This is a genomic window from Mesorhizobium norvegicum (genome assembly GCF_004919685.1).
Taxonomy (GTDB): domain Bacteria; phylum Pseudomonadota; class Alphaproteobacteria; order Rhizobiales; family Rhizobiaceae; genus Mesorhizobium; species Mesorhizobium norvegicum.
On record NZ_SMYZ01000057.1, the window covers coordinates 1 to 48,298 of the forward strand.

Annotated in this window: 54 protein-coding genes; 25 read left to right on the forward strand and 29 right to left on the reverse strand. The window is 61.6% G+C overall.

From position 1 onward, the window contains the following. Positions 1-36: 36 nt before the first annotated feature. The 5 genes from FCU66_RS23600 to FCU66_RS23620 all read right to left on the reverse strand — a co-directional run bounded on the left by FCU66_RS23600 (position 37) and on the right by FCU66_RS23620 (position 6,144). Positions 37-663 (reverse strand): glutathione S-transferase family protein, encoded by a 627-nt coding sequence (locus FCU66_RS23600; RefSeq protein ID WP_136618771.1) that lies wholly within the window; start codon positions 661-663, stop codon positions 37-39. A gap of 24 nt (positions 664-687) precedes the next feature. After that, positions 688-1,899 carry an NADP-dependent isocitrate dehydrogenase gene (locus tag FCU66_RS23605; RefSeq protein WP_136618772.1) on the reverse strand — a complete coding sequence of 404 codons (1,212 nt, stop codon included), beginning with the start codon at positions 1,897-1,899 and terminating at the stop codon, positions 688-690. An 825-nt stretch (positions 1,900-2,724) separates the two neighbouring features. Beyond that, positions 2,725-3,732 (reverse strand): hypothetical protein, encoded by a 1,008-nt coding sequence (locus FCU66_RS23610; RefSeq protein WP_136618773.1) that lies wholly within the window; start codon positions 3,730-3,732, stop codon positions 2,725-2,727. Beyond that, positions 3,716-4,834, reverse strand: a complete 1,119-nt coding sequence (locus FCU66_RS23615) for a DegT/DnrJ/EryC1/StrS family aminotransferase (protein ID WP_136618774.1) — start codon at positions 4,832-4,834, stop codon at positions 3,716-3,718. The genes FCU66_RS23610 and FCU66_RS23615 overlap by 17 nt, the downstream gene beginning before the upstream one ends. A gap of 542 nt (positions 4,835-5,376) precedes the next feature. Then, positions 5,377-6,144, reverse strand: coding sequence for a hypothetical protein (locus FCU66_RS23620; RefSeq protein WP_136618775.1), 768 nt, complete (start codon positions 6,142-6,144; stop codon positions 5,377-5,379). Positions 6,145-6,712: 568 nt separating this feature from the next. Here FCU66_RS23620 and FCU66_RS23625 point away from each other — a divergent pair. Both FCU66_RS23625 and murI read left to right on the forward strand, forming a co-directional pair. Further along, positions 6,713-7,630: an RNA methyltransferase gene (locus tag FCU66_RS23625; RefSeq protein ID WP_136618776.1), complete on the forward strand. Its 918-nt coding sequence runs from the start codon at positions 6,713-6,715 to the stop codon at positions 7,628-7,630. Next, positions 7,623-8,411, forward strand: coding sequence for a glutamate racemase (murI, locus tag FCU66_RS23630; RefSeq protein ID WP_136618777.1), 789 nt, complete (start codon positions 7,623-7,625; stop codon positions 8,409-8,411). The genes FCU66_RS23625 and murI overlap by 8 nt, the downstream gene beginning before the upstream one ends. Before the next feature lie 82 nt (positions 8,412-8,493). On the opposite strand, the gene FCU66_RS23635 is transcribed toward murI, so the two are convergent. Continuing rightward, complete coding sequence (locus FCU66_RS23635; RefSeq protein WP_136618778.1) at positions 8,494-9,876, reverse strand: RNB domain-containing ribonuclease; 1,383 nt, start codon at positions 9,874-9,876, stop codon at positions 8,494-8,496. Between the two features lie 163 nt (positions 9,877-10,039). Between FCU66_RS23635 and FCU66_RS23640 the strand changes: the two genes are divergently transcribed. Beyond that, a complete protein-coding gene (locus FCU66_RS23640) occupies positions 10,040-10,228 on the forward strand; it encodes a DUF3008 family protein (RefSeq protein WP_136618779.1) in 189 nt (62 codons plus the stop codon). A gap of 98 nt (positions 10,229-10,326) precedes the next feature. On the opposite strand, the gene FCU66_RS23645 is transcribed toward FCU66_RS23640, so the two are convergent. Next, positions 10,327-10,524 (reverse strand): hypothetical protein, encoded by a 198-nt coding sequence (locus FCU66_RS23645; RefSeq protein ID WP_136618780.1) that lies wholly within the window; start codon positions 10,522-10,524, stop codon positions 10,327-10,329. Positions 10,525-10,897: 373 nt separating this feature from the next. Between FCU66_RS23645 and rpsD the strand changes: the two genes are divergently transcribed. From rpsD to FCU66_RS42660, 4 genes are all read left to right on the forward strand, one after another. Then, positions 10,898-11,515 (forward strand): 30S ribosomal protein S4, encoded by a 618-nt coding sequence (gene rpsD / locus FCU66_RS23650; RefSeq protein ID WP_023759539.1) that lies wholly within the window; start codon positions 10,898-10,900, stop codon positions 11,513-11,515. A 146-nt stretch (positions 11,516-11,661) separates the two neighbouring features. Further along, a complete protein-coding gene (gene ttcA / locus FCU66_RS23655; RefSeq protein WP_136618781.1) occupies positions 11,662-12,555 on the forward strand; it encodes a tRNA 2-thiocytidine(32) synthetase TtcA in 894 nt (297 codons plus the stop codon). Continuing rightward, positions 12,545-13,372, forward strand: coding sequence for an inositol monophosphatase family protein (locus FCU66_RS23660; protein WP_136618782.1), 828 nt, complete (start codon positions 12,545-12,547; stop codon positions 13,370-13,372). Before ttcA ends, FCU66_RS23660 begins: the two co-directional genes overlap by 11 nt. A gap of 62 nt (positions 13,373-13,434) precedes the next feature. After that, complete coding sequence (locus FCU66_RS42660; protein ID WP_136618783.1) at positions 13,435-13,842, forward strand: TonB C-terminal domain-containing protein; 408 nt, start codon at positions 13,435-13,437, stop codon at positions 13,840-13,842. A 45-nt stretch (positions 13,843-13,887) separates the two neighbouring features. Here FCU66_RS42660 and FCU66_RS23670 read toward each other — a convergent pair whose 3' ends face one another. The 5 genes from FCU66_RS23670 to purL all read right to left on the reverse strand — a co-directional run bounded on the left by FCU66_RS23670 (position 13,888) and on the right by purL (position 18,952). Next, positions 13,888-15,156 carry a multidrug effflux MFS transporter gene (locus FCU66_RS23670; protein ID WP_136618784.1) on the reverse strand — a complete coding sequence of 423 codons (1,269 nt, stop codon included), beginning with the start codon at positions 15,154-15,156 and terminating at the stop codon, positions 13,888-13,890. A gap of 169 nt (positions 15,157-15,325) precedes the next feature. Next, positions 15,326-15,661 carry a Grx4 family monothiol glutaredoxin gene (gene grxD, locus FCU66_RS23675; RefSeq protein WP_006332883.1) on the reverse strand — a complete coding sequence of 112 codons (336 nt, stop codon included), beginning with the start codon at positions 15,659-15,661 and terminating at the stop codon, positions 15,326-15,328. A 183-nt stretch (positions 15,662-15,844) separates the two neighbouring features. Continuing rightward, positions 15,845-16,078 carry a BolA/IbaG family iron-sulfur metabolism protein gene (locus tag FCU66_RS23680; protein ID WP_010909092.1) on the reverse strand — a complete coding sequence of 78 codons (234 nt, stop codon included), beginning with the start codon at positions 16,076-16,078 and terminating at the stop codon, positions 15,845-15,847. Positions 16,079-16,211: 133 nt separating this feature from the next. Continuing rightward, a complete protein-coding gene (locus FCU66_RS23685; protein ID WP_136618785.1) occupies positions 16,212-16,724 on the reverse strand; it encodes a hypothetical protein in 513 nt (170 codons plus the stop codon). Beyond that, complete coding sequence (gene purL / locus FCU66_RS23690; RefSeq protein ID WP_136618786.1) at positions 16,721-18,952, reverse strand: phosphoribosylformylglycinamidine synthase subunit PurL; 2,232 nt, start codon at positions 18,950-18,952, stop codon at positions 16,721-16,723. Before purL ends, FCU66_RS23685 begins: the two co-directional genes overlap by 4 nt. Positions 18,953-19,193: 241 nt before the next feature. Here purL and FCU66_RS41245 point away from each other — a divergent pair, with 241 nt between their 5' ends. Next, positions 19,194-19,358, forward strand: a complete 165-nt coding sequence (locus FCU66_RS41245) for a hypothetical protein (protein ID WP_168991916.1) — start codon at positions 19,194-19,196, stop codon at positions 19,356-19,358. A 56-nt stretch (positions 19,359-19,414) separates the two neighbouring features. On the opposite strand, the gene FCU66_RS23695 is transcribed toward FCU66_RS41245, so the two are convergent. Further along, the gene (locus FCU66_RS23695) at positions 19,415-20,833 is read right to left on the reverse strand and encodes an aminotransferase-like domain-containing protein (RefSeq protein WP_136618787.1); all 1,419 of its coding nucleotides are present in this window, start codon (positions 20,831-20,833) and stop codon (positions 19,415-19,417) included. A gap of 93 nt (positions 20,834-20,926) precedes the next feature. Between FCU66_RS23695 and FCU66_RS23700 the strand changes: the two genes are divergently transcribed. After that, positions 20,927-21,178 carry a DUF1127 domain-containing protein gene (locus FCU66_RS23700; protein WP_136618788.1) on the forward strand — a complete coding sequence of 84 codons (252 nt, stop codon included), beginning with the start codon at positions 20,927-20,929 and terminating at the stop codon, positions 21,176-21,178. A gap of 3 nt (positions 21,179-21,181) precedes the next feature. Here FCU66_RS23700 and FCU66_RS23705 read toward each other — a convergent pair whose 3' ends face one another. The 4 genes from FCU66_RS23705 to purQ all read right to left on the reverse strand — a co-directional run bounded on the left by FCU66_RS23705 (position 21,182) and on the right by purQ (position 23,651). Continuing rightward, the gene (locus FCU66_RS23705; protein WP_136618815.1) at positions 21,182-21,823 is read right to left on the reverse strand and encodes a Pr6Pr family membrane protein; all 642 of its coding nucleotides are present in this window, start codon (positions 21,821-21,823) and stop codon (positions 21,182-21,184) included. Positions 21,824-21,825: 2 nt separating this feature from the next. After that, a complete protein-coding gene (locus FCU66_RS23710; protein WP_136618789.1) occupies positions 21,826-22,233 on the reverse strand; it encodes a hypothetical protein in 408 nt (135 codons plus the stop codon). Next, entirely contained in the window at positions 22,230-22,895 is a 666-nt protein-coding gene (locus FCU66_RS23715; protein ID WP_136618790.1) for a glutathione S-transferase family protein, read from the reverse strand. The genes FCU66_RS23710 and FCU66_RS23715 overlap by 4 nt, the downstream gene beginning before the upstream one ends. Positions 22,896-22,982: 87 nt before the next feature. Beyond that, entirely contained in the window at positions 22,983-23,651 is a 669-nt protein-coding gene (gene purQ, locus FCU66_RS23720; protein WP_136618791.1) for a phosphoribosylformylglycinamidine synthase subunit PurQ, read from the reverse strand. Between the two features lie 386 nt (positions 23,652-24,037). Between purQ and FCU66_RS23725 the strand changes: the two genes are divergently transcribed. Then, positions 24,038-25,210 (forward strand): hypothetical protein, encoded by a 1,173-nt coding sequence (locus FCU66_RS23725; protein ID WP_136618792.1) that lies wholly within the window; start codon positions 24,038-24,040, stop codon positions 25,208-25,210. An 80-nt stretch (positions 25,211-25,290) separates the two neighbouring features. Here FCU66_RS23725 and purS read toward each other — a convergent pair whose 3' ends face one another. Beyond that, positions 25,291-25,533: a phosphoribosylformylglycinamidine synthase subunit PurS gene (gene purS, locus FCU66_RS23730; RefSeq protein ID WP_136618816.1), complete on the reverse strand. Its 243-nt coding sequence runs from the start codon at positions 25,531-25,533 to the stop codon at positions 25,291-25,293. A 43-nt stretch (positions 25,534-25,576) separates the two neighbouring features. Beyond that, entirely contained in the window at positions 25,577-26,371 is a 795-nt protein-coding gene (gene purC / locus FCU66_RS23735; protein WP_013532127.1) for a phosphoribosylaminoimidazolesuccinocarboxamide synthase, read from the reverse strand. Positions 26,372-26,645: 274 nt separating this feature from the next. Here purC and FCU66_RS23740 point away from each other — a divergent pair, with 274 nt between their 5' ends. Both FCU66_RS23740 and FCU66_RS23745 read left to right on the forward strand, forming a co-directional pair. Beyond that, complete coding sequence (locus FCU66_RS23740; protein ID WP_023669091.1) at positions 26,646-26,966, forward strand: DUF1476 domain-containing protein; 321 nt, start codon at positions 26,646-26,648, stop codon at positions 26,964-26,966. Positions 26,967-27,135: 169 nt separating this feature from the next. Beyond that, entirely contained in the window at positions 27,136-27,909 is a 774-nt protein-coding gene (locus tag FCU66_RS23745; protein WP_136618793.1) for an HpcH/HpaI aldolase family protein, read from the forward strand. Between the two features lie 6 nt (positions 27,910-27,915). Here the strand turns inward: FCU66_RS23745 and FCU66_RS23750 are convergent, their stop codons facing one another. Beyond that, complete coding sequence (locus tag FCU66_RS23750) at positions 27,916-28,470, reverse strand: RBBP9/YdeN family alpha/beta hydrolase (RefSeq protein WP_136618817.1); 555 nt, start codon at positions 28,468-28,470, stop codon at positions 27,916-27,918. Positions 28,471-28,716: 246 nt separating this feature from the next. Here FCU66_RS23750 and FCU66_RS23755 point away from each other — a divergent pair, with 246 nt between their 5' ends. After that, positions 28,717-29,529: a VOC family protein gene (locus tag FCU66_RS23755; protein ID WP_136618794.1), complete on the forward strand. Its 813-nt coding sequence runs from the start codon at positions 28,717-28,719 to the stop codon at positions 29,527-29,529. A 195-nt stretch (positions 29,530-29,724) separates the two neighbouring features. Here FCU66_RS23755 and purB read toward each other — a convergent pair whose 3' ends face one another. The 3 genes from purB to FCU66_RS23770 all read right to left on the reverse strand — a co-directional run bounded on the left by purB (position 29,725) and on the right by FCU66_RS23770 (position 32,338). Beyond that, positions 29,725-31,032 carry an adenylosuccinate lyase gene (purB, locus tag FCU66_RS23760; RefSeq protein WP_136618795.1) on the reverse strand — a complete coding sequence of 436 codons (1,308 nt, stop codon included), beginning with the start codon at positions 31,030-31,032 and terminating at the stop codon, positions 29,725-29,727. A 59-nt stretch (positions 31,033-31,091) separates the two neighbouring features. Next, positions 31,092-31,505 (reverse strand): hypothetical protein, encoded by a 414-nt coding sequence (locus FCU66_RS23765; protein WP_136618796.1) that lies wholly within the window; start codon positions 31,503-31,505, stop codon positions 31,092-31,094. A 107-nt stretch (positions 31,506-31,612) separates the two neighbouring features. Then, on the reverse strand, positions 31,613-32,338 hold the full coding sequence (locus FCU66_RS23770; RefSeq protein WP_136618797.1) for a DUF2259 domain-containing protein: 726 nt from the start codon (positions 32,336-32,338) through the stop codon (positions 31,613-31,615). Positions 32,339-32,466: 128 nt separating this feature from the next. Here FCU66_RS23770 and FCU66_RS23775 point away from each other — a divergent pair, with 128 nt between their 5' ends. After that, the gene (locus FCU66_RS23775; protein ID WP_136618798.1) at positions 32,467-32,721 is read left to right on the forward strand and encodes a DUF2171 domain-containing protein; all 255 of its coding nucleotides are present in this window, start codon (positions 32,467-32,469) and stop codon (positions 32,719-32,721) included. Between the two features lie 15 nt (positions 32,722-32,736). On the opposite strand, the gene FCU66_RS23780 is transcribed toward FCU66_RS23775, so the two are convergent. Then, the gene (locus FCU66_RS23780) at positions 32,737-33,762 is read right to left on the reverse strand and encodes a P1 family peptidase (protein WP_136618799.1); all 1,026 of its coding nucleotides are present in this window, start codon (positions 33,760-33,762) and stop codon (positions 32,737-32,739) included. Then, complete coding sequence (locus FCU66_RS23785) at positions 33,762-34,835, reverse strand: branched-chain amino acid ABC transporter substrate-binding protein (protein WP_136618800.1); 1,074 nt, start codon at positions 34,833-34,835, stop codon at positions 33,762-33,764. The genes FCU66_RS23780 and FCU66_RS23785 overlap by 1 nt, the downstream gene beginning before the upstream one ends. 180 nt (positions 34,836-35,015) lie before the next feature. Between FCU66_RS23785 and FCU66_RS23790 the strand changes: the two genes are divergently transcribed. From FCU66_RS23790 to FCU66_RS23820, 7 genes are read left to right on the forward strand one after another with little or no spacing between them, the layout of a single operon-like run. Then, positions 35,016-35,543, forward strand: a complete 528-nt coding sequence (locus FCU66_RS23790) for a flavin reductase (protein ID WP_136618801.1) — start codon at positions 35,016-35,018, stop codon at positions 35,541-35,543. Continuing rightward, positions 35,540-36,469, forward strand: coding sequence for an AAA family ATPase (locus tag FCU66_RS23795; RefSeq protein WP_023810354.1), 930 nt, complete (start codon positions 35,540-35,542; stop codon positions 36,467-36,469). The genes FCU66_RS23790 and FCU66_RS23795 overlap by 4 nt, the downstream gene beginning before the upstream one ends. A gap of 3 nt (positions 36,470-36,472) precedes the next feature. Next, on the forward strand, positions 36,473-37,717 hold the full coding sequence (locus tag FCU66_RS23800) for a vWA domain-containing protein (protein ID WP_136618802.1): 1,245 nt from the start codon (positions 36,473-36,475) through the stop codon (positions 37,715-37,717). 60 nt (positions 37,718-37,777) lie between these two features. Beyond that, positions 37,778-38,116, forward strand: a complete 339-nt coding sequence (locus FCU66_RS23805; RefSeq protein ID WP_056594403.1) for an XdhC family protein — start codon at positions 37,778-37,780, stop codon at positions 38,114-38,116. Positions 38,117-38,122: 6 nt separating this feature from the next. Continuing rightward, the gene (locus FCU66_RS23810) at positions 38,123-38,827 is read left to right on the forward strand and encodes an XdhC family protein (protein ID WP_136618803.1); all 705 of its coding nucleotides are present in this window, start codon (positions 38,123-38,125) and stop codon (positions 38,825-38,827) included. Then, complete coding sequence (locus FCU66_RS23815) at positions 38,824-40,434, forward strand: NTP transferase domain-containing protein (protein ID WP_136618804.1); 1,611 nt, start codon at positions 38,824-38,826, stop codon at positions 40,432-40,434. Before FCU66_RS23810 ends, FCU66_RS23815 begins: the two co-directional genes overlap by 4 nt. Before the next feature lie 32 nt (positions 40,435-40,466). Continuing rightward, positions 40,467-41,372 (forward strand): alpha/beta hydrolase family protein, encoded by a 906-nt coding sequence (locus FCU66_RS23820; protein WP_136618805.1) that lies wholly within the window; start codon positions 40,467-40,469, stop codon positions 41,370-41,372. A gap of 27 nt (positions 41,373-41,399) precedes the next feature. On the opposite strand, the gene FCU66_RS23825 is transcribed toward FCU66_RS23820, so the two are convergent. Then, positions 41,400-42,452 (reverse strand): DUF1176 domain-containing protein, encoded by a 1,053-nt coding sequence (locus FCU66_RS23825; protein ID WP_136618806.1) that lies wholly within the window; start codon positions 42,450-42,452, stop codon positions 41,400-41,402. Positions 42,453-42,590: 138 nt separating this feature from the next. Here FCU66_RS23825 and FCU66_RS23830 point away from each other — a divergent pair, with 138 nt between their 5' ends. Continuing rightward, entirely contained in the window at positions 42,591-43,097 is a 507-nt protein-coding gene (locus FCU66_RS23830) for a DUF1993 domain-containing protein (RefSeq protein ID WP_136618807.1), read from the forward strand. A 59-nt stretch (positions 43,098-43,156) separates the two neighbouring features. Here the strand turns inward: FCU66_RS23830 and FCU66_RS23835 are convergent, their stop codons facing one another. Next, positions 43,157-43,321: a hypothetical protein gene (locus tag FCU66_RS23835; protein WP_023706483.1), complete on the reverse strand. Its 165-nt coding sequence runs from the start codon at positions 43,319-43,321 to the stop codon at positions 43,157-43,159. Positions 43,322-43,719: 398 nt separating this feature from the next. On the opposite strand from FCU66_RS23835, the gene FCU66_RS23840 reads away from it, so the two are divergent. The 3 genes from FCU66_RS23840 to FCU66_RS23850 all read left to right on the forward strand — a co-directional run bounded on the left by FCU66_RS23840 (position 43,720) and on the right by FCU66_RS23850 (position 46,712). Further along, positions 43,720-44,208: a hypothetical protein gene (locus FCU66_RS23840; RefSeq protein ID WP_136618808.1), complete on the forward strand. Its 489-nt coding sequence runs from the start codon at positions 43,720-43,722 to the stop codon at positions 44,206-44,208. A 118-nt stretch (positions 44,209-44,326) separates the two neighbouring features. Next, positions 44,327-45,394 (forward strand): aldo/keto reductase, encoded by a 1,068-nt coding sequence (locus tag FCU66_RS23845; RefSeq protein WP_136618809.1) that lies wholly within the window; start codon positions 44,327-44,329, stop codon positions 45,392-45,394. A gap of 52 nt (positions 45,395-45,446) precedes the next feature. Beyond that, positions 45,447-46,712 carry a cysteine desulfurase-like protein gene (locus FCU66_RS23850; protein WP_136618810.1) on the forward strand — a complete coding sequence of 422 codons (1,266 nt, stop codon included), beginning with the start codon at positions 45,447-45,449 and terminating at the stop codon, positions 46,710-46,712. 15 nt (positions 46,713-46,727) lie between these two features. Here FCU66_RS23850 and FCU66_RS23855 read toward each other — a convergent pair whose 3' ends face one another. Beyond that, positions 46,728-47,756, reverse strand: coding sequence for a histone deacetylase family protein (locus tag FCU66_RS23855; protein ID WP_136618811.1), 1,029 nt, complete (start codon positions 47,754-47,756; stop codon positions 46,728-46,730). After that, on the reverse strand, positions 47,753-48,268 hold the full coding sequence (locus FCU66_RS23860) for a GNAT family N-acetyltransferase (RefSeq protein WP_168991917.1): 516 nt from the start codon (positions 48,266-48,268) through the stop codon (positions 47,753-47,755). The genes FCU66_RS23855 and FCU66_RS23860 overlap by 4 nt, the downstream gene beginning before the upstream one ends. Between the last annotated feature and the right edge of the window lie 30 nt (positions 48,269-48,298).

A 48,298-nucleotide genomic window follows, 5' to 3' on the forward strand; every position in this document is an offset into this window, starting at 1 on the left:
GAGGGGGGCGCTGTCCCGCGGACGGCTCAATACTTATCAGCCGACTTTTTCAGTCCGCACGAAGCTCGGCCGAGCCGCGATGCGCGCATACCAGTCCTGGATATCTGCGAACCGCGCCAACAGGCCTTGCCCCTCTGCGACCTTGACGAAATAACCGATGATCGGAGCGGCATGCAGATCGGCCAGTGTCAGCCGATCGCCCAACAACCACGGCCCCGGCGCTTTCCGCGAGGAGAGTGTCTGAAGCGCTTTGCTCGCCTGTGAGAGCCCGCTGGCGATCAACGTCTCGTCGGGTGGCTCCTTCTCCAGCCGCTCAACGGCGACATCCCAGACCATCGAACGATAGGCGTAGGCGTCGAGAACGCCGATGATCTGGTTCATCCGCGCACGGCCGCGCGGGTCCTTCGGCTGCAACGCCGGCCCGTCAAAAGCTTCGTCGACATAGCGCGCAATCGCGCTCGTCTCGAACAGGCGAAACCCGTCATGCTCGAAGGCCGGGATGCGGCCGAACGGGTGATGTTCGAAATACCAGGCGGGAATGCCCTCGGCGGCAAAGACATCGACCGGCACAAGCTCGTAGTCGATGCCCTTTTCCGCAAGCACGAGGCGGACGATGCGCACATAGACGCTGTAGTCCGCCCCATAGACGATGGGCTTGCCCATGATAGCCTTCCCAGGCTCGGCTGGTTACGCCATCGCCTTCTGCAGGTTCTCGTCGATCTTGTCAAGGAAGCCGGTGGTCGACAGCCAAGGCTGGTCGGGGCCGATCAGCAGCGACAGGTCCTTGGTCATGAAGCCGGACTCGACCGTCTGGATGCAGACCTTTTCCAGCGTCTCGGCAAAGCGCTTCAGTTCGGCATTGTCGTCGAGCTTGGCACGGTGGGCCAGCCCCCGCGTCCAGGCGAAGATCGAGGCGATCGAATTGGTCGAGGTTTCCTCGCCCTTCTGGTGCTGGCGATAGTGGCGGGTGACGGTGCCGTGCGCGGCTTCCGCTTCCACCGTCTTGCCGTCCGGCGTCATCAGCACCGAGGTCATCAGGCCGAGCGACCCAAAACCCTGCGCCACCGTGTCGGACTGGACGTCGCCATCATAGTTCTTGCAGGCCCAGACATAGCCGCCCGACCATTTCAGGCTGGAGGCCACCATGTCGTCGATCAGGCGGTGTTCGTACCACAGCTTCTTCGACTTGAATTCGGCTTCGAACTCGGCCTCGTAGACCTCCTGGAAGATGTCCTTGAAGCGGCCGTCATAGGCCTTGAGGATGGTGTTCTTGGTCGACAGATAGACCGGATAATTGCGTAGCAGTCCGTAATTCAGCGAGGCCCGCGCAAATTCGCGGATCGAGTCGTCGAGATTGTACATCGCCATGGCGACGCCGGCGCCCGGTGCGTCGTAGACATCATGCTCGATCACCTTGCCGTCCTCGCCGACGAACTTGATCGTCAGCTTGCCCTTGCCGGGGAAGCGGAAATCGGTGGCGCGGTACTGGTCGCCGAAAGCGTGACGGCCGACGATGATCGGCTTGGTCCAGCCGGGCACCAGGCGCGGCACGTTCTTCATGATGATCGGCTCGCGGAAGATCGTGCCGCCGAGGATGTTGCGGATGGTGCCGTTCGGCGACTTCCACATCTTCTTCAGCTTGAATTCCTCGACGCGCTGCTCGTCGGGGGTGATCGTCGCGCATTTCACGCCGACGCCGTATTTTTTGATGGCATTGGCCGAATCGATGGTCACCTGGTCGTTGGTGGCGTCACGATGCTCGATGCCGAGATCGTAATATTCGAGCTTGAGGTCGAGATAAGGGTGGATCAGCTTGTCCTTGATGAACTGCCAGATGATGCGGGTCATCTCGTCGCCGTCGAGTTCGACGACAGGATTTTCGACTTTGATTTTTGGCATTGGGGAAGCCTTTCGCTACTACGGGACGCAGGTGAGATATCGGCCTATAGCAAAGGCAATGGCCGGACGCCAAGGGCTCACCGAAGGCTCGTTCTCACCTGTCCTCGACTACAGTTACGTGACGCTTGTCTTGCTGTTCGTGAGCGGGCGCTCTTCGAATACCGTGAACCAGCGTCAGCGCATTTACGACCTTTGGAAACAGGGCCGACATACTTGCACAGCGGCCGATAATCACGGTGTTTGTAGCGAAGTTAAATATTCTTCTTCAAAAGCCAGCGTATCCCGTCGACGCTCTGTCATCCGCCGAGCAGGGACACCGGCATAGTTCGTCCAAGCTTTCATCGGCCTGCTGATTCGCGACATGGCTCCCAGTATCGACCCTTCATCGAATCGAGCTCCGGGGAGGACCATGCTCCCATGGCCAACGGCTGAATGACGGCCAAAGATGATCGACGCCGAACGGGCGCCTCCACCTGGAACGGTAGGATGGCTCAATGTCCTCCCGCTAGTGTCCTCGTTTGATGTGTATATGCCCACGTAGTGAGATATGTTGACGAAATCTCCCAGTCGTATCTCACCTGCGCCTGCCAACACCGAGTGGCTGCCTATGTGGACGTTGTTCCCGAACTCCACCCCGCCCCGATTAGAAATAACGACGAATGGATCGACCCTTATCCGTGAGCCAATAGATATTCGAGAGCAATCAACAATAACAGCCGTCCTGTGGATCAGAACGTCATCGCCAATTTTCGAAAATCCTAAATTTTCTAATTGTTCTCGTGTGAGAAAATCGCTGTTCAGTCCAAAAGCCATCTCAAGCTCGATTTAGGTGTTTCTGTCCAAATTCCGGTATTCGCGAACCAGGTCTTGCCAGGCAAGATTCGCAGGATTAGTCAAATTGCGCGCAAGCATATCGTCAATGAGAGCAGGCTGCAGTTCGCGGCGGTCGATTTCGTCGTTCCGGAGGAAATGTAGAACACGAATTTTGTCCGCCGTTAGTTTGTTCGCGTTGAGATGCGCGAGGTCGTTGGCTGCGTTGTACTCCGCAGGCAGAACGTCAATGATACATCCTGTTTGATATGCAGCGAGTGTAAGCGCAATCTGACATTTAAAGTAACTATCGCCGGTGGCGTCTGCCACACTACGCATCGTCGCCCATATCTCGGTTGCCAAGAAATCCAAAGCTTTCGGATTCATCGCCACGAACCCCAGATTGAAATAGGCCGGCGAGATCGGAAAGCGGTGATTGGGATCGATCGAATAAGGATAAGTTTTGGCCGGCCATGGCAAATTGAAAATTCGGAACAGGGCTGGCCAAAAATCAGCACTATTCGGTTGAGGGACACTAGGGTTAGCGCCAAGAGCTGGCGGGAAATGCGCCATATGTCCTTTTATTGTAGGCGCGTACGAAGTAAATTCGTCCACGAGTGGGTCGATATCACAAAGTAACACGGTGTCAGCATCGCAATGTACGACAACATCCGCAGTGGCTGGCGTACAAAAACGCCAGATAGCTGTTCCGGCCCAATGGAAATCTGCAAAAACATCATCGGGTGTTCGTTCCCAATTGATGTTGAAATTCTCGCTCCATCGGTTTTCGCGCCGCACCGCATCGAGATCGCATCGGTCGCCCACCGTAATCGACAGGCGGGCATCGCGATACCTCCGATCGGAAAAGCGCCGGAGTGCGAAATTGAAGAACCGCACTTGAGAGAAGAAAATCTGTGTCGGCGAGATCGGTATTCTGAACTCAACAGTTTTTGCGGCCTTTGGCGTGTCGACATGCAAGTTGCCGACATGGCTGCCGGCTGAGGGATCAATCAAGTGCGACATCGAGTGCCTCAAATACGATTTTCATGACCAGGTCTGCATCCGGTTCAGCGGAACGAACTGGAAGCGCGCACATCCTTTCGGCGAGATCTTCGGCAACTCTGCATGGGCTGAAGATCCGCGTTGAAGGCCACTCGGAAAGACTGGGGCGATAGTAGCGGCGTATCTCGAGACCCTCGTTTGCCGCTGTCGCGACAAAGCGCTCCGCGATCTGCGGGGTTGGCATTAGGATGGGAAAGAGCTGCCAGGACGCCGCCTCCGAATCCAAAGGATAGCGAAGGTTGGAATAGGTTGCGAGTCGAGCCAGGTAGCGACGAACATAGGCTTGGCGTTGGCGAACAATTCTATCGAAACGCGCGAGTTGGGCGAGGCCGACAGCGGCATGTAACTCGGACATCTTTCCATTAAAGCCCCAGAAGGGACCGTGCGCGTTTTGGTAAGATGCAAGGCCAAAATTAAGTGCGGCCCGCAGCGGCATATCTGATTTTAGACTCGCAAAGATCGCGCCACCTTCCCCAATCGCGAAGGGTTTGGTCGCATGCATCGAGAAAACTTCGAAAATGTTCTCACCATTCCCATGAAGCGCGCGGGGGCCGCCAAGCCCTGATGCGTTGTCGATGATGACTGCGGCCCCGTGCTCTCTGCACACAGCTATTTCCTTTGTCCAATCGTATGCAATTCCGAACGGAGCCACCAACATGACGGCGCGAGCGCCTGTCTCGGTCAGCGCCTGACAGAGGAGATCGCCGTCTATCACCCAACTTTCAGGATCGACGTCGACGACGACGGGCGTCATCCCCGCTGCTCGTATTGCTCCCAACGATGCAGCAAACGTAAACGCCGGGACCAGAACTTCACCGGTTACATCAGCTGCCAACAACGCCGCCGACAAGCCGGTCGTTGCGCTTGAGCACGACACACAGCACTCGGTTGGTCTGCCGAAGGCATCCAACAAGCGGAGTTCCAATCGACGTACAAGTGGGCCGAAATTGGAGTACCAGCCGTTCGCCGTGATCTCATCGAGCAACGCCGAATACTCAGACGGAGCCGGTAAATCTGGAACAACGGAGCGATGCCGGTAGGGCGACTTGAATTTCATCGTCATGTGGCGCGCAGGCTTCCGGCACCTTCAGTCTGCTGATCCAAAGCAGTTCCATCTGTAGGCCGGCAATTGATCCATGAGCCGCGCGCCAAGGTCACTGGTTCACCCTTGGCCAGCGGTCCCATTCCAACGTTCGCATCCCCTCATACCGGCCATCGAAGCGAAATTTGGAATCGTGAGGACCACTCGCAACTTTATGATTTTTCCAGAGCGCGTCGCGCTGAAACAGATTCAGGCGACGCGCTCTAGGCTATTGCTTGATGCATGTCGTTGTCGCAAAACCGAGGTCACTTTTACGCGACATGCATTTGTGGAACCTTGAGTTTAACATTTGCGCTGCGATTATGTCGGCTGAGATGCAAATGTCAAACTCGTTTCACAGGTCACAAGATTGCGGTCTCCCTATTCGATAGGCAGTCCCTATCCATCGCATCACCATGTCGCCACCGATCTATCTCAATAGCGGCGTCCCCACATTTTCCCGCCGGACAACGCTTGGCGCGTCAAGCTAAAAAAGGCCGGTGGAGCAGGCCGCCTCGAATCGTCTACTTAAATGGGGTCGTCGTTGTGAACGCGCCCGCTCCCGAAACAACATTGCTTGGGCCGAACGAAGTTGCAGTTGCGCCGCCGGTTAGAGTTATTGCGCTAGGGCTTCCATTGAGCACGCTATTTGCTACCGCCAGAACATTGCCGGCGTTGGTGGCCTGAATTGCAAAAGTCGTGTTGCCGTCGACAAGAACTCTGTTTAGAGCTGCAATGTTCCCGACGCCATTGCCCTGCACATTCACACCTCCGCCATTCTGGTTGATGGTCGAGTCTTGGATAAAGACCCTCGCTCCTGCTGTGCTGCTGATGGAATTGACACCATTTTGCGTGAAGTGTCGGATATCGCATCGAATGATGTAGACGACCTGCCCGCTGAGGATGTTCACGCCATTAAGACCTGTCGCGAGGCCTTCAATGTCGAGCCCCTCTAACACCACTTTGCCGGTGGCTCCAGCATTGACAATAATCGCGTTGGTCCCTGAGACGAGTACGCCTGCCTCGACATGATCGGATCGAATCGTGATGGACTTTGTAATCGTCACGCCGCCAAAACCGCCTGGATCGAGTACGTTGATCTCTCCGCCTACCGCCGTCTTGGAAATCGCGCCGGCAAACGTCTTGCAAGGCGCCGTGCGGCTGCAGGGATTGGCGTCGTCGCCAACACCGGAAACCCATGTCCTGGTCGCTTGCGCGGAAGCTGGCGCAATCAGGAAGCCCGACGCCAGAATCAATATCGCGAGTGAAAGGAAAAACCGTGCCACTTTCATTTGCCCCTCCTAAGATTATGGCCAACGCCTGTGTCGGCCGTTGAAACCCGTGTCGAAATACTTGGGGCGCAGATAAATGACGGGAGCATGCAAGACGCAATCCGCCTTCCAACTACCATTCGTCGATGCACATTGAACCCCAAGCGGGTTGGATATTACCTCGTTCTAATTTGATTTTCCAGTGACGCGATGCGCTGTCGTAAATAAATATGCATTTGGATCGTAGATGATTTGTACGACAGGAAAACATCGTCAATGCGGACAGCGAGCATGGGACGGTACATTTGCCGGCGGTGCGGGATGCAAGGTGGCGCGATGAGGCAGTAAACAAGATTGGATGTCTTCCGTTCCCGGCACCGAGGGGCGCGCTCATTATTTTTTGCATGCGCCACGCGACAATTGGTTTGCCTAGACACGTACGGTCATTTTCGCCGGCCCGTCCTTCATGCAAACGAGGCAAGCGGGTATGCGCTAAGGCTATTTGTCAGTCGGGCAGCCGACCGCTCTTCAAAAAGCCGTATCGATATGGCAGGACGCTGCGACTTCGTAGTGCAACCATCTGGGACACATGGCAGGAACGGACTTTCAGCGCGGCCTCATGACCGCCGGCCCGGCGATCATTCTCGTCGAGCCGCAGCTTGGCGAGAACATCGGCATGGTCGCTCGCGCCATGGCCAATTTCGGTCTGTCGGAGCTGCGTCTCGTCAACCCGCGTGACGGTTGGCCGAGCGAGAAGGCACGCGCGGCGGCCAGCCGCGCCGATCATGTCATCGACGCCGTCACCGTCTTCGACGATCTGGCCTCGGCGCTCGCCGACCTGAACTTTGTTTTCGCCACCACGGCCAGGCAGCGCGATGGCTTCAAATCCGTGCGCGGGCCGGTGGAGGCGGGCAGGGTGCTGCGGGCCCGTCACGCAATGGGCCAGCGCACCGGCATCCTGTTCGGGCGCGAACGCTTCGGCCTCTACAATGACGAGGTCGGCCTTGCCGACGAGATCGTCACCTTCCCGGTCGATCCTGATTTCTCCTCGCTCAACATCGCCCAGGCCGCGCTGCTGATGTCCTACGAGTGGATGAAGTCCGGCCTGGAAGACGAGACGAAGACCAATTTTTCGGGTCCGGACATGAAGCCGGCAAGCAAGGAAGAGCTGCACGGTCTGTTCGCCTATCTCGAAGGCGCCCTGGAAGCGCGCGGCTATTTCCGGCCGGCACCAAAGAAGCCGAAAATGGTCGACAATCTGCGTGCGGTGCTGACGCGCGCTGGCTTTGCCGAACCGGAGCTCAAGGTGCTGCGCGGCATCATCTCGTCGCTCGACAGGTTTTCGCCGGCGATGCCGCGCGGCGACGGCTCGCCGGGAGACGACCCAAGGCGGCTTCCGGCCGCCGCCCGAGCCGGCAAGGCAGAGGCAGAACGCCAGGCGCACAAGCCCGCCGGAGACGATGAGGACGCGCCGCCACTTGGCGGCAAGGGAACCGACAATGACTGACCAGCCGATCCTGATGTTCGATTCCGGCGTCGGCGGGCTGACCGTGCTGCGCGAGGCGCGCGTGCTGATGCCGGACCGGCGCTTCATCTATGTCGCGGACGACGCGGCCTTTCCTTTCGGCGCCTGGGAAGAACCGGCGCTGCGCACCCATATACTCGATCTCTTCGCCAAATTGCTGGACCGGTTTGCGCCGGCGATTTCCGTCATCGCCTGCAACACCGCCTCGACGCTGGTGATCGATGCGCTGCGCGAGAGATTTCCGGGCCATCCCTTTGTCGGCACAGTGCCGGCGGTCAAGCCGGCGGCGGAGCGTACCCGCTCCGGCCTGGTCTCCGTGCTTGCGACGCCAGGCACGGTGAAGCGGCAATACACGCGCGACCTGATCAGCAAATGGGCGCAGAAATGCCATGTCCGCCTGGTTGGCAGCGACAGGCTTGCCGGCCTTGCCGAAGTCTATATGCGCGAGGGCTTTGTCGACGAGGAAGCCGTGCGCGCCGAGATCGCGCCCTGTTTCATGGAGCATGAGGGGCTCAGGACCGACATCGTCGTGCTGGCCTGCACCCACTACCCGTTTCTGGTCAACCGCATGCGCAAGACCGCGCCCTGGCCGGTTGACTGGATCGATCCGGCCGAAGCGATCGCCCGGCGTGCCCTTTCGCTGCTGCCGCCCGTCAATGGGCTGGTGCCGCAAAGCGAGCCCGATATCGCCGTCTTCACGTCAGGCAAGGCGGATTTCGCCGTTGGCCGGCTGATGCAGGGCTTTGGACTGTCCATGCGCTAATGCATGTCGCCCAAAAGTGATCTCGGTTTTGGGAGAACGACATGCATAAAACAGGGACCTAAAGCGGCGGAACGCCAGCTGCTCAAACAGGTTCGAAGACGATGCTGCGTTGATCCGGATCGGCAGAGGCCAGCTTTAGCGTCACACCGTCGCCCTGCCTGAGACCGGAGGCCTTTACGGTGGCAACGACAGGCATGTCGGCAAGCTGAACGCGCACGCCATGATCGACGAAGTCGGTGACGACGGCCTTGAACGTTTCCCCTTCGCGTCCCCTGAGCATCACCGCCTCGGCAAGATCGATGGCCGCATGGTTGATCTGCGAAGCGCGGGCATCCGCACGTCCCATCACCTTCGGCAGTCCAGCGAACGCATCGGTGACGGCCTGCGGCACGGGCTGGCCGTTGGCGATCGCCAGCGCGCAGCGCACGACATAGCGATCGGCCAATCGCCTGAGTGGCGCGGTTGCATGGGCATAGGTCGCAGCCATCGCCTCATGCCAGGGAACGACACCTTCCTGGTAAGGCTGGTAGGACGCGCCATTGCCTGCGCGGCGGATTTCCAGCATCAACGCCGCCTGTTTCGGATCAGCCGGATCGAGCGAGCGCTGGTAGTCGCTCAGGCTGGTTGAGGCCGGCCAGGACAGACCGAGCGCCTGTGCCGCGTTGCGCAGTCTCTGCACCTTGGAAGCATCCGGCCCAGACATCACGCGGAACAGGCCGGTCTTGTGCGCGAACATGGCGTCGGCGATCGCCATGTTGGCGGCCAGTGAAAGCGCTGCGTTGTCCTGCTCGGATTGCAGAAGCGGTCTGAACGAAAGCTGGAAGCTGCCATCGGCAAGCCTTTCCACCTCCTGCTCGGGCGGGTCGACGCGTGAAGCGCCGCGACGCTCTTCGTTTGCCGCCATGCGCCGCGCCATTTCGGCGAAGTCGGCCGGAACGTCGGAGGCCTTTACGCTGTCATAGGCGAGCTTCGCGCGGCTTTGGATGATTGCCCGCTCCGCGCCGTCCAACTTTGCCGCACCATCCTCAGCGACCCGAACGGTGAAGACAACAGCTGGACGCGGTCCGTCCGGCAACAGGCTCGCCGCACCCTCGGCAATTGCCGGCGGATAGAGCCCGGCCTTGCCGTCCGGCAGGTACAGCGTCTCGCCCCGCGTCCAGGCTTCGCGATCCAGTGCGTCGCCGTCCTCGACGAACCATGCCACGTCGGCAATAGCATAATGCAAGAGAAGATCGCCGCCGCTTGCCTCGATCGAGAACGCCTGGTCAAGATCGGTGGAGGCCGCCGGATCGAGCGTGACGAAGGGCATATCAGTTCGATCGGCATGCTGGTTCGGCTGACGTCTGGCCGCCGCCTCCGCCGCGGCCACTACGTCAGCCGGAAATCCATCTGGCACGTGGAATTCGGTGCGGATTTTCGCCAGGCCGGTGGAGAGAGCTTGTGAGGGGTCTGTCAGAGACTTCATTCAGCCGTCCTACACCAGGGCTCCGGAGACGGGAAGGCTGCCAACGAAATCGCCAAAGCCGGCCGCCTGATGGGCTGGCACAGCCGGCTGAGGGACTGGACCGCCGGCGCTGGAACCACCGCCGAAGCCTGGCGTTTCTCCTGACAGCAAAGGAGAAACCGCCATGCCAGCCACCTCGAAGGCTCAGCAGAAAGCCGCCGGCGCCGCACTCTCCGCTAGGCGCGGCGAGACGAAAAAGAGCGAGCTCAAAGGCGCCTCCAGAGGAATGTACGAATCCATGAGTGAAAAGCAGCTCGAGGAATTCGCCGAGACCAAGCGCAAAGGGCTGCCGGAAAAGAAATCGAAAGACTGAGCGTGTCATTCGCGAAACGCCGGCCCAAGGAAACAAGGCCCGCAGCGGAACTGCGGGCCTTGTTTCCTTAAGCAAAATCTCCGGGCAAATGTTTTGCCTTACCAGCGATGGCAGCGCCGTATCCGCTCGACGATCACCCTGCGATGACCGTGCCGCCACACCACTCTCTTCTTGACGATGACGCGGCAGACTTGTTTGTGGCCATGCCAATGGCGCGCCATCGCCGGTTCGGGCGCCACCGCCATCGAACCTGCAAGCACCGCGGCACCTGCCAAGGTAAGGAAGAACTTCTTCATGCTAATTGGACTCCTCAAGCTCCAGATCCCTTCCTGGTGCCGTTGGCGCAAACCTCCCGCCACATCCGGCATCGCATCAACGTCGTGCACGCTATAGGCTTGCATTGCGCCGCGCCACTCACAAGCTTGACACCGGTTAAATCTCGGTTTAACCAGCCGCCAACGCCGGGCAGCGATGTCCGGTGTTTGTTTTGTATGCGCAAGACCGGTTGCCTTGGTTTCTGGTTTTGTTTGAACTGACGTGTCCCGTGGGTTTTCCGCCGCGTTGCGTGGGAAAACCCTGTCAGGTCTCGAAAACGGAGGCCAGAGGAGGGCGCGTTTCCTTCACCCGGACCATGAGGTTCCGGGTGTGTTGTTTTGAAAAGGGAATGCGATGAGCAAGCGCGAATCCGCGAAGTACAAGATCGACCGCCGTCTTGGCGAAAACATCTGGGGCCGCCCGAAGTCCCCAGTCAACAAGCGTGAATACGGCCCCGGCCAGCATGGCCAGCGCCGCAAGGGCAAGCTTTCCGATTTCGGCCTGCAGCTGCGCGCCAAGCAGAAGCTGAAGGGTCACTATGGCGACGTTTCGGAAAAGCAGTTCCGCAAGGTCTATGAAGAGGCGGACCGCCGCAAGGGTGACACCTCGGAGAACCTGATCGGCCTGCTCGAGTCGCGTCTCGACGCGGTCGTCTACCGCGCCAAGTTCGTGCCGACCATTTTCGCCGCCCGTCAGTTCGTCAACCACGGCCACGTCAACGTCAACGGCAAGCGCGTCAACATCGGCTCGTATCGCTGCAAGCCGGGCGACGTCGTCGAAGTGCGCGAAAAGTCGAAGCAGCTGGTCATCGTTCTCGAAGCGGTCGGTCTGGCCGAACGCGACGTGCCGGATTACATCGAAGCCGATCACAACAAGATGGTCGCGACCTTCTCGCGCATCCCCGGCCTGGCGGACGTTCCGTTCGCCGTGCAGATGGAACCGAACCTGGTCGTCGAATTCTATTCGCGCTAAGCGAACGCGTTTTGCGATACCAAGCAAAGGCCGCCCGTCGAGGCGGCCTTTTCTTTGTCTGCCTTTTCTTTGTCGGCCATCTCCGCTAATTCCGGGCGCAACGAAGCGCCGGACAGTCGTTGCTCCCGGATTTTGGAACTGACGCCATGAACATGCTGCCAGACGCCGAATCGCTTGAACCAGCCAGCGACATCGAGGGCGGCTTCCATCCGCTGTTTGCCGATGTGCCGTCCTCGGTCGAGTTCAACAAATTGCGCAAGCGGCTGCTGCGGCTGACCCGACAGGCGATCGAGGATTTCTCGATGGTGAAGCCCGGCCAGCGCTGGCTCGTAGCCCTCTCGGGCGGCAAGGATTCCTACGGTTTGCTCGCCGTGCTGCTTGACCTCAAATGGCGCGGGCTGCTGCCGGTCGATCTGCTGGCCTGCAATCTCGATCAGGGCCAGCCGAATTTCCCCAAACACATCCTGCCGGACTATCTCGACAGATACGCCATCCCGCATCGCATCGAGTATCAGGACACCTATTCCGTCGTCACCGACAAGCTGCCTGCGGGCAGCACCTATTGCTCGCTCTGTTCGCGCCTCAGGCGCGGCCATCTCTACCGCATTGCGCGCGAGGAGGGGTGCTCGGCGCTGGTGCTCGGCCATCATCGCGAGGACATTCTCGAGACCTTCTTCATGAACCTCTTCCATGGCGGCCGTCTCGCAGCGATGCCGCCAAAGCTGCTCAATGACGAGGGCGACGTCATGGTGCTGCGGCCGCTGAGCTACTGCGCCGAGGTCGACCTCGAAAGATTCGCTGCCGCCATGCAGTTCCCGATCATTCCCTGCGATCTCTGCGGCAGCCAGGAAGGTCTCCAGCGCAACGCCATGAAGGCGATGCTCGAGGGCCTGGAAAAGCGCATGCCTGGCCGCAAGGATACGATGCTGCGCGCACTGTCCAACAGCAGGCCATCGCATCTGCTCGACAGAAAACTGTTCGATTTCGCGGCGCTCAACGAGACCCTCAGCACAAGGCAAGACATTTCCGATGACATTTGACGATACTGCGATCGACTGGCTCGCTGGTCTTCTGTCTGAGGCGGCACTGGCCGAGATCATGCCGCGCTTTCGCCGGTTGGGCGACGGCGACATCCGCCAGAAGACCTCGGCCGCCGACCTGGTGACGGAAGCCGACGTCAATGCCGAGCGGCTGATCACCGCCAGGCTGCGCGAGCGCTACCCCTCGGCAATGGTCGTCGGCGAGGAGGCCTATTCCGACAATCCAGCGCTGTTAAATGGGTTGGGCGATGCCGATCTGGCGTTCGTCATCGACCCGGTGGACGGCACTTTCAACTTCGCCTCAGGTGTGCCGCTGTTCGGCGTCATGCTGGCGGTCGTGGTCAAGGGCGAGACCGTTGCCGGCATCATCCACGATCCGGTCGGCAAGGACTGGCTGATCGGCGCCAGGGGCGCCGGCAGCCATATCCGGCATGCGCATGGCAGCATCGAGAAGGTTCATGTCGCCGCACCCGCGCCGATCTCGGAAATGACCGGCTCGGTCTCCTGGCAATATATGCCCGAACCCGAGCGGTCCCGGCTGGCGCGCAACCAGACCAAGATCCTGTCGCAATTCGCCTATCGCTGCGCGGCGCACGAATACCGCCTGTTGGCGAGCGGCCATGCCCACTTCGTCGTCTACAACAAGCTGATGCCGTGGGACCATCTGGCCGGCGTGCTGATCCATGCCGAGGCCGGCGGCCATGCCGCGCGCTTCGACGGCAGCGCCTATCTGCCCTCGCATCTCGGCGGCGGCCTGCTTGTCGCGCCCGATCGGGAAAGCTGGCATGAGTTGCGCCGCGAGCTCTGGGCGCAATAGGATCAATTCCTGCGGCCAGCTGAAAGAGCGATGCAATCTCACGCAAATCCGGAGGCTCTCGAATGAAACCTCGGTTCGCAATTGTCGCAGCGGCTCTTGCCGCCGCCCTGTTTGCCAGCTCCCACGAAGCAAGATCGCAAGAGCGCACCTGTCGCAGTCCCGATCCCGTCGACACGATAAAGGAGATGTCGGAGGCAATCTACGCTTGTTGGAAGCCGCCACCCGGAACCGCGGGCATGTCCCTGACGCTGCGGTTCTCGCTTCGCCGCAACGGCACACTGATTGGCAAGCCTCGCGCCACATATTCCGATCTGGGGACCGATGCCCAGCTCAGCCGGGCGTTCGTAGCTTCAATCCTCAGGGCACTCGATGACGCTCTGCCATTGCCCTTTTCGGACAGCATGGGTGGAGCAATCGCGGGGCGTATGCTTGCCCCTCGCTTCACGGCGGCCCTTGAAGGTGCGTCCTAGAAGCGGTCCCGGTTTTGGGAGAACGACACGCGCAAAAACGACAATTCAGTGCAAGTCGGTGATGTGCCCTGAAACGGGCGGGTTGTGCGGCTGGAACATCTTGCCGCGCTCGGCGATGAAGATCATCAGCAGCGCTGCGACCGAGACGCTGCAGAAGCCGGCCGCCAGCGGCGTCACCGTGCCGTTGAAAGCCTGACCGATCAGCGTGCCGAGAATGCCGCCGAGAAACGTCTGCATGAAACCCAGGATGGATGACGCCGTGCCGGCCAGTTGGCCGAGCGGCTCCATGGCCAACGCGTTGAAATTCGCGCCGAGCGCACCGAACGGAAGCATGGCGCTGGCAAAGAAGGTGATGAACAGCCACAGCGGCATCTTCATTTCCAGCGAAACGACCAGCCAGGCGAGGCTGATGACCAAGAACAGCAGCAGCGCGCTCTGCGACAGGCGGCGCATGCCGATACGGCCGACAAGGCGCGAGTTCAGAAAGTTGGAGAAAGCAAGCACGCCCGCAACCCCGGCGAAGATGACCGGGAACATCTCGCCGACGTTGAATATGTCGACGTAGATCTGCTGCGCCGAAGCGATGAAGCCGAACATGGCGCCGAAAACGAAGGTGCTGGCGAAGGCATAGCAGATCGCAATGCGGTTGGTGAGCACGATGCGAAACCCGCCGATAATGGAGTTCACGGTCAGCGGCCGGCGATGTTCGGGATGCAATGTTTCAGGCAGGCGCAGCAGCGACCAGGCCGAGACAATGAGCGCACCGACAGCCATGGTGACGAAGATCCAATGCCAGGTCGCAAACAGCATGATGAACTGGCCGATGCCGGGAGCAATGACCGGTATCGCCATGAACACCATGAAGATCAGCGACATCACCTCGGCCATGCGCCGGCCGTCGAATGTGTCGCGCACGATCGAGACGGCGATGACGCGGGTGGCGGCCGCACCGATGCCTTGCACGGCGCGGCACAGCAGAAGTGTCTCAAAGCTTGGTGCAACAGCGGCCGCCGCAGCCGCGGCGACATAGATCGCCAGCCCGGCGACCAGCGGTGCGCGACGGCCGAAGCGATCCGAGATCGGCCCGAAGAACAGCTGGCCGCCGCCGAAGCCCAGAATGTAGGCGGTGATCACATATTGCCGGTGGTTTTCATTTTCGACGCCAAGCGAGGCGCCGATCTGCTGCAGAGCCGGCAGCATGATGTCGATGGCCAGCGAGTTCAGCGCCATCAGCGCGGCGCACAAGGCGATGAATTCCCAGCGTGGAATAGGGAGTTTGCTTGCCGATTGCGGCGCTGATTTTGGCTGGTCCACGGCAAGTCCGATCTTTCAAACGAAAATGCGCCGGCGGGCCGGCGCATTGGCTCGTCTTGGTCCTGGGGCAGGACATAAAATTGCCGAGGTGGGGCTGCCCTGGCGTTTGGTGCACGTCACCCGAAACTGTACGGCGGTTTCAGGCGGACGACGTGCACGAAAACAGAAATCAGGCGGCGCCTTTGACGCTGACGCCCTTTTCGACAAGGAATGTCTGGAGTTCGCCCGCCTGGAACATCTCGCGGATGATATCGCAGCCGCCGACGAATTCGCCCTTGACGTAAAGCTGCGGGATCGTTGGCCAGTTGGAATATTCCTTGATGCCCTGGCGCAGTTCGGCGGAGTCCAGAACGTTCACGCCTTTATAGTCGGCGCCGATATAGTCGAGGATCTGGACGACCTGACCGGAAAATCCGCATTGCGGGAAACCGGGCGTGCCCTTCATGAAAAGGACGACGTCGTTGCCCTTCACTTCGTTGTCGATGTAGTCGTTGATGCCGCTCATGGAATATCCTTTCCCGCCTGTGGGAGTCAGGCTCGAAACATATCCCTTCAAATAAACCCAACGATTGCCCGAAACAAGACGTTAGCCGTGCCGCGGCTGAAATGGCGCAAAGGATGGGCCGTGTTGGGCCAAGCGGCTGTCGCGACACTGATTCGTGTGGTTGCGGTCTACGTCCGTTGCGGGTCAGTCAGGAACGCTGGTCTGCAAGGCGAGTGCGTGCAACACGCCGCCCATATTCCCCTTCAACGCGTCATAGACCATCTGGTGCTGCTGCACGCGGCTTTTTCCCCGAAAGCTTTCGGCTACGACTTCGGCAGCATAATGGTCGCCGTCACCGGCGAGATCGCGAATCGTCACCTTGGCGTCCGGAATGCCGTCCTTGATCAGTTTTTCGATGTCGTGGGCATCCATTGCCATGGCAAGATCCTGTTTCGAGCGGCCGGTAGCCGGCCATAAGATGAGAGTCGGGAGAGCCTAAAGCCTTTCCGGTCCGGATTGAAGCCGTTCTGTCCCGCCAAGGGCAAGACGGTTCCGGGAACCTCGGGAAGACCTAGGCCGGTGGGCTTGCTTCATCCTCGGCAACGTCCTCGCGTGTCGAGAAAGCGCGGCCAAGGCTGAAGGCCAGCACATAGAGCGGAACGTTGAGCACAAGGCTGACAATGGGGAGATAGCTCGTCATTTGCCAGAGCGGCGAGAAGAACGGTTGGCCGTAACCGTCGCAGACAAGCGACGAGCCGTACTCCCACAACGCCCCTACGACCACCGCGCTGGCAAAAAGCTTGATGCAGGTGACGATATGCCTTGCCCGTGCCGGATCCGGCGCAAGGCGGCCCCACAGCACCAGGCAGACGATCGGGACCGCGTAGAGGAGGTTTTGCGCGAGGAGCATTGGGACGGCGCCGTTGGCCGCTGCAAGAAACTGCGCGCGCGTTTCCAGCTGGGCGCAAACCTCGCTCGAGGTCGTCGACAGCAGGAAAAAGACGAACGGGCCGAGGAACCAGAAGAAGAACAGCGACGGCCAGAAGACAACTGCAAGCAGCGCCCGGGCAGCCAGTGTGGTCAACTGGCCTGATCCATGAAGCGGGGGAACCAGCTTTCGTGCGCCCCGGTCAATTCGCTGACCGGGATTGCCCGCGCTTCGCCAAGCTTGAGCGCGCTGCCGCCGGTCGAGCCGATCCACGGCGCGAAGATGCCGAGTTCGCTCTGTTGCTTGCGAATGGCGTCCCATTCGTCGCCGTGCGGGTCGATCGACAGCGTCAGCAGATAGCGGCCCTGATCCTCACCGAACCAGACCGGGATCGGGTCGGTACCGACAAGCCCGGGAACTGTCGCACCGATGCCTGACGCCATCGCCATTTCGGCCAGAGCCACCGCGATGCCACCATCGGAAACGTCATGCGCCGCCGTGACGATGCCGGATGCGATGAGCGCGCGCACATGGTCGCCGACGCGCTTTTCATGATTGAGGTCGACCGGCGGCGGCGGGCCATCCGTGCGGCCGTGGATGTCCCTGAAATAGACCGACTGGCCAAGATGCGTTCCCCAGGAGGCGGGCGCGCCGACCAGCAGGATCATCTGGCCCTCGCCAGCGAAGCCGGTCCGCACCATTTTCGACCAGTCGGCGATCAGTCCGACGCCGCCGATGGTCGGGGTCGGCAGAATGCCCTGGCCATTGGTTTCGTTGTAGAGCGAAACATTGCCGGAGACGATCGGGAAGCCAAGCGCGCGGCAGGCATCGCCGATGCCTTTCACCGCGCCGACCAGCTGCCCCATGATCTCGGGCCGTTCCGGATTGCCGAAATTGAGGTTGTCGGTGGCTGCCAGCGGCAGAGCGCCGGTGGCGGTCAAATTGCGCCAGCATTCGGCCACCGCCTGCTTGCCGCCCTCATAGGGGTCAGCCTCGCAATAGCGCGGCGTCACGTCGGAAGAGAAGGCGAGCGCCTTGGTCGCATGACCATCGACCCGGACCACACCGGCATCGCCGCCGGGAAGCTGCAGCGAATTGCCCTGGATCAGCGTGTCGTACTGTTCCCACACCCAACGGCGCGAGGAGAGGTCGGGGCCGCCGAGCAGCTTCAGGAGCGCATCGGCAACATCGGCCTGTGGTACGTCATTGGCGGCCAGCGGCGCCGGCTTCTTCGGCTCGACCCACGGCCGGTCATATTCCGGTGCCTTGTCGCCGAGATCCTTGATCGGCAAATTGGCGACCTCGTCGCCCTGGTGTAGCACGCGGAAGCGCAGATCGTCGGTGGTCTTGCCGACGATGGCGAAGTCGAGCCCCCATTTGTGGAAGATCGCCTCGGCTTCCTTTTCCTTTTCCGGGCGCAGCACCATCAGCATGCGCTCCTGGCTTTCCGAAAGCATCATTTCGTAGGCGCTCATGCGCTCTTCGCGCACCGGCACCTTGTCGAGATCAAGCTCGATGCCGAGGTCGCCCTTGGCGCCCATTTCGACCGCCGAGCAGGTGAGGCCGGCCGCACCCATGTCCTGGATGGCGATGACGGCGCCCGAGGCCATCAGTTCGAGGCAGGCTTCCAGCAGGCATTTTTCGGTGAAGGGGTCGCCGACCTGCACGGTTGGGCGCTTTTCGTCGATCTTGTCGTCGAATTCAGCAGAGGCCATGGTGGCGCCGCCGACGCCGTCGCGTCCGGTCTTGGCGCCGAGATAGACGACCGGCAGGCCGACACCCTTGGCTTCCGACAGGAAGATCGCATCGGTCTTGGCAAGGCCCGCTGCAAAAGCGTTGACCAGGATGTTGCCATTGTAGCGGGCGTCGAAATTGACCTCGCCGCCGACCGTCGGCACGCCGAAGGCGTTGCCATAGCCGCCGACGCCGGAGACCACGCCGGAGACGAGATGCCTGGTCTTGGGATGGTCGGGCGCGCCAAAGCGCAGCGCATTCATTGCCGCGATCGGCCGCGCGCCCATGGTGAAGACGTCGCGCAATATGCCGCCGACGCCGGTCGCTGCACCTTGGTAGGGCTCGATGTAGGACGGGTGGTTGTGGCTCTCCATCTTGAAGACGACGCAGTCGCCATCGCCGATATCGACCACGCCTGCATTCTCGCCCGGTCCCTGGATGACCCGTGGGCCGGTGGTTGGCAGCGTGCGCAGCCACTTCTTCGAGGATTTGTAGGAGCAGTGCTCATTCCACATCGCCGAGAAGATGCCGAGTTCGGTGAAGCTCGGCTCGCGCCCGACAAGGTCGAGGATGCGCTGATACTCGTCGGGCTTCAGCCCGTGTGAGGCAATGAGCTCGGGGGTGATCGGCACGGAATTGGAAATGGTCATGGGCGGCGATTTGTATCCGGGGCGTTGGGATTTGAGTCCCGTCTTATCGCAAGCTTGGGAGCCAATACACCCCATCGGATGCTGAAAAACAGCGGAAAGCCACAAGGTGACGGTGGGTGCGACGAGATCGCGGCTCATGAGGGAACGTTGTTGTCTGTTCGTGAACGGCTTCCGCACCACCATTGGGGAACAGGATGACATCCCGGCCGTTAGGTCTCCAACCAATCAGGAGATTTGGACCATGGCCACCAAGCAGGGCAAGAAAGACAATCGCCTCTCGGACAAGGAGGCTATGCATATCGCGGAGACCACCGACGTTTCGCCTGGGCAGGCCAAGGAGCTGGCTGAGAAGCACGGGAAAGACAAGGCCGAGAAGGAAGCCAAGAACTTCAAGGCAGAGGGCTGATTCTCTGCGCCAAACCGACGCTTAAGAAACGATGGGCCTGTCGGTCACGAGTTGGCTCAGGAGAAGCTGTCGTAGCCGGCGCGGCCTTCATCGAGAAGTCGCCGGATCACCGCAACGCCTTCGGCGATGTCCTTGCGTTGTCTTGGCTGCGAAACGCCGAAGCGGACGCCATGGAAAACCTGCTCGGAACGGCCGGCCTTGAACTCGTCCTCATCGTCGATCAGCACGCCATGCTCGAGGCAGGCGTTCTTGAAGGTGCCGGAAAGCCAGGGGTCGGGCAGGGTCAGCCAGACAAAGGGCACCCTGTCATGTGACTTGAACGCGAAGCCGGCCAAAGTCTCGCGCACGATGGCGATGCGGGCGTTGATTTCGGCGATGCTGCGTTTGCGTATCTCATCGGCCTGACCCGACAGAACCAGCCTTGTATTCACCTCCGCCAGCAGGAAGGGCATGCCGCCGGTCATCATCTTATGGGCAACGCGGATCCGGTGGCGGTAGGCGGGCGGGCAGGAAAGCCAGCCACCGCGCACACCGGCTGCGACCGACTTCGACAGGCCGCCGGCGATAATGGTGCGTTCAGGGGCATATTCGGCCAGCAACGGCGTCGGATCATCGGTCAAATTGCCATAGAGATCGTCCTCGATGAGGACGACATTGTATTCGCGTGCGACACGCGCGATTGCTTCGCGGCGCGCCGCCGACAAGGTCACCAGTGTGGGATTCTGCGCCGTCGGCATCAGGAAGATCATCTTCGGATGCTTTTGCGCGCAGACGCGCTCGAAATCCTGGGGATCGATGCCTTCGTCGTCCGACGCCACCAGCGCGGTGCGCCGGCCGATCAGGCCGGCGCTGCGGGAAATCTGCGAATAGGTGAGGTGCTCGAAGGCAACATAGTCGCCAGGGGTGGTGAGCGCCGCGATGGCCGCCATCACCGCGGCATGGGTTCCGAGCGTGGGGACAATGGTACCGGCATTCGGGCGAAACGAATTGCGCGACAGCCAGCGGGCGCCGGCTTCGTACCAGCGGTCAGGAAAATCCCGCGTGTAGCTTGAAATCTCATGCGGATGGTCTTGCGCCGTGCGCGACAGCACATCGGCGACGATGGCCCCTTGGCCAATATCGGGAGCAGCCGTGCTGTCGAAACGCAGCTTGCCATGCGGCGCATCGATGTAGCGAGTGCCTTCCGCGCTGACGTCCGGAGCCAGCAAGTCCGGCTTCGCGCCATCGGCGCGCTGGCCGAGCACATAGGTTCCACGGCCGACTTCGCCGCTCACCAGCCCGCGCTCGCGCAGCAATTGATAGGCCCGGCCGACCGTGCCGACAGTGGTGCCGATGTCATAGGCGAGGTCGCGTTGCGGCGGCAGCTTTGCGCCGGCATCGATCACACCCCGGTCGATGTCCGTTTCGATGGAATCCGCAAGCCGCTGATACAGCGGGCCGGAGCCGGCGGTGAGATCGGGGAGCCAATTTGTCATGGTGACAATTTTCTATATTGCACCCGTACATGAGTCAATACATATCGACTGCGTGCCAAAAAGGGTACAATTTGGAATTCCGGTAGAAAGAAAATGAATACAATCGCGACAATCCGTCATTCGAGAGCCGAGTTAACAGGCCAATCGACACGTCCATCGGACCGGAGCGGCTTTGTCAGCCGTCTGGTGCGCCTGGTCAGATCGTTGGCGAGATGGATCGACAGCCTGCTGGAGCGCCGCCGCAGCCGGCTGGCGCTGCTGGAAATGACCGACGACCAGCTCAAGGATATCGGCATTTCGCGCTGCGATGCCCACCGCGAGGGCATCAGGCCGTTCTGGGACTGAAAGCTAACGGAGTTTTGGAGCCCTCGTGCGTGCAACGCCATGGTCCGCAAGGACGGCGACCATGCACAGCACGAGAAAAAGTCCGGTGATGGCCAGCGCCGAGATGGCGACGCTGGTTGCGCCGTTCTTGGCGACGTCAAGGAAGGGGTAGGGCACCTCGCCGGCAAGCGGCGCCCGTACCAGCGCATAGAGCAGATAGGCGACGGGATAGAGCATCCACCAGGAAATGTCGCTCCAGCGCGTCCGGCCGTCAGCGCCTGATATCAGCCACCACAGCAGGAACAGCACCGGCGTCACATAATGCAGCAGGACGTCGCAGAGCAGGAACAGTCCCTGCGGCTGCCAGAGTTGTGCCAGAACCGTGGCATAGATGATGAAGACCAGCGCGATCGAAACGGCAACGCCTGCCCGCATCCGTGTCCCTGCGAAGGCCGGCAGCCACGCATAGCCGGAGGTCGACAGCAGCGACGTGTACACCAGCACCGCGCCGATGTTGGTCAGGATGGTGAAGAAGCTGAGCAGGAAGACGATGGAGCCAAGCAGGCTGCGGCCGGCTTCCATCGACGCCGGAATGCTGATGCAGAACTGCAGGACGAGTCCGGCCAGACCGATGGCCAGACCCGCGATCTGCAGGAACCGGCCCATGGCTAGGCCGTCGCGGCGCAGGCCGGATTGCCGGCTTGCCAACGAGCGATGTCCGAGCCGATGCGGGCGCCGAGCGGATCGTTCATCAGCGGTCCGAACGCGTCGACGCGGCTTGAATTGCCTTGCGCCTGCACGACCAGCAGCGGTTTGCCGCCATAGTGCTTGGCCGGCACCAGCAGGAAACGCGGCGTGCCGCTGAACGAATTCAGTTCGTTGGCCATCTGATACTGTTTGAAGGCCGGGTCCTTGCTGGCGATCCAGCATTTGTGGGCCGCTATCGCCACTTGTTCCATGGCCAGAAGCGCTGCACTTTTGCCTGAGGGGACCGGCGTGCTCTTCGGGGTCGATTGGCAGGACGCCAAGGCGAAACCCGCCGCGGCAACCAGCGCGACCGTCTTGCTCCTGATCAAGCGGCACCCATCTCAAGTTCGGACAGAAAGATCTTCAAACCGTCGGTCATCTCGCCCCACACCCGCGACAATGCCGGGTGCTGCGAGGCGATCTGCTCATAGGCATCGAATTTGGGATAGGCGTCGAGCAGGTCGTGGCGTCCGGTCATGGCGCGGAAATTGTTGAAGATGAACCGTGTCGGCGTCAGCCAGGCATCGGCGAAACTGATGTCGTCACCGAGCGCGAAAGGCCCTTGCGCCATACGCGCCTCGATTGCCGCCAGTCCGTGATGCAGGCGGGCGAACTGGGCGTCGATCTCGGCAGTGTTTCGCTTCGGCACGAAATGAAGCTCGAAAAGCTTCATCGTCGGGGTCAGCACATCGAGATCGGTGATGCGGGCGAACATGCGCACCAGCGCGCGGTCCTTGGAATCGGGCGGCAGCAGCGCCGGTTCAGGGAACCGTTCCTCGAGATATTCCGCGATCACCACCGATTCGACGATCGTCTCGCCCGAACCGGTGATCAGCACCGGAATCCGGTTCATCGGTGAGATGGCGCGAAACGCTTCCGGGATCGGAAAACCGGGCGGCGGCGCGATGATCTTGAGCGGCACGTCCTTGATATAGGCCAGCGCTCGCACGATCGATGAGTAGGGCGACAACGGCCGCGAATAGAGTTTCATGACCGTCTCTCTCCCCAATGAATCGGACTTGCCCTGATAAAGAGACAGGAATGTCCGGCTGTTTTCAAGCTGTTCGCTTCGATGACGTCAGGCAGCGATGCCGAGGGCACTTTCGAACAGTCCACGGCCGTCGGTGCCGCCATGGGCTGCTTCGATCAGGTTTTCCGGATGCGGCATCAGGCCGAGCACATTGCCTTGGCTGTTGACGATGCCGGCGATGTCGTTGATCGACCCGTTGGGGTTGGTGCCGTCCGCATAGCGGAACACCACCTGGCCTTCGCCTTCGAGGCGGGCAAGTGTGTCGGCGTCGGCGAAGTAGTTGCCGTCATGATGCGCAACCGGCGAGCGGATGACCTGACCCGGCTGATAGCGGCGGGTGAACATGGTGTTGGCGTTGGTGATCTGTAGTTTCACCTGCCGGCAGACGAATTTCAGCGAGGTGTTGCGCATCAAGGCGCCCGGCAGCAGGCCGGCCTCGACCAGGATCTGAAAACCGTTGCAGACACCGATGACCATGACGCCCTTGGCCGCCTTTTCGGCCACCGCCCGCATGACCGGCATGCGCGCCGCGATCGCGCCGCAACGCAGATAGTCGCCGAAGGAAAAACCGCCCGGAATGGCGATCAGGTCGACATCCGGGATTTCGGTGTCGGTCTGCCAGACGGTGACCGGCGGTTTTCCCGAAATCTTGGTCAGCGCCGCGATCATGTCGCGGTCGCGGTTGAGGCCAGGCAGAAGGACGACGGCGGATTTCATGGCAGTTCCCGTTCGAGCATCTGAGTGAGATACCGGGGTGAAACGTGGTTGGTCAACCAGACATCGTTGTCGGAGAGAAAGAATGACGCCCCATTCCTCGTCATGGTTGCCGAGTCGACCTGCAGGATAACACCTTTCCGGATTCCCGTCCGTCCATCTGAGATCGCTTGCCGGTCTAACGAGCGCGAGCCTGTCGGTCAAACCGCTCGCACCAGGATTTCTTGCCAAGGAGCGGCCAGGAAGGTTTCAGGCGATTACTGTTGATTAAGTCTAAGCCCATCTCTGCCGTCTCCGAGAGACTATATCGACGATTTTATACAATACGAATCCCAAAGTTAACATCTCTGCCTCGTAAGATGAAGTTGTATAAATGGGTTGAGGTTTGAGTGGACAGCACCAAGATCAAAGAGCGTGAAAGCGTTCGACGCAGCATGTGGGTCTCGGCAACCATCATAGCATCGCTTTGCGCGTTTACGTTCATGTTCGTGAGGGACGTTAGCCCCTCTACCGGAACGCTGTTTTCAACCTGGCTTTCTCTCGATACGGACCTGGGAGCATGCGCTGTCTCGTTCACGCGCCTACTGCTGGCAACCACGATCATATCGGTCGGCCTAGGTGTCATTTCCGCGGGGCTGGTCGTCTCCGATCTGATTGACGTCTTCAGCTACAAGAGAAGCTTTCGCGTTTACCGCACGCTTTTCCTGGCTGGGGCAGGCCTTACGGCATTGTTACTGCTGCCGCTTCTTTCGAAAGACGGTGGTTGGTACGCGGGGGGACGTCACGGTATGTCGCGGATCGACCTCGCGAATGCCTGTATCGCCAGCCACTACACCACTTTCTATAGACTATACTGGCACCTTCTCGTCGTCGTGATCCTGGGTTGGGCCAGCATGATAGTGTTGACGAGCCTGCGGCGCGCAATCATTGACGGGCGCGATCCGAGCCAGCTTTCCGACGATCCGCGAGTCAGGGAAATCCAGCTGCGAACCTTGAAATGGTCTCAGCGCCGCATGGCAGTTGGACGAATCATGTTCAAGCTCGCGGCGACTGTTCTGGCCGCGGCACTGTTTTATGGCGGCGCTTCGTCGATGAATCCCGCCGTCGTCCGATTCATTCACACATTCACCTGGGAGCGGCAAAAGGCGAATGTGGTTGAGACCGGCCTGCAATGTGTGCTGGAGGTCAAAGTCAGGCGCGAATGGGTGGAGCAGTCTCGTGCCGACTGCGCTCCCGACGCCGAGATGATCCCTTCAACGCCGACGCCGGGCGCCGGTGTCTGGCGCATCACGAAAATCCCGACCGCAAAGCTTGCCTATCGTGCTCCGAACGGTGGCCAATACTCGTTCGACGTGGCCGGAGATTTTTATGTGAATTTCCCGACGTCAGTTGGCACCGAGATCGAGGTGCTGCGCAATCCAGCCAGGCCGGAGGGGATCGACAAGGTGTTCGACAACGGCGACATCAGGCGAATGGCCTACAAGTTGCTCATGATCGTCATTGGTGCCGTTGCGATCTACTTTTTGTGGGTTCGCAGACAACAGAACCCGCGCACGGTCTGAAGCAGATCACGGCTGGCGGGCAGGGGCTGGCCGTTGTTCCAGCCTCGGCGAGGCCACTCATTGGCGAGAAGCTGGCTGCTTCAGCCCAGCGTCACACTATAATTCTCAATCACCGTGTTCGCCAGCAGCTTGTCGCACATGGACTTGAGGTCCGCTTCGGCCTTGGCCTTGTCGCTTTCCGCCAGCTCGACGTCGAACACCTTGCCCTGCCGCACCGCGCCGACGCCGCCGAAGCCCAGGCCGGACAGCGCGTGTTCGATCGCCTTGCCTTGTGGGTCGAGCACGCCGTTCTTGAGGGTGACGGTGATGCGGGCCTTGATCACGCTGGACATGCTCCTGTTCTGAGTATCGGGGCGCAAGCCGCTATCAGTGCGGCTTGCCTTTGAGGCCGTCGGTCGAGGCGACAAGCACCGGGCCGGTCGGGCGCGGCGGCTCGTTCTCGTTCATGATGCCGAGGCGGCGGGCAACTTCCTGGTAGGCCTCGACAAGGCCGCCCATGTCGCGGCGGAAACGGTCCTTGTCGAGCTTGTCCTGCGTCGCCACGTCCCACAGCCGGCACGAATCAGGCGAAATCTCATCGGCGACGACGATGCGCATCATGTCGCCTTCGAACAGGCGGCCGCACTCGATCTTGAAGTCGACGAGCTGGATGCCGACGCCCATGAACAGGCCGGAGAGGAAGTCGTTGACGCGGATGGCAAGCGCCATGACGTCGTCGATTTCCTGCGGGCTCGCCCAGCCGAACGCGGTGATGTGCTCTTCCGATACCATCGGATCGTCGAGCGCATCGGCCTTGTAATAGAATTCGATGATCGAGCGCGGCAGAACCGTGCCTTCCTCGATGCCGAGGCGCTTGGACAGCGAACCGGCGGCGACATTGCGCACCACCACTTCGAGCGGAATGATCTCGACTTCCTTGATCAGCTGCTCGCGCATGTTCAGCCGGCGGATGAAATGGGTCGGAATGCCCATGCGGTTCAAATGGTTGAAAATGTACTCGGAAATGCGGTTGTTGAGCACACCCTTGCCGTCGATGACTTCATGCTTCTTCTTGTTGAACGCGGTTGCATCATCCTTGAAGAACTGGATAAGCGTGCCCGGTTCGGGTCCCTCATAGAGGATCTTGGCCTTGCCTTCATAAATGCGGCGGCGATTTTTCATCTGATTTTTCTCTGGGGTTCCGGACAGGCGGTATCAGACCATTTCCTGTCCGTCTGCCTGAAATAGTGCGGCTACGGTAGGGTTCAATGCCGGGTCTATCCCAATCACATCGTTTGCTCAATCGGCAAATCCTTCCAATCAACCGCTTTCGGGACTGAAATGCCGCAGCGCAGCATGCGATGAAGCGTATTGACCGGCCCGCGACCTTTTGGTTTGTGCTTTGGCAACACACATATTCACTGCCAACGAATCGAATTTGACCCGGAGGGACGCCATGAGCAGCATGAAAGACCGCGAAGAGGGCTTTGAGCGCAAATTCGCTTTCGACGAGGAACTTCGGTTCAAGGCCTCGGCGCGCCGCAACAAGGCGCTCGGCCTGTGGGCCGCCGAAAAGCTCGGAAAGTCGGGCACCGATGCCGACGCTTATGCCAAGGAAGTGGTTGTTTCCGACATCGAGGAAGCCGGCGACCACGACGTGTTCCGCAAGATCCGCAAGGATTTCGATGCGGCCGGCGTCGACCAGTCGGACCATCAGATCCGCCGCACCATGGACGAGCTGATGGCGCAGGCGATCGAGCAGATCAAGAACACCTGATCCGGCCGAAGCAGGTTCCGCAAAAGTGTCCCACGGTTTTGCGACAGAGAAACTGCGACAGACAAAAGAATGACTGGACCAATCGACCGCCCGGCCTATGCGGGCGGTTTTTCTTTGCCTTTGCCGCGGTTTCCGGCTGAAACTGCTGACGTTAACGAGGAAAGAGTCCATGTCCCTGAAGTCCCGCCTCGCGGCCGATGAAACGCTGTTCACCGCATGGTCCGGTGTGCCGGATGCCTTGACTGTCGAGATCGTCGCCAAGCAGGGTTTCGATGCCGTTACGCTCGACATGCAGCATGGCGGTCATCACGAAGACAGCGTCTTGCGCGGCCTGGTGCCGGTGCTCGCTGCCGGCAAGCCGGCGCTGGTGCGCATTCCTGTCGGCCGTTTCGACATGGCAAGCCGCGCGCTCGACTTCGGCGCCGAGGCTGTCATCGCGCCGATGGTGAACTCGGTTGCCGACGCAAAACTATTCGCCGCCGCGATGAAATATCCGCCGCTCGGCGAGCGCTCCTGGGGCCCGACCTACGCTTTTCCCCGCCACGGCAAGGGCGACCAGGCCGAATGGCTGCGCGACACCAACGAGCGCACCATGGCTTTCGCCATGGTCGAAACGCGCGCGGCCCTTGATGCGCTCGATGGCATCCTCGACACGCCGGGCATCGACGGCATCTTCCTCGGCCCGTCGGATTTCTCGATCGCCTGGAGCAATGGCGCCACGGTCAATTCAACGCTGGAAAGCATGATGGAAACCGTCGCTTCGGTCGCCGAGCGCACCCGCAAGGCCGGCAAACATGCGGCGATCTATGTTGTCGAGCCGGCAATTGCCGGCCGTGTCGTGTCGATGGGCTACCGCCTGCTGGCCATGGGCTCGGAACACGCGCTGATCGGGCTCGGCGCAAAAACCCTGATCAAGAGCGTCAGGGATTCGATCGGCTCCTGAAGACGCTCAGGCCTTCAGATCCGTCAGGAATTTGGCGAAGGTCATCGACCCTTCGGGCCACGGCCCGAAGCCCGAATCCGCGTTGAGATGACCGGTCTCGCCGGCATCGATGAACAGTGAGCCCCAGGCTCCGGCAATGTCCTCGGCGACGTCGAAGGCGCAGAACGGGTCGTTGCGGCTGGCGATTACGATGGACGGAAAGGGCAGCGGCTCGCGCGGGTAGGGACCGAAGGTCATCAGGTGCCTCGGCTTGATCTTGGGATTGGCGACATCGGGCGGCGCCACGAAGAAGGCCCCGGCAACCGGCTTCCGGAACCGCGAAACGGCTTGCACCGCCGCGGCGACACCAAGTGAGTGCGCGACCAGGACGACCGGCTTCTCGGCCTCGTTGACGGCCTTGGCCACGCTCGCCGTCCAGTCCTCACGCACCGGCTTCGACCATTCCGTTTGCTCGACACGGCGCGCCGTCGACAGCTTCGACTGCCAGCGGCTCTGCCAATGGTCGGGGCCAGAATTGGTGTAGCCCGGCACGATGAGGATATCTGCGTCTCTGACCTTCATGGCGCTGAGATAGCGAGCGCCGTCGCTTCGTGCAACGGCCATGAACAGCGCTCTTGATCACAATGGTGAACACGATGTTCGCTTCTTCGCGTCTTGTGTGAACGATCCCGATGGACGATTTGTAGTCAGGAACAGAAACAGCCGTGCGAGAACCGGATTTTGGACCTTACACGACGGACAATCATTGGCGGCGCGGGGCTCCTTGCTTTGGGAGGTTCACCGCAGGCCGGCCGAACGGAGCCTTTGATGAGTGAACTGCCTTTTGCCGCCACCACCCCGGTCAGCGTTGCTCGCGTCGGGTTGAAGGCGCGCGACGCCGAAAGTCTTGCCGCATATTACCGCAGCGTCGTCGGTTTGCAGGAATTGAGCCGTGCCGACGGTGCGATCACGCTGGGCGCCGCCAACCGTCCGCTGCTGGTCATCGAGGCCGATCCTTCGGCCAAGCCGGATGATCCGCGCAGCGCCGGCCTCTTCCACACCGCCTTCCTGCTGCCCAGCCGCGCCGATCTCGGCCGCTGGATCAACCACGCCATCGCCGACAAGATCTCTATCGAGGGCGCTTCCGACCATCTGGTCAGCGAAGCGCTGTACCTGACCGACCCGGAGGGCAATGGCATCGAGATCTATGCCGACCGCCTTCCCAAGGACTGGAAGTGGAATGGCGACAAGATTGCCATGGCGACGGAGCGGCTGAACATCCCGTCCGTCGTTGCCGAAGTGCCTGCGGGTGATGCTGGCTGGCAGGGTGCGCCAGAAAACAGCATTGTCGGCCATGTCCACCTGCGCGTCGGCAGGCCGGAAGACGCCGAAGCCTGGTGGAATCAGGAATTCGGCTTCGACACGGTGGCCAAATATGGCGGCCAGGCGGTGTTCCTATCGTCGGGCGGTTATCACCACCACATCGGCGCCAACGCCTGGCAGAGTTCGGGCGCCGGCCGCCGCGATTCCACCCGGTCTGGTCTGGCCTGGGTCGAAATGCGTTCGGACAATGTGACTGATGAAACGACCCGCGAAGATCCGTGGGGCACGGTGATCAGGACTGTTCCTGGCAAGGCTTGATTGGACGTCGGCGCAGCGTCTTTCTCCCCGTCACTATACGGGGAGAAATGCCCGGCAGGGCAATGAGGGGCAGCGCTGTGGTTGCGAGGTTGTCGTTTCAGACACAAAGCGATGGGTAGCTTTGACCGCCGAAGTCAGCGCCGCCCCTCATCCGCCCTTCGGGCACCTTCTCCCCGTAAACGGGGAGAAGGAAGATCAGGCTTCCCCGAACACCCGCTTGAAGATCGTGTCGACATGTTTGGTGTGATAGCCAAGGTCGAATTTCTCGCGGATCTCGGCTTCCGGCAGCGCTGCCGTCACTTCCTTGTCGGCCAAAAGTTCTTCAAGAAAATCAGCGCCTTGCTCCCAAACTTTCATGGCGTTGCGCTGCACCAGCCGGTAGGAGTCTTCACGCGACAGGCCGGCTTGCGTCAGCGCCAGCATGACGCGTTGCGAATGCACGAGACCGCGGAACTTGTTCATGTTCTTCAGCATGTTCTCGGGATAGACGAGCAGCTTGTCGATGACGCCGGTCAGCCGCGACAGTGCGAAATCGAGCGTCACCGTGGCGTCCGGTCCGATCATGCGCTCGACCGAGGAGTGCGAGATGTCGCGCTCGTGCCAGAGCGCCACATTCTCCATCGCCGGCAGCGCCATGGAGCGCACCATGCGGGCAAGGCCGGTGAGGTTTTCGGTCAGCACCGGGTTGCGCTTGTGCGGCATGGCCGACGAGCCCTTTTGGCCCGGCGAAAAATACTCTTCCGCCTCCAGCACTTCGGTGCGCTGCAAATGCCGGATTTCGATCGACAGCCGCTCGACCGACGAGGCGATGACGCCGAGCGTGGCGAAGAACATGGCGTGGCGGTCACGCGGGATCACTTGCGTCGACACCGGCTCGGGCTTCAGGCCGAGCTTTGCCGCCACATGTTCCTCGACATAGGGGTCGATGTTGGCGAAGGTGCCGACCGCGCCCGAAATCGCGCAGGTGGCAATGTCTTCCCGCGCATGAACCAGGCGCTCGCGGCAGCGCGAGAACTCGGCATAGGCCTGCGCCAGCTTGACGCCGAAGGTCGTCGGCTCGGCATGGATGCCGTGGCTGCGGCCGATGGTGACGGTGTCCTTGTGCTCGAACGCACGACGCTTGAGCGCTGCGAGCAGGCCGTCAATGTCGGCGAGCAGGATATCGCTGGCGCGGGTAAGCTGTACCGCAAAGCAGGTGTCGAGAACGTCCGACGAGGTCATGCCCTGGTGGATGAATCGGGCGTCCGGCCCGACGAATTCGGCGAGATGGGTCAGGAAGGCGATGACGTCGTGTTTGGTGACGCGCTCGATCTCGTCGATTGCCTCGACATCGAATTTTGCAGCACTGCCCTTTTCCCAGATGGTCTTTGCCGCTTCCCTGGGGATGACGCCGAGTTCGGCCAGCGCGTCGCACGCATAGGCTTCGATCTCGAACCAGATGCGGAACCGGGTTTCGGGCGACCAGATGGCGACCATTTCCGGCCGGGAATAGCGAGGGATCATCGGTCAGTCCTGACGTATCGAGAAGTTTGCCCGCGTCCTAACAGAGGCGGACAAAATGCTCAACGCTGCTGGCGCGCAAACCAGACGCCCGCGGCAAACAAGGCGACGAAACCCAGCGGAAAATAAAGCCGGATGCCCAGCACCAAGAATTGATAGAGCGCAATCAACGTCGTGAAGACGAACTGGAGGGCCCAGGTGTGGGTGAAAGCAGGGGCATGCCACTCGGCATAGTAGGAGCGGTACTGCAGCGCAAACAGCCCGCCGGTCAGGCCGACCGTTGCGGCGGCGAGGCACACGAACGCCGCCGCGAAGGCAACTTCCCAGCGCCTTCCCTGTGAGACCAGCCGCGCCGCAAACAGCCCAATCGGAAAGGCCAGCGCGGCTCCCATTGCGAACAGCACGGTGACAATGCGGATTTTCGCCGGTGTCTCCCAGTCGTCCAAAAACAGGGTGACGAGCGCACTGGCGCCCATCGTCACCGCCCACAACAAGGCGCCGAAAAGCGCTGTGCGCGGCGTCGGTATCGCGCGGCGAAGGCGGCTCAGGGCGCGGTCGCGCCTGGCGGGTTGAACAAGCGGTGTCACAGCCGGCCGGTCACCGCGATCCAGCGAAAGTCCGGCCCCTCGAAGCCGTATTGGCGCACCGCGATCAGCACCGCATAGGCGCTTAGACTGTCCATTGAAAAGGTCTGCACGGCGCCGATGCGATAGCCGTTCGGGCAACCCCGGCTTTTCGGTATCGCCTTGTCCTCGTGCAGCAGCTTGGTGGTGCCGCCATCCTGCGCCTCGATGCGCAGCAGCCGGAAGCCGTTGATCTCGCCCTGGCTCTCGCAGCCCTCCGTGTTGTTCATGCCCAGCTCGTCGAGGCGGAACTCGAGCAGCTGGTCGACCGGAGAGAAGATCGGGCGCGGGTTGACCGCCATCCGGTGCGGATCGGCCGAAAGCTCGGTCACTGGGTTGAAACCCGCGGTGATGCCGCGGTTGGCGCTCAACTCGGACTGACTGACAATGGCTTCGCCTTTTTGCCGGGCCTGAAGGCGCGCCGCGTCCAGTTTGGCATTCTCGTCGTCGAGCCGGACCCGGATCGGTGTTCCCTTGAGAAAGCTGTCGGTGCTGGTGTCGATGTAGTAGCGGTTGGCATAGGGAAAGCCCGATCCATCCTGCACGCCATATTCCTCGAAAGCAAAGACGCTGCCGTCCTTGGTGAAGCCGAGGATTTCAAGCTCGGCGACATCCCCGGCACGCGCGGCGATCGAGGTCGCAAACTGTGCAAGCAGGCCAACGGCAAACAGAAAGAGCATTCGCATCGGTCTTCACCCCCGTGATCGTCTCAATCCACTAGCACGACAGAATCAAAACGTCGTGCAGTGCGAAAGCCGATGCATCCAATCAGCCCGTCATTTGTTAATGTCGGCAGTCCCAATGGAGAACCACCATGACCGACACCAGCAAAATTCGGGAGCATATGGAAGTCGTCGGCGCCGATGGCGTGCATGTCGGTACCGTCGACAAGGTCGACGGCCTGCGCATCAAGCTGACCAAGGCCGATAGCGGCGAGGGCGCTCACAGGGGCCATCACCATTACATTCCCCTGAGCCTGATTGCCGAGGTCGATGGCAAGAAGGTCTGGCTGTCGGCGAATTCCGATGTCGCGGTGACGTTCGAGGAAGAAAAGTCCGATCCGGTCTGATCGACGCCTTCCGCTTCATCCCAAGCGTGACGACCAGACCGGAAACAGATCGTCATCCGCAGGCGTCGCGGCAAACACGCCGCGGCTGATGGCGCGCGCCATGGTGGCGCCGGCCGCGGCGTAAAGATCGATCGCCGTGTCGGCCGCAAGCTCGACACCACTCGTACCCGTCGCCAGCGCAAACACCAGGTCGCCATCGGCCGGCGTATGCGTTGGCCATATGGCGCGCACGAACCCGTCATGCGCCGATATCGCCAGGCGCTTTGCGGCGGCCTTGGTGAGCACCGCGTCCGTGGCAATGACGGCGATGGTGGTGTTGCCGCCGGTGTCCATCTGCCCGCCGACACGCTTGTCGCGGTATTTCAGCAGGATCCGTCTCGCATCGTCCGGCATCGGCGAGGGATAGCCAAGCCCGCCGAATTCGTCGCCGATTTCGAACGGTGCTGCCCAGAAATGGCGGGTTCGGCCTGTTGTCACCGAGCCGGTCGGATTGACGGCGGCCAGCGCACCGATGGTGATGCCACTGTCCAGCAGCGTCGAGGCGGAGCCGAGACCGCCCTTCAACCCCGAGGTCAACGCACCGGTGCCGGCGCCGATCGTGCCGAGTTGGAAATCGAAGGTGGCGGTTTGCGCTGCTTCATAGCCAAGCTCGCGGTAGGGCGGATAACGGCCCCAATCCTTGTCGCCGCCATTGCGCAGGTCGAACAGGATCGCCGACGGCACGATCGGCACGCGAAAACCACCGACCTCCAGGCCGATGCCGCGTTCGCGCAGTGCCGCCTGTACGCCGGAGGCCGCGTCGAGGCCGAACGCCGAACCGCCCGAAAGTACTACGGCGTGCACCACCTCGACCGAATTGTGCGGCTCGAGCAGGTCGGTTTCGCGGGTACCCGGCGCACCGCCCAGAATCTGAACGCCGGCCACCGTCGGCCCGTCGCAAAGGATCGTCGTGACGCCTGATTTCAGCCTCGCGTCGGACGCATTGCCGACGCGCAGGCCGGCAACATCGGTGATCAGGTTGCGTGGGCCGGTGCGAAACATCAGTTGCTTTCCAAAGGCGCAAAGCGCGTGCCGTCGAAGCGGAAGACGCGGTAGGGGCTCTGGCTGAGATCGCCTTTCGCATCAAAGCGAATCGGCCCGATCGCAGTGGTGAAATCCTGTCGGGTCAGGGCTTCAGTCAGCGGCTTGTCCGAGCTTTCGGACAAACCTGACGCGGCCTTGGCGATTTCGACCGCCGCAAAGGCCGGCAGCGTATAACCGTCAGGCACGACTTTGTGCGTGGCAAAGGCTGCCAGCACTTTGGGATCGGCGACATCGGCCCATTCCGGCGGTGCGATCATCAGTGTGCCCACAGCATAGGGCACGTCGCCGGGCGGTGTGCGAAGATTCTCGCCGCCGGCAAAGACGATGCCCGCCTGGAGCTGTGCGGCATCGCGGCCCATGATGGCGATGTCGTCGCCGTCGCCGCCGGCAAAGACATGCGTGGCGCCGGCCTTCTTCAGCCGACCGATCATGCCGATCTGATTGTCGAGCTGTGGCCGGAACGTGTCGACGAACACCGGTTTCAGCGCTGCCTGTTCGGCCGCTGCCCGCAACGTCTCGGCGATCTCGCGGCCATAGATGGTGCCGTCGTCGATAATGGCGAACAGCTCGTTCTGCCACAGATGGGTGAGGGCAGAGGCGACGGTGTTGCGCTCATCGTCGCCGCGTGGCCCGAGGCGATAGACCGGCCAGCCGGTCTTGGCGCGGCGGTCGGTCAGGCTTTCGGTTCGCACGCCAACGGTGATGACCGGAATGTTGGCGTCCTTCAGGATCGGCATCGCCGCCTCGATCGCCTCGGTGCAGAGAAAGCCGACCACGATATTGACCTTGGCCGCGACGAATTCCCTAGCCGCCGCAGCGCCGCCGTCGGCGGTACAGGAATCGTCCACGGTCTTCAGTTCGATGCCGTTCGCTTCGGCCGCCAGACCGGTGCCGGCTTCGATCTGCTTGCCGAGGATAGCCGATGGTCCCGACAGGGGCGCGGCGACGCCGACCACTGGCGTCTGGGCATTCGCACCACTGGCCAGAAACAGCCAGAACAGCGCCGCAATTGTTCTTGTCCTGGGTCGCATTCGAGCGATGGGGTCCTCCGTGCCGGTCTTATGCTCCTGGCACTATTTGCCGCCAAGACCTAAAGGCTGCCCGGCCTTGGTGCAACACGCGAATTTCGGGATATGGCTCAGGCACTTCGCTTGTGGCGGGCTATGTCTGGCCATATATGTCGGTGGGATCCTGACCATGGAAAATTGCCGGTGCTGAAGAAGAACGACATTGGGCCGCAGGCCTATCGCGACGCGATGAGCCATTTTGCCGGCCACGTCCATGTGGTCACCACCGACGGGCCGGCCGGCAAGCGTGGCGCCACGGTGATCGCGGCCTGTTCGGTATCGGACACCCCGCCGACCATTCTAGTCTGCCTCAACCGCGAAAATCTGAAGAACGAGCCGTTCGTGAAAAACGGCAGATTTGCCTTGAACACGCTGGCTTCGCACCAGGAGCCGCTGTCGGTCGGCTTTTCCGGCATCACCGGCCTGCCGGTCGAGGAGCGCTTCGCGCTCGGCGAATGGGACGTGATCTCGACAGGCGCGCCAACCCTGAAGGGCGCGCTCGCCGTGTTCGACTGCGAATTGATCGACACCAAGGACCTGGCCACCCATCGTGTGCTTTTTGGCAAGGTGACAGGCCTGCGGATGGGCGATAATTTGCGGCCGCTGATCTACCACGCTCGCGGCTACCACGTCCTGGAAAGCGGAGCGGCGGCGTTCACGGAGAAAGAATGACCGAGCTGAAACCGCGCGCCGCGCCGCGGACGATCGACGAGACGCTCGATCTCCTGACCGGCGCGGACTATGTGGCGGACCGGTCGCTGGCGACCGTGCTGTTCCTGTCGTTGCGCATGAAGCGGCCGCTGTTCCTCGAGGGTGAGGCCGGCGTCGGCAAGACCGAGATCGCCAAGGTGCTGGCGCAGGCGCTCGGCCGCCGGCTGATCCGCTTGCAATGCTATGAAGGCCTCGACGTTTCGTCCGCCGTCTATGAGTGGAACTACGCCGCTCAGATGATCGAGATCCGCATGGAGGAGGCGGCCGGCAAGGTCGAGCGCTCCGCCATGGAGCGCAACGTCTTCTCCGAAAAATACCTGATCCGCCGCCCGGTGCTCGATGCGCTGACCGGCAAGACCGGCGCTGCTCCGGTCTTCCTGATCGATGAGCTCGACCGCACCGACGAGGCGTTCGAGGCTTTCCTGCTCGAAATCCTCTCTGACTTCCAGGTGACGGTGCCCGAACTCGGCACCATCAAGGCGGAGGAACCGCCGATCGTCATCATCACCACCAATCGCACCCGCGAGATCCACGATGCGCTGAAGCGGCGCTGCCTCTATCATTGGGTCGACTATCCCAATGCCGAGCGCGAGCTGGAGATCGTGCGCCGCAAGGTGCCGCAGGCCAATCAACGGCTTTCGGCCGAAGTGGTGTCGTTCATCCAGAAGCTGCGCCAGATCGAATTGTTCAAGGTGCCCGGCGTCGCCGAAACCATCGACTGGGCCGGCGCGCTGACCGAGCTCGACAAGGTGGCGCTCGATCCGGAAACCGTATCCGACACGATCGGCGTGCTGTTGAAATACCAGGACGACATTGCCCGCATCGAACAGGGCGAAGGCCGGCGCATCCTCAACGAGGTGAAGGCCGAGCTTTCGGCGGCGGAGTAGGCGATGCCGCGCCCCGAACCGAAAGAAGCGACGGCGGACGGGCGGATCGCCGACAACATCGTCTATTTTGCCCGCACCTTGCGCAAGGCCGGCATGCGGGTCGGGCCGGCCTCGGTCAAGGATGCCATCGAGGCGGTGCTGGTCGCCGGCATCGGTTCGCGCGATGATTTCTACTGGACGCTGCACGCCGTGCTGGTGTCCAGGCACGAGGATCACGCCATTTTCGACGAAGCCTTCCGGCTGTTCTGGAAATCGCGCGAGCTGATCGAAAAGATGCTGGCGATGTTTTCGCCTGTAGCGCCCGACAACAGGGAAAAGCAGAAGCCACGCGCCGCCGAGAACCGCGTCAGCCAGGCGATGTTCGAAGGCCACCAGAAGAACCAGCCGCGCCAAGAAATCCCCGAGATCGAGGTCGACGCCCGCTTCACCTTCTCCGGCAACGAGGTGTTGCGCGGCAAGGACTTTGCCCAGATGAACGCCGCAGAGATGGCCGACGCCAAGAAGGCAATCGCGCAGCTGCGGCTGCCTTTCGACATGGTGCGGACGCGGCGCTTCAAGGCCGACGCGCATGGCCGCCGCATCGATCCGCGCGCCATGATGCGTTCGGCCGCGCGCACCGGCGGCGAACTGATCCTGCCGAAGTTCCGCTCAGCTCGCGAGGTTCATCCGCCGCTGGTCGTGCTGGCCGACATTTCCGGCTCGATGAGCCAGTACACGCGCATTTTCCTGCATTTCCTGCATGCGCTCACGGAAAAACGCCGGCGCGTGCACACGTTCGTTTTTGGCACAAGGCTGACCAATCTGACGCGGCAGATGCGCCACCGCGACCCCGATGCAGCACTTGCCGACTGTTCGGCGGCGGTCAAGGACTGGTCGGGCGGCACCCGCATCGGCGACACACTTGCCGAGTTCAACCTGATATGGTCGCGACGCGTGCTGGGGCAGGGCGCGGTCGTGCTTCTGATCACCGACGGGCTGGAGCGCGACGATGTCGCCGGCCTGTCGGAGGAAATGGAGCGCCTGCACAAATCCTGCCGGCGGTTGATCTGGCTGAACCCGTTGCTGCGCTTCGATGGTTTTCAGGCGCGCGCCCGTGGCGTCATGGCGATGCTGCCGCATGTCGACGAGTTCCGCTCGGTGCACAATCTCGATGCGCTGGCCGATCTCTGCGCGTCGCTGGACAAGAAGTCGGCACAATCCGTCGATCCGCGCCGATGGCTGGAAGCTGGCGCGAGGCACGCCGCATAACCATATCTTTCCCATCCGAAAAACAGACCCCGAGAAAAACAGACTCCTAGAGAAACGGTCATGGAAAACAGCATTTATCTGGATGAAGCCCGCGACCCCCTGATCATCGCGGAGGGCTGGATGAAGGACGGCAAGGACGTGGCCATCGCGACAGTGGTCGAGACCTGGGGATCGGCGCCTCGCCCGGTAGGCAGCCACCTGGTCATCGACGCGGACGGCAATTTCCACGGCTCCGTCTCGGGCGGCTGCGTCGAGGGCGCGGTGGTTACCGAAGCAATCGACGTCATCGACAGCGGCAAGGCCAGGATGCTGGAGTTCGGTGTTGCCGACGAAACCGCCTGGCAGGTCGGCCTGTCCTGCGGCGGTCGCATCAAGGTGTATGTCGAAAGGCTCGGCTGATCTCCAATGGATCCCTATGCGCTGAAAACACTGAACGCTGAACGACGTGCCCGCCGCGCGGCGATTCTTGTCACCGACCTTGGCGACGGCCGTGACCGCGTCGTGCGCGAGGGCGATAAGGTCGCCGGCGATCTCGGCGCCGCAATCGCCAAGGCATTCCGCACCGGCAATTCCGGTTCGGTCGAGGCCGAAGGGCGAACGTTTTTCCTCAATGCGCACCTGCCGCAGCCGCGTCTCGTAGTGATTGGCGCGGTTCATATCAGCCAGGCGCTGGCACCGATGGCGAAAATCGCCGGCTATCCCGTGGAGATCATCGACCCTCGCACCGCTTTCGCCACGCCGGACCGCTTTCCCGACGTGGCGCTTCATGCCGAATGGCCGGAGGATGTGCTGAAGCGCCAGCCGCTCGACAGCTATACGGCGCTTGCCGCTGTCACCCATGACCCTAAGGTCGATGATTTCGCCCTGAAGGCCGCGCTCGACGCCAACTGTTTCTATGTCGGGGCGCTCGGCAGCAGGAAGACGCATGCCAAGCGCGTCGAACGCTTGCTGGCGCTGGGCGCAACCGCCGATCAGATCGCCCGTATTCATGCGCCGATCGGGCTTGATATCGGTGCGGCCAGTCCGGCCGAGATCGCCGTTGCGGTGCTGGCGCAAGCCATCCACGCCTTTCGCTCGCGCGGGCTGGACGCAAAAGGCGCCGTCGCGTGAAATTCGGCCCCATCCCGATTGAGACGGCGGAAGGCGCAGTGCTGGCGCATGCCACCACCGCCGGGGAACGCCGCTTCCGCAAGGCGCACAGATTGAGCGCCGAAGATGTGGCGCTGCTGCGGGCCGCCGGCATTTCGCAGGTTGTTGCGGCTGTGCTGGCCGCCGACGACCTCGGCGAGGATGCCGCCGCGCAGGAAATAGCCGAGAGCATGGTCTTTCGAGGCATCGAGGCCAGGCCGGCAGCGACCGGGCGGGTCAATCTCCATGCCAGAGCGTCCGGCATCTTCACGGTCGATGCCGTTATGATCGATGCCATCAATGCCATCGATCCGGCCATCACCATCGCCACGCTGGCGCAGCATGCGCCGGTCGAGAAAGGCCAGATGGTTGCAACCGTGAAGATTATTCCCTTCGCGGTCAGTTCAGCATTGGTCGACGCTGCGACAGAAATCTGCGCCGGTGGCGAGATATTTGCCGTCAATGCCTACCAGCCGGTGCGTGTCGGCGTCATCCAGACGGTTCTGCCCGGCATCAAACCAAGTGTGCTGGACAAGACGCTGCGCGTCACCGAAGCGCGGCTGGCACGCACCGGCGGCAGGCTGACGGCGGAGCGCCGCACGCCGCATGAGATCGCGCCGGTGGCGGAAGCCGCGGTCTCCCTGGCGCGCGACAACGACATGGTGGTGATCTTCGGCGCCTCGGCAATGAGCGATTTCGCCGATGTCGTTCCAGCCGCGATCGAGAAGGCGGGTGGTACAGTCATCCGCGCGGGCATGCCGGTCGATCCAGGCAATCTGCTGGTGTTGGGTATGCTCGACGGCAAGCGCGTCATCGGCGCGCCCGGTTGCGCCCGCAGCCCCAAGGAGAACGGCTTCGACTGGGTGCTGGATCGGTTGATCGCCGGCCTTGACGTGACCGCCAGGGATATTGCCGGCATGGGGGTCGGCGGGCTGCTGATGGAAATCCCGACACGGCCGCAGCCGCGCGAACCGCTGCCGGCCAAAAGCCAGCTCAAGGTCGGCATCGTGCTTCTGGCCGCCGGCCGGTCGAGCCGCATGGGTGGACCGAACAAGCTGCTGGCGCTGTTTGACGGCAAGCCGCTGGTGCGCCGCACCGCCGAGCGGGCGCTCGGCTCGAAGGCGTCTGGCACGATCGTCGTCACCGGCCACCAGCGCGAGCGGGTGCGCACGGCGTTGGCGGGCCTCGACGTGACCTTCGCCGACAATCCCGATTTTACCGAAGGCCTGTCCACTTCGCTGAAGGCCGGCATTGCCTATCTGCCGGAAGGTTGCGCCGGCGTGATGATCGTTCTCGGTGACATGCCGGGTATCGCGTCCGATGACCTCGACAGGTTGATCGATACCTTCCGCAAGGCCGGTGGCAATTCGGTGGTCCGCGCTTCGCATGACGGCAAGCGCGGCAACCCGGTGCTTTTGCCGCGCTCGCTGTTTCCGGCGATCGCCCATCTCGAAGGCGACACCGGCGCACGCCATCTCGTCGAGACCGAAGGGCTCGATGTCATCGATGTCGAGATCGGCGCGGCGGCGTCTGTCGATGTCGACACACGCGAGGCACTGGAAGGTGCCGGCGGCGTGCTGCAGGATTGACAAACCCAAGCCGAATTACGCATGCCTGAGGGATGGCTATTCGTACCGTCGCATTCGTAAAGCTCCACGCCTTCCTGGCAGCAACATTTGTTTTTTGCGTCGCCGCCCACGCTGCCGCTCTCGAACTAAAACCCTTCAAGGACGATCTCTTCGCCTATCCGCCCACGCTATCGTCCGACACCAATGGCGCCTACACCGTCATCGACTACCGCGAGATGCGCGACATCAACCAGCGTGACCAGGTGCCGGAGCGCCGGGTGAACGCCCAATACACCGACACCAGCGTTCGCAAGGTGCAGCAGGATCTGCTCTTGAACACCGATGCCGGCGATGTCAGGCATGTTGCCGTCGGCAAGACCGAGGGCGCCGGCATCATCGTGCTTTATCTGCACGGGCAGGGCGGCAGCCGCAAGCAGGGCGTCGACGACTTCACCTTTGGCGGTAATTTCAACCGGCTCAAGAACCTGATGGCCGGCAATAGCGGCCTCTATCTCAGCCCGGATTTTACCGATTTCGGCGACAAGGGAGCGGCGCAGGTAGCGGCACTGATCGGCCACTATGCCGAGCAATCGCCAGGCGCGAAGATCTTCGTCGCCTGCGGCTCGATGGGCGGTGCGCTGTGCTGGAAGCTTGCCGGCCGCAACGATACCGGCCGGCGCATCAATGGGCTGCTGCTGCTCGGCTCGCTATGGGACGAGAGTTTCCTCGCCAGCCCCGCCTTCAGGCGTCACGTCCCGGTTTTCTTCGGCCAGGGCAGCCATGATGTGGTTTTCCCGGTGGAAAAGCAGGAAGCCTTCTTCCGCTCGATCATCGCCAAATCGAAAGCCTACCCGTATCCGACCCGTTTCGTCCGTTTCGAGACCGGCACCCATGGCACGCCGATCCGCATGACCGACTGGCGCGGCACGCTCAACTGGATGCTGTCGAAGGCGCCTTGACCGGCACCGCGGGTAGCCCGTCCAGGCTCAGGGCGCGGTGTTGTAATCGACAACCGTCTGCGGATTTTCCTCGCCGTCATAGGACGCATCGACGTCGTACTGGACCAGCGAGAAATTGCCATTGCGAAACAGATACGTCCCCGCGTCGGACGCATCGCCGACGCCGCGCCACTTGTTGAACGTGGTGATCGTGTGGGCAGCCTCGTCATAGTCGGAATTGACGGCCCAGCCGGACGTCTGGAAACCGACGATGGTCATGCCCAGCAATTTGCCGTCGCTGTCATTGTTTTCGTAGCGGATGTCCATCTTGGGTTCGGCGAACTGCAATTGCTGCACGCCCGAGACCTCGTCGGTCATGTAGTAGATCGAGCTTTCGTTGTAGGCCGCGGCCGAGCAGGAAAAATGGAACAGCCGTGTCTCCTTGTCGGGATCGCCGGGCTGCGCATCGTTGTCCTTGTATTTGATCGAAAAAACGGTCGGCTCATCGGCGAGAAACTGCTTGTCGCACTGGTCGCCATAGGTCGCCAGAAAGGCTTTCTTGGCCTGTTCCAGTGCTGTGTCTTTCTTCGGCGGCGGCGGACCGTCGCCGCAGCTTGGCGGCAACGCCTCCTCGAAATCGGCGGTGGAGGGTTTCAGCGCGCCTTTTTCGATGTGGATCGGATCGAAGGGCGGCGCCGCCTGGATCTGGGCATTCACCTGGCGCAGCGTATAGCAGCCGGCAAAGACCTTTTCGCCGCCGGTCTTGTCGGTGGCGCGGATGGCGACGGGGACGTTGTAGAAAATGCTGCCGGCGGCGCCTTCGTCGGAGACAGCTCCGGTAGCAACCTCGACCTTGTCGGTGCCATCATAACCCTTGACGAAACTGTCGAAATCCTTTGCCGGCTTTGTATCTCCGAAATAGCCCCAGGCACGGGCGAATTCGTGCCGGCTGATGGCACTGTAGAGCGAACGGACAACCGCATCGGCGCTCGACCGGTCGTCGACATAGGGCGCTTCGGGTGCATCTTCGGCGGCCAATGCCGTTTGGCCGATCGGGGCAAGGGAGAGAAAGGCAGTCGCTGCGAAAAGGGCGCGTCTCATCGGGAATCTCCGCTCGATGAGGAGATTCTACTATGGCGATTGCGGCAACGTGGTGACGCAGCGTCGGCGGTCTTGAAGAATCGTGCGCGAAGGCGCTACGTCGCGTCCGCCGGCGTTCGGCCGGGCAGGAGATTTGACGTGACGATATCGATGTATGAGGCATCCGTGCCTGTGTTTTCAGCCAGGCTGAAGGCGCTTTCCAATGTGCTTGCGACCGCCGAACAGAATGCGCTTGACCGCAAGATCGATCCGCAAGTGTTCTTGACCGCTCGGCTGGCGCCCGACATGTACGCTCTGACCCGGCAGGTGCAGATCGCCACCGATCACGCCAAGGGCGCACCGTCCCGGCTCGCCGGGCGCGACGTGCCGAGATACGAGGACAACGAGGCGAGTTTTGCTGATGTCCAGGCTCGCATCATGAAGACGCTCGACCTTCTCGCGACATTTTCGGCTGCCGAATTCGACGGCTCCGACGACAAGATCATCGAGCTGAAGCTTGGTGGGCGCGAAAGCTCGATGCCCGGCATGCAGTATCTGCTGCATGTGGCCATGCCCAACTTCTATTTCCACCTCACCACGGCTTACGACATCCTTCGCCACAATGGCGTGCCGTTGGGCAAGGCGACGTTCCTGGGAGCGCGCTAGGGAATTGAGGTTTTGGAGATGTCCCGGACTGAGCCGGGACATCTCGCGACTCGATACTTCTAGCGAACGGACATTTCGCGGGCGATGCGGGGGAAGTCGGCCGGCTTGATACCGATGTCGGCGCGGTCGGCATTGCTCATCGAATGAAGCAGTGCGAGCGCCGAGCGGTATCTCAGATGCTCCTGCGGCCGCGGCCGGGCGAACATTTCAGTGAAGAAACCCATGATTCAAGCCCCTGATTGGTCCTCCACGGCTGCCAATATAGGTGAATCGTGACAATTGTGCAGTGCAGCATTTGCATGCCTGCCATGTCCTGGTGATTTCCCTGGCCATATTTCTGTAACCGGGTGAAACTTTTGCGTGCCGCGCATCGTAGCCTCGAATGCTGGCTACATGGCCGGTTTTTCCTCGCCACTCCTGGCGAATTCCGGACTGCATGAACGTGCAGTCCGGCTTTTTGTTTTGGGGCGAGGAGGTTGAAGCGGCGAACGCGTGCAACGGCTAAATTCGTTAAGATCGGTGGCATGCATTTTTAACGAGCCGGTTCTATGCTCTGAAGCTTGCACGGTCGGGCAAGGGGGAGGCTGACATCGCTACTGGCGCCAAGCGGGATTTCGCTTCGTTGCTCGACGACCTCTTCGTCGCCTCCGACAAGGGCGACGGAATTGGGGATGACGGGATCGAGGGCGAAGAGGCCGGCGCTCGTCCATCCATCCCGTTCGACTATCTCTCGGTGGCCGACGAACTCCATTCCGGCCGCATCAAGGTTTCTGGCACCGGCTTTGCCACCGAATATCGCGAGGCGGGTGCCGATCTGGCGACCGAATTTGCCGCCTTGCTCGATCATGCCAAGCTGGCTCTCGCCGGCGAAGAGCCAAAGCCCGAGGAAAAGCTGCCGCCGATCGATCCCGAATCCATCGCGGTCGAACTTGGCCTCAATCAGCCCAAGCAGGTCGCCGACTTCAGCCGCATGCGCCGCAGCTTCGCCTTTGCCAACCATCCGGACCGTGTCGCTCCGCATCTGCGCCAGCGCGCCATGATCCGCATGCAGGTGGCCAACATGCTGATCGACGAAGCCAAGCGCCGCGCGCTGCCCGGCGCTCGCCGCTAAACGCCACTGGTTCACGCAAAAGTCGGTCTGCCGAGGCTTGGAGAGCGCCTCTGCTTTGCCTATAGATGCGCTTCCTCCCGCGCTGCCGCGCACGCCTTCCCTCCGGAGCAGAATTTCCATGCACAAGCGCCGTCTCGGTCGGACCGATCTTCTTGTTACCCAGATCTGCCTGGGCTCCATGACCTGGGGCCAGCAGAACACCGAGGCCGAGGGCCACGCCCAGATGGACCTGGCCTTTTCGCGCGGCGTCAATTTCATCGACACGGCCGAGCTCTATCCGATCCCGCCCAAGGCGGAGACGCAAGGACGGACCGAAAAGATCATCGGCAGTTGGATGAAGGCCAATCGCAACCGCGACAAGGTGATCCTGGCCTCCAAGGTTGTCGGCCGCACGGCCAACAGATGGTTTCGCGGCGACAGGCCATCGCAACTGGTGCGCGCCGATATTTTTGACGCCATCGACAAGTCGCTGGCCAAGGTCGGCACCGACTATCTCGACCTCTATCAGATCCATTGGCCGGAACGCGACATACCCTGGGGCGCCAACCCGACGCGCGTCGGCGCCGTATCGCCGCGCGCCGATTCTGTCGGCGCGCCGGCCGACGAGACACCGATCGCCGAGACGCTTGCCGTGTTCGACGAACTGGTGAAGGCAGGAAAGATCCGCCATTTCGGCCTGTCGAACGAGAGTTCCTGGGGCGTGATGCGGTTCCTTGCGGAGGCTGACAAAGGGATCGGCCCGCGCGTCGCGTCGATCCAGAACGCCTACAATCTCGTCAACCGCACCTTCGAGGTGAATCTCGCCGAGGTCTGCGAGCGCGAGCAGGTGTCGTTGCTGTCCTACTCGCCACTGGCGCAGGGCTACCTGACCGGCAAATACGACCATGGCGCGCGCCCGCAAGGCTCGCGCTCGCAGCTGTTCAACCGCGGCCAGCGCTACGAGACATCAAATGCCGCCGAAGCCCAGCTCGAATACAATGAGCTGGCGCGCTCCTTTGGCCTGGAGCCGGCGCTGTTTGCCAATGCCTATGTGTCGAGCCGGCCGTTCGTGACCTCGAATATCGTCGGCGCGACGAGCATTCCGCAGCTTGAAATGGCGCTGTCCTCGGTCGATGTCGTCTGGACCGAAGAGATGCAGAAGGCGGTGGATGCGATCCATCAGCGGGTCGGCAATCCCTGTCCTTGAACGGGATTGGATGCGGCCGAATACTCAGTAATTACAAAGAGCGGGGGCAACAATGAATTTTCCGATAGAGCTGGTCCGCGAACGATTTCCGGCACTGTCCCTGATCGACAATGGCCGCCGTCGCATCTATCTCGACAATCCAGCCGGCACGCAGGTGCCGCAAGCCGTCGCTGACGCTGTGTCGCGCTGCCTTTTGACCACCAATGCCAACCTTGGCGGTTTTTTCGAAACGACGATTGCCGCGCAAGCCGTCGTGAACGAAGCGCATCGGGCAATGGCCGATTTCCTTGGCGCCGCAAGCCCCGAGGAAATCATCATCGGCGCCAATATGACGACGCTGACCTATCACATGTCGCGCACGCTCGGCCGCACGATGAAGCTGGGTGACGAGATCATCCTCACCCGCATGGACCATGAGGGCAATGTGTCGCCCTGGCTGCAGCTGGCCGAGGACCTTGGCCTCGTCGTGCGCTGGCTGCCGTTCGACGAAAAGAGCTGGCAGGTCGAAGAGGCGACGCTGGCTGGTCTGCTTTCGGAGAAGACACGGCTGGTCGCGTTGAACTATGCCAGCAACCTGACCGGTTCCATCAATCGCGTGAAGGCGCTGACCGCCATCGCCAGGAATGCCGGGGCCCTTGTCTATGTCGACGCCGTGCAGTTCGCGCCGCATGGCCTGATCGACGTGCAGGAGCTCGGCTGCGATTTCCTGATCTGCTCGGCCTACAAATTCTTCGGTCCGCATATGGGCATTTTGTGGGGCCGGCGTGATGTCATCGATGGTCTGAAGCCTTACAAATGCCGCTGCTCGTCCAATGGCCTGCCGGAGCGGTTCGAACTCGGCACACCGCAGATCGAGTTGATGGCCGGTCTCACCGCCGCGGTCGATTACTTTGCCGACCTTGGCGCGGCGGCGGGCGAGGGCGGTTCAAGAAGGCGGAAGGTTGCCAAGGCGTTTGCGGTTTCGATCGCCTATGAAAACCCGCTCGCGCAACAGCTGATCGACGGTCTGTCCGATATCGAGGGCCTGACCATCCATGGCATCACCGATCCGAAGCGGCTTGGCGATCGCGTGCCGACGGTTTCCTTCACCGTCGACGGCATCGTGCCGGAGACGGTCGTGCGGCAGATGAATGCCGAAAACATCTTCCTGTGGTCCGGCCACAACTACGCCTGGGAGATCGTCCACCAGCTCGGCATTCCAGCCGAGCATGGCGTGGTGCGCATCGGCATCGCCCACTACAACACATCAGCCGAAATCGATGAGACGCTGGAGAGCGTGCATCGGGTCATCGCCATGCTCAGGCAGCAGCGGTCCTGACGCTGGCTTGAGCATTTACCGCGTCTTGCCGCCGAAGCCGGTCAGGAACGCAGTGAGATTGTCGCCGAGTTCGTCGCAGAGATAGCCGCCCTCCTGGACGATGACCGTCGGCAGGCCGAGCTTTGCGATGGCCTCGCCGATACGCGAGAAGCCAGGCGTCGACACCGAAAGTCCGCCGAACGGATCGCCCTCGAACGCGTCGAGGCCGAGCGCCACGACCAGCGCGTCTGGCGAAAAGGCACGGATGCGCTGGAACGCCACCTCGAGCGCTTCGAGAAACGCCGCATCGGCGGATTTGCGCGGCAGCGGCAGGTTGAAATTGTAGCCGAGGCCGGGCCCTTCGCCGCGCTCGTCGGCATGGCCCCAGAAGAACGGATAGAAGCGCACCGGATCGGCATGCAGCGAGACGGTCAGCACATCCGGCCGTGCATAGAAGATACCTTGCGTGCCATTGCCGTGATGCAGGTCGACATCGAGGATCGCCACCCGCGACGCCGTCCTGCGCAAGACCTGCGCGGCGACGGCCGAGTTGTTGATGAAACAGAAGCCGCCGGCGACGTCGGCGAAGGCATGGTGGCCGGGCGGGCGGCACAGCGCGTAGGCGGCCGGCGCGCCTGATATCACCGCCTCGGCCGCATCGACCGCGCTCCAGGCGCTCCACAGCGCGCTCTGCCATGTTTCGCCCGAGATCGGGCAAGCGGTGTCGGCCATGTGATAGCCGGCCTGACCGACCGCCGAGGCCGGATAGGAGCCGTTGCGCGTGATCGGATGGATGTTGGGGATCACTTCGGCCGACGCGCCTTCGATGCGCTGCCAGCGCGTATAGATATGTTCGAGGAAATCCAGATATTCGGGCGTGTGCACCGCCGCGACCGGACCGAGCCCGTGATCCCGAGGCCGCTCGATCGTGCAACCCGCAGATAATGCGCCGGATAACAATCTCTCGACGCGCTCCGGCTTTTCCGGATTGGGTTGCGCCGCACCGCTCGAAAGAAAGGCCTTGGGGTCGTGATGCTTCTGCTCCTCGGCATAGAAGGCTTTCATCCCTGCTCCCCATTTTCCGGCGTGTCGGCGAAGGCAAAGAACGCCTCGCCGGTGATTTTTTGGGTCTGTTCGTAGCTCGACCAGGCGATGCCCAGCCTCTCGTAGAAGGCCTTGGCGCCTTCATTGTCGGTGTCGACGGACAGCCGGAGATAAACGCCGCCTTCCTTCCGGCATTGCGCCGCAACGTGCCGCAGCAGCCGCTCGCCGATCTTGCGGCCGCGGAACCGGTCCTCGACATAGAGGTCCTGCACATAGACGCCGGGCCGCCCCATCCAGGTCGAAAAGATCGGGAAATGCAGGCATAGGCCGGCAAATTCACCGCCCACCTCGGCGATCAGCGTGGAGAAGGCGGGTTTTTCGCCGAAGCCGTAAGTTCTGAGATCGTCCGGTGTCGAGATGATCTCCTCCGGCGCGCCGATATGGGTGCCGAGTTTCAGGATCGCCGTGTGGATTGTTTCGACGTCGTCGATCCGGCCGGGGCGGAGGAGGATTTCGGGCGAGGGGACAATCATTGGAGGTTTGGCGCCCAGGCACCCCCCTCT

Excerpts from the sequence above, each read along its gene's own strand:
- FCU66_RS23745 (WP_136618793.1), top strand. The coding sequence starts at position 27,136 with ATGTCCCTGAAGTCCCGCCTCGCGGCCGATGAAACGCTGTTCACCGCA.
- FCU66_RS23795 (WP_023810354.1), top strand. The coding sequence starts at position 35,540 with ATGACCGAGCTGAAACCGCGCGCCGCGCCGCGGACGATCGACGAGACG.
- grxD (WP_006332883.1), bottom strand. The coding sequence starts at position 15,661 with ATGAGCGGCATCAACGACTACATCGACAACGAAGTGAAGGGCAACGAC.
- murI (WP_136618777.1), top strand. The coding sequence starts at position 7,623 with ATGACTGACCAGCCGATCCTGATGTTCGATTCCGGCGTCGGCGGGCTG.
- FCU66_RS41245 (WP_168991916.1), top strand. The coding sequence starts at position 19,194 with ATGGCCACCAAGCAGGGCAAGAAAGACAATCGCCTCTCGGACAAGGAG.
- purQ (WP_136618791.1), bottom strand. The coding sequence starts at position 23,651 with ATGAAATCCGCCGTCGTCCTTCTGCCTGGCCTCAACCGCGACCGCGAC.
- purB (WP_136618795.1), bottom strand. The coding sequence starts at position 31,032 with ATGATCCCTCGCTATTCCCGGCCGGAAATGGTCGCCATCTGGTCGCCC.
- FCU66_RS23645 (WP_136618780.1), bottom strand. The coding sequence starts at position 10,524 with ATGAAGAAGTTCTTCCTTACCTTGGCAGGTGCCGCGGTGCTTGCAGGT.
- FCU66_RS23610 (WP_136618773.1), bottom strand. The coding sequence starts at position 3,732 with ATGTCGCACTTGATTGATCCCTCAGCCGGCAGCCATGTCGGCAACTTG.
- FCU66_RS23615 (WP_136618774.1), bottom strand. The coding sequence starts at position 4,834 with ATGACGATGAAATTCAAGTCGCCCTACCGGCATCGCTCCGTTGTTCCA.
- FCU66_RS23600 (WP_136618771.1), bottom strand. The coding sequence starts at position 663 with ATGGGCAAGCCCATCGTCTATGGGGCGGACTACAGCGTCTATGTGCGC.
- FCU66_RS23680 (WP_010909092.1), bottom strand. The coding sequence starts at position 16,078 with ATGGCAATGGATGCCCACGACATCGAAAAACTGATCAAGGACGGCATT.
- FCU66_RS23855 (WP_136618811.1), bottom strand. The coding sequence starts at position 47,756 with ATGAAAGCCTTCTATGCCGAGGAGCAGAAGCATCACGACCCCAAGGCC.
- FCU66_RS23715 (WP_136618790.1), bottom strand. The coding sequence starts at position 22,895 with ATGAAACTCTATTCGCGGCCGTTGTCGCCCTACTCATCGATCGTGCGA.
- rpsD (WP_023759539.1), top strand. The coding sequence starts at position 10,898 with ATGAGCAAGCGCGAATCCGCGAAGTACAAGATCGACCGCCGTCTTGGC.
- FCU66_RS23625 (WP_136618776.1), top strand. The coding sequence starts at position 6,713 with ATGGCAGGAACGGACTTTCAGCGCGGCCTCATGACCGCCGGCCCGGCG.
- FCU66_RS23750 (WP_136618817.1), bottom strand. The coding sequence starts at position 28,470 with ATGAAGGTCAGAGACGCAGATATCCTCATCGTGCCGGGCTACACCAAT.
- FCU66_RS23695 (WP_136618787.1), bottom strand. The coding sequence starts at position 20,833 with ATGACAAATTGGCTCCCCGATCTCACCGCCGGCTCCGGCCCGCTGTAT.
- FCU66_RS23635 (WP_136618778.1), bottom strand. The coding sequence starts at position 9,876 with ATGAAGTCTCTGACAGACCCCTCACAAGCTCTCTCCACCGGCCTGGCG.
- FCU66_RS23800 (WP_136618802.1), top strand. The coding sequence starts at position 36,473 with ATGCCGCGCCCCGAACCGAAAGAAGCGACGGCGGACGGGCGGATCGCC.
- FCU66_RS23845 (WP_136618809.1), top strand. The coding sequence starts at position 44,327 with ATGCACAAGCGCCGTCTCGGTCGGACCGATCTTCTTGTTACCCAGATC.
- FCU66_RS23705 (WP_136618815.1), bottom strand. The coding sequence starts at position 21,823 with ATGGGCCGGTTCCTGCAGATCGCGGGTCTGGCCATCGGTCTGGCCGGA.
- FCU66_RS23770 (WP_136618797.1), bottom strand. The coding sequence starts at position 32,338 with ATGCGAATGCTCTTTCTGTTTGCCGTTGGCCTGCTTGCACAGTTTGCG.
- FCU66_RS23620 (WP_136618775.1), bottom strand. The coding sequence starts at position 6,144 with ATGAAAGTGGCACGGTTTTTCCTTTCACTCGCGATATTGATTCTGGCG.
- purL (WP_136618786.1), bottom strand. The coding sequence starts at position 18,952 with ATGACCATTTCCAATTCCGTGCCGATCACCCCCGAGCTCATTGCCTCA.
- ttcA (WP_136618781.1), top strand. The coding sequence starts at position 11,662 with ATGAACATGCTGCCAGACGCCGAATCGCTTGAACCAGCCAGCGACATC.
- FCU66_RS23820 (WP_136618805.1), top strand. The coding sequence starts at position 40,467 with ATGGCTATTCGTACCGTCGCATTCGTAAAGCTCCACGCCTTCCTGGCA.
- FCU66_RS23765 (WP_136618796.1), bottom strand. The coding sequence starts at position 31,505 with ATGGGCGCCAGTGCGCTCGTCACCCTGTTTTTGGACGACTGGGAGACA.
- FCU66_RS23640 (WP_136618779.1), top strand. The coding sequence starts at position 10,040 with ATGCCAGCCACCTCGAAGGCTCAGCAGAAAGCCGCCGGCGCCGCACTC.
- FCU66_RS23810 (WP_136618803.1), top strand. The coding sequence starts at position 38,123 with ATGGATCCCTATGCGCTGAAAACACTGAACGCTGAACGACGTGCCCGC.
- FCU66_RS42660 (WP_136618783.1), top strand. The coding sequence starts at position 13,435 with ATGAAACCTCGGTTCGCAATTGTCGCAGCGGCTCTTGCCGCCGCCCTG.
- FCU66_RS23780 (WP_136618799.1), bottom strand. The coding sequence starts at position 33,762 with ATGTTTCGCACCGGCCCACGCAACCTGATCACCGATGTTGCCGGCCTG.
- FCU66_RS23825 (WP_136618806.1), bottom strand. The coding sequence starts at position 42,452 with ATGAGACGCGCCCTTTTCGCAGCGACTGCCTTTCTCTCCCTTGCCCCG.
- FCU66_RS23785 (WP_136618800.1), bottom strand. The coding sequence starts at position 34,835 with ATGCGACCCAGGACAAGAACAATTGCGGCGCTGTTCTGGCTGTTTCTG.
- FCU66_RS23700 (WP_136618788.1), top strand. The coding sequence starts at position 20,927 with ATGAATACAATCGCGACAATCCGTCATTCGAGAGCCGAGTTAACAGGC.
- purC (WP_013532127.1), bottom strand. The coding sequence starts at position 26,371 with ATGAAAAATCGCCGCCGCATTTATGAAGGCAAGGCCAAGATCCTCTAT.
- FCU66_RS23660 (WP_136618782.1), top strand. The coding sequence starts at position 12,545 with ATGACATTTGACGATACTGCGATCGACTGGCTCGCTGGTCTTCTGTCT.
- FCU66_RS23860 (WP_168991917.1), bottom strand. The coding sequence starts at position 48,268 with ATGATTGTCCCCTCGCCCGAAATCCTCCTCCGCCCCGGCCGGATCGAC.
- FCU66_RS23775 (WP_136618798.1), top strand. The coding sequence starts at position 32,467 with ATGACCGACACCAGCAAAATTCGGGAGCATATGGAAGTCGTCGGCGCC.
- FCU66_RS23805 (WP_056594403.1), top strand. The coding sequence starts at position 37,778 with ATGGAAAACAGCATTTATCTGGATGAAGCCCGCGACCCCCTGATCATC.
- FCU66_RS23835 (WP_023706483.1), bottom strand. The coding sequence starts at position 43,321 with ATGGGTTTCTTCACTGAAATGTTCGCCCGGCCGCGGCCGCAGGAGCAT.
- FCU66_RS23850 (WP_136618810.1), top strand. The coding sequence starts at position 45,447 with ATGAATTTTCCGATAGAGCTGGTCCGCGAACGATTTCCGGCACTGTCC.
- FCU66_RS23605 (WP_136618772.1), bottom strand. The coding sequence starts at position 1,899 with ATGCCAAAAATCAAAGTCGAAAATCCTGTCGTCGAACTCGACGGCGAC.
- FCU66_RS23740 (WP_023669091.1), top strand. The coding sequence starts at position 26,646 with ATGAGCAGCATGAAAGACCGCGAAGAGGGCTTTGAGCGCAAATTCGCT.
- FCU66_RS23755 (WP_136618794.1), top strand. The coding sequence starts at position 28,717 with ATGAGTGAACTGCCTTTTGCCGCCACCACCCCGGTCAGCGTTGCTCGC.